Annotated in this window: 46 protein-coding genes; 14 read left to right on the top strand and 32 right to left on the bottom strand. The window is 74.8% G+C overall.

Features of this window, described 5'->3' with window-relative positions; all coding sequences use genetic code 11:
- The 5 genes from KK617_RS10620 to KK617_RS10600 form a co-directional block, all read left to right on the top strand.
- Positions 1-756, top strand: a 756-nt coding sequence (locus KK617_RS10620; RefSeq protein ID WP_346812985.1) for a glycosyltransferase, incomplete at its 5' end; no start/stop codon positions are given.
- Between the two features lie 103 nt (positions 757-859).
- Entirely contained in the window at positions 860-2,476 is a 1,617-nt protein-coding gene (locus tag KK617_RS10615) for an acyl-CoA carboxylase subunit beta (RefSeq protein ID WP_277499968.1), read from the top strand.
- Positions 2,473-2,676 carry an acyl-CoA carboxylase subunit epsilon gene (locus KK617_RS10610; RefSeq protein ID WP_277499966.1) on the top strand — a complete coding sequence of 68 codons (204 nt, stop codon included), beginning with the start codon at positions 2,473-2,475 and terminating at the stop codon, positions 2,674-2,676. The genes KK617_RS10615 and KK617_RS10610 overlap by 4 nt, the downstream gene beginning before the upstream one ends.
- Positions 2,677-2,774: 98 nt before the next feature.
- Complete coding sequence (locus KK617_RS10605) at positions 2,775-4,259, top strand: glycosyltransferase family 2 protein (protein ID WP_277499965.1); 1,485 nt, start codon at positions 2,775-2,777, stop codon at positions 4,257-4,259.
- A 53-nt stretch (positions 4,260-4,312) separates the two neighbouring features.
- Complete coding sequence (locus tag KK617_RS10600) at positions 4,313-5,056, top strand: hypothetical protein (protein ID WP_277499964.1); 744 nt, start codon at positions 4,313-4,315, stop codon at positions 5,054-5,056.
- Positions 5,057-5,179: 123 nt separating this feature from the next.
- On the opposite strand, the gene KK617_RS10595 is transcribed toward KK617_RS10600, so the two are convergent.
- Together KK617_RS10595 and KK617_RS10590 are read right to left on the bottom strand one after the other, a co-directional pair.
- Positions 5,180-6,454: a response regulator gene (locus tag KK617_RS10595; protein ID WP_277499962.1), complete on the bottom strand. Its 1,275-nt coding sequence runs from the start codon at positions 6,452-6,454 to the stop codon at positions 5,180-5,182.
- A 117-nt stretch (positions 6,455-6,571) separates the two neighbouring features.
- The gene (locus KK617_RS10590) at positions 6,572-7,777 is read right to left on the bottom strand and encodes a glycoside hydrolase family 6 protein (protein ID WP_277499961.1); all 1,206 of its coding nucleotides are present in this window, start codon (positions 7,775-7,777) and stop codon (positions 6,572-6,574) included.
- A 44-nt stretch (positions 7,778-7,821) separates the two neighbouring features.
- On the opposite strand from KK617_RS10590, the gene KK617_RS10585 reads away from it, so the two are divergent.
- The 4 genes from KK617_RS10585 (at position 7,822) to KK617_RS10570 (ending at position 13,332) form a co-directional block, all read left to right on the top strand.
- Positions 7,822-9,519: a DUF885 domain-containing protein gene (locus KK617_RS10585; protein ID WP_277499960.1), complete on the top strand. Its 1,698-nt coding sequence runs from the start codon at positions 7,822-7,824 to the stop codon at positions 9,517-9,519.
- 3 nt (positions 9,520-9,522) lie between these two features.
- Positions 9,523-10,641: a P1 family peptidase gene (locus tag KK617_RS10580; protein WP_277499959.1), complete on the top strand. Its 1,119-nt coding sequence runs from the start codon at positions 9,523-9,525 to the stop codon at positions 10,639-10,641.
- Positions 10,642-10,679: 38 nt separating this feature from the next.
- Entirely contained in the window at positions 10,680-11,333 is a 654-nt protein-coding gene (locus KK617_RS10575) for a TIGR03085 family metal-binding protein (RefSeq protein ID WP_277499958.1), read from the top strand.
- Between the two features lie 499 nt (positions 11,334-11,832).
- Positions 11,833-13,332, top strand: a complete 1,500-nt coding sequence (locus tag KK617_RS10570) for an HNH endonuclease signature motif containing protein (RefSeq protein WP_277499957.1) — start codon at positions 11,833-11,835, stop codon at positions 13,330-13,332.
- 320 nt (positions 13,333-13,652) lie between these two features.
- Here the strand turns inward: KK617_RS10570 and hisF are convergent, their stop codons facing one another.
- From hisF to hisD, 6 genes are all read right to left on the bottom strand, one after another.
- On the bottom strand, positions 13,653-14,417 hold the full coding sequence (gene hisF / locus KK617_RS10565; RefSeq protein WP_277499956.1) for an imidazole glycerol phosphate synthase subunit HisF: 765 nt from the start codon (positions 14,415-14,417) through the stop codon (positions 13,653-13,655).
- Positions 14,414-15,181, bottom strand: coding sequence for a bifunctional 1-(5-phosphoribosyl)-5-((5-phosphoribosylamino)methylideneamino)imidazole-4-carboxamide isomerase/phosphoribosylanthranilate isomerase PriA (gene priA / locus KK617_RS10560; protein ID WP_277499955.1), 768 nt, complete (start codon positions 15,179-15,181; stop codon positions 14,414-14,416). Before priA ends, hisF begins: the two co-directional genes overlap by 4 nt.
- Before the next feature lie 102 nt (positions 15,182-15,283).
- The gene (hisH, locus tag KK617_RS10555) at positions 15,284-15,928 is read right to left on the bottom strand and encodes an imidazole glycerol phosphate synthase subunit HisH (protein ID WP_277499954.1); all 645 of its coding nucleotides are present in this window, start codon (positions 15,926-15,928) and stop codon (positions 15,284-15,286) included.
- A complete protein-coding gene (gene hisB, locus KK617_RS10550) occupies positions 15,925-16,557 on the bottom strand; it encodes an imidazoleglycerol-phosphate dehydratase HisB (RefSeq protein ID WP_277499953.1) in 633 nt (210 codons plus the stop codon). The genes hisH and hisB overlap by 4 nt, the downstream gene beginning before the upstream one ends.
- Positions 16,554-17,720 carry a histidinol-phosphate transaminase gene (locus tag KK617_RS10545; RefSeq protein WP_277499952.1) on the bottom strand — a complete coding sequence of 389 codons (1,167 nt, stop codon included), beginning with the start codon at positions 17,718-17,720 and terminating at the stop codon, positions 16,554-16,556. The genes hisB and KK617_RS10545 overlap by 4 nt, the downstream gene beginning before the upstream one ends.
- Positions 17,717-19,039, bottom strand: coding sequence for a histidinol dehydrogenase (gene hisD / locus KK617_RS10540; protein WP_277499951.1), 1,323 nt, complete (start codon positions 19,037-19,039; stop codon positions 17,717-17,719). The genes KK617_RS10545 and hisD overlap by 4 nt, the downstream gene beginning before the upstream one ends.
- Before the next feature lie 72 nt (positions 19,040-19,111).
- Between hisD and KK617_RS10535 the strand changes: the two genes are divergently transcribed.
- Positions 19,112-19,819, top strand: a complete 708-nt coding sequence (locus tag KK617_RS10535) for an LON peptidase substrate-binding domain-containing protein (protein ID WP_277499950.1) — start codon at positions 19,112-19,114, stop codon at positions 19,817-19,819.
- A gap of 71 nt (positions 19,820-19,890) precedes the next feature.
- The gene (locus KK617_RS10530; protein WP_301799850.1) at positions 19,891-20,355 is read left to right on the top strand and encodes an aminoacyl-tRNA deacylase; all 465 of its coding nucleotides are present in this window, start codon (positions 19,891-19,893) and stop codon (positions 20,353-20,355) included.
- Here KK617_RS10530 and KK617_RS10525 read toward each other — a convergent pair.
- From KK617_RS10525 to mraZ, 24 genes are all read right to left on the bottom strand, one after another.
- Positions 20,339-21,994: a DUF3352 domain-containing protein gene (locus tag KK617_RS10525; RefSeq protein WP_277499948.1), complete on the bottom strand. Its 1,656-nt coding sequence runs from the start codon at positions 21,992-21,994 to the stop codon at positions 20,339-20,341. The genes KK617_RS10530 and KK617_RS10525 overlap by 17 nt on opposite strands.
- Before the next feature lie 55 nt (positions 21,995-22,049).
- On the bottom strand, positions 22,050-22,529 hold the full coding sequence (locus tag KK617_RS10520; RefSeq protein ID WP_277499947.1) for a hypothetical protein: 480 nt from the start codon (positions 22,527-22,529) through the stop codon (positions 22,050-22,052).
- Between the two features lie 46 nt (positions 22,530-22,575).
- Positions 22,576-26,157, bottom strand: coding sequence for a DNA polymerase III subunit alpha (gene dnaE, locus KK617_RS10515; protein WP_277499946.1), 3,582 nt, complete (start codon positions 26,155-26,157; stop codon positions 22,576-22,578).
- A 190-nt stretch (positions 26,158-26,347) separates the two neighbouring features.
- Complete coding sequence (locus KK617_RS10510; protein WP_277499970.1) at positions 26,348-27,241, bottom strand: RluA family pseudouridine synthase; 894 nt, start codon at positions 27,239-27,241, stop codon at positions 26,348-26,350.
- A 35-nt stretch (positions 27,242-27,276) separates the two neighbouring features.
- Positions 27,277-27,891 (bottom strand): signal peptidase II, encoded by a 615-nt coding sequence (gene lspA / locus KK617_RS10505; protein WP_277499945.1) that lies wholly within the window; start codon positions 27,889-27,891, stop codon positions 27,277-27,279.
- Positions 27,864-28,304 (bottom strand): TraR/DksA family transcriptional regulator, encoded by a 441-nt coding sequence (locus KK617_RS10500; RefSeq protein ID WP_277499944.1) that lies wholly within the window; start codon positions 28,302-28,304, stop codon positions 27,864-27,866. Before KK617_RS10500 ends, lspA begins: the two co-directional genes overlap by 28 nt.
- A gap of 156 nt (positions 28,305-28,460) precedes the next feature.
- Positions 28,461-29,228 (bottom strand): DivIVA domain-containing protein, encoded by a 768-nt coding sequence (locus tag KK617_RS10495; RefSeq protein ID WP_277499943.1) that lies wholly within the window; start codon positions 29,226-29,228, stop codon positions 28,461-28,463.
- 95 nt (positions 29,229-29,323) lie between these two features.
- Positions 29,324-29,626 carry a YggT family protein gene (locus KK617_RS10490; RefSeq protein ID WP_277499942.1) on the bottom strand — a complete coding sequence of 101 codons (303 nt, stop codon included), beginning with the start codon at positions 29,624-29,626 and terminating at the stop codon, positions 29,324-29,326.
- A gap of 9 nt (positions 29,627-29,635) precedes the next feature.
- Positions 29,636-30,190 carry a cell division protein SepF gene (gene sepF / locus KK617_RS10485; protein ID WP_277499940.1) on the bottom strand — a complete coding sequence of 185 codons (555 nt, stop codon included), beginning with the start codon at positions 30,188-30,190 and terminating at the stop codon, positions 29,636-29,638.
- 57 nt (positions 30,191-30,247) lie between these two features.
- Complete coding sequence (locus tag KK617_RS10480) at positions 30,248-30,958, bottom strand: YggS family pyridoxal phosphate-dependent enzyme (RefSeq protein ID WP_277499939.1); 711 nt, start codon at positions 30,956-30,958, stop codon at positions 30,248-30,250.
- Positions 30,955-31,674, bottom strand: a complete 720-nt coding sequence (locus tag KK617_RS10475) for a polyphenol oxidase family protein (protein WP_277499938.1) — start codon at positions 31,672-31,674, stop codon at positions 30,955-30,957. The genes KK617_RS10480 and KK617_RS10475 overlap by 4 nt, the downstream gene beginning before the upstream one ends.
- Before the next feature lie 18 nt (positions 31,675-31,692).
- Positions 31,693-32,964 carry a cell division protein FtsZ gene (gene ftsZ, locus KK617_RS10470; RefSeq protein WP_277499937.1) on the bottom strand — a complete coding sequence of 424 codons (1,272 nt, stop codon included), beginning with the start codon at positions 32,962-32,964 and terminating at the stop codon, positions 31,693-31,695.
- A 180-nt stretch (positions 32,965-33,144) separates the two neighbouring features.
- The gene (locus tag KK617_RS10465) at positions 33,145-33,861 is read right to left on the bottom strand and encodes an FtsQ-type POTRA domain-containing protein (RefSeq protein ID WP_277499936.1); all 717 of its coding nucleotides are present in this window, start codon (positions 33,859-33,861) and stop codon (positions 33,145-33,147) included.
- Complete coding sequence (gene murC / locus KK617_RS10460) at positions 33,858-35,309, bottom strand: UDP-N-acetylmuramate--L-alanine ligase (RefSeq protein ID WP_277499935.1); 1,452 nt, start codon at positions 35,307-35,309, stop codon at positions 33,858-33,860. The genes KK617_RS10465 and murC overlap by 4 nt, the downstream gene beginning before the upstream one ends.
- Positions 35,306-36,409, bottom strand: a complete 1,104-nt coding sequence (gene murG / locus KK617_RS10455) for an undecaprenyldiphospho-muramoylpentapeptide beta-N-acetylglucosaminyltransferase (RefSeq protein ID WP_277499934.1) — start codon at positions 36,407-36,409, stop codon at positions 35,306-35,308. Before murG ends, murC begins: the two co-directional genes overlap by 4 nt.
- A gap of 67 nt (positions 36,410-36,476) precedes the next feature.
- Positions 36,477-37,721: a putative lipid II flippase FtsW gene (gene ftsW / locus KK617_RS10450; protein WP_277499933.1), complete on the bottom strand. Its 1,245-nt coding sequence runs from the start codon at positions 37,719-37,721 to the stop codon at positions 36,477-36,479.
- A 30-nt stretch (positions 37,722-37,751) separates the two neighbouring features.
- Positions 37,752-39,248: a UDP-N-acetylmuramoyl-L-alanine--D-glutamate ligase gene (gene murD, locus KK617_RS10445; RefSeq protein WP_277499932.1), complete on the bottom strand. Its 1,497-nt coding sequence runs from the start codon at positions 39,246-39,248 to the stop codon at positions 37,752-37,754.
- On the bottom strand, positions 39,245-40,321 hold the full coding sequence (mraY, locus tag KK617_RS10440; RefSeq protein WP_277499931.1) for a phospho-N-acetylmuramoyl-pentapeptide-transferase: 1,077 nt from the start codon (positions 40,319-40,321) through the stop codon (positions 39,245-39,247). The genes murD and mraY overlap by 4 nt, the downstream gene beginning before the upstream one ends.
- Entirely contained in the window at positions 40,318-41,757 is a 1,440-nt protein-coding gene (murF, locus tag KK617_RS10435; protein ID WP_277499930.1) for a UDP-N-acetylmuramoyl-tripeptide--D-alanyl-D-alanine ligase, read from the bottom strand. Before murF ends, mraY begins: the two co-directional genes overlap by 4 nt.
- The gene (locus KK617_RS10430) at positions 41,754-43,403 is read right to left on the bottom strand and encodes a UDP-N-acetylmuramoyl-L-alanyl-D-glutamate--2,6-diaminopimelate ligase (RefSeq protein ID WP_277499929.1); all 1,650 of its coding nucleotides are present in this window, start codon (positions 43,401-43,403) and stop codon (positions 41,754-41,756) included. The genes murF and KK617_RS10430 overlap by 4 nt, the downstream gene beginning before the upstream one ends.
- A gap of 47 nt (positions 43,404-43,450) precedes the next feature.
- Positions 43,451-45,220 carry a penicillin-binding protein 2 gene (locus tag KK617_RS10425; protein WP_277499928.1) on the bottom strand — a complete coding sequence of 590 codons (1,770 nt, stop codon included), beginning with the start codon at positions 45,218-45,220 and terminating at the stop codon, positions 43,451-43,453.
- 154 nt (positions 45,221-45,374) lie between these two features.
- Positions 45,375-45,959 carry a hypothetical protein gene (locus tag KK617_RS10420; protein WP_277499927.1) on the bottom strand — a complete coding sequence of 195 codons (585 nt, stop codon included), beginning with the start codon at positions 45,957-45,959 and terminating at the stop codon, positions 45,375-45,377.
- Positions 45,956-47,065, bottom strand: coding sequence for a 16S rRNA (cytosine(1402)-N(4))-methyltransferase RsmH (rsmH, locus tag KK617_RS10415; RefSeq protein ID WP_277499926.1), 1,110 nt, complete (start codon positions 47,063-47,065; stop codon positions 45,956-45,958). Before rsmH ends, KK617_RS10420 begins: the two co-directional genes overlap by 4 nt.
- A 303-nt stretch (positions 47,066-47,368) precedes the next feature.
- Entirely contained in the window at positions 47,369-47,824 is a 456-nt protein-coding gene (gene mraZ / locus KK617_RS10410) for a division/cell wall cluster transcriptional repressor MraZ (RefSeq protein ID WP_346812978.1), read from the bottom strand.
- Between the two features lie 417 nt (positions 47,825-48,241).
- Here mraZ and KK617_RS10405 point away from each other — a divergent pair, with 417 nt between their 5' ends.
- The 3 genes from KK617_RS10405 to KK617_RS10395 all read left to right on the top strand — a co-directional run.
- Positions 48,242-49,228 carry a MoxR family ATPase gene (locus KK617_RS10405; RefSeq protein WP_277499925.1) on the top strand — a complete coding sequence of 329 codons (987 nt, stop codon included), beginning with the start codon at positions 48,242-48,244 and terminating at the stop codon, positions 49,226-49,228.
- A 64-nt stretch (positions 49,229-49,292) separates the two neighbouring features.
- Complete coding sequence (locus KK617_RS10400) at positions 49,293-50,552, top strand: DUF58 domain-containing protein (protein ID WP_277499924.1); 1,260 nt, start codon at positions 49,293-49,295, stop codon at positions 50,550-50,552.
- Positions 50,549-52,497, top strand: a 1,949-nt coding sequence (locus tag KK617_RS10395; protein WP_277499923.1) for a transglutaminaseTgpA domain-containing protein, incomplete at its 3' end; no start/stop codon positions are given. The genes KK617_RS10400 and KK617_RS10395, both read left to right, overlap by 4 nt.

The raw sequence follows: 52,497 nt of genomic DNA, 5'->3' as shown, positions 1-52,497 counted from the left end.
CTCGGGCTCGACCCGGACCGCCCGGCGCTGCTGCTCGCCCCGGGCTCGGGGGCCTACGCCGACGTCGGCGAGCTGGTGCGCCGGGTGCGCGAGCACCTGCGCACGGCGGCGCCGCAGTGGCAGGTGGCGCTCACGCGGCAGGCGATCGCCCGCAGCGGCGCCGGCGGGTCCGGCGGCTCCGGCACCCAGGACGGCGACGTCGTGGCGCTGCGCGACACCTACCCCCTGGCGCGCTACCTCGCGGCCTTCGACGCCGCGGTCGGCGCCGCCGGCTACAACGCCGTGCACGAGCACCTCGCCGTCGGCCTGCCCACGCTGCTGGTGCCGAGCACCGCCCACGAGACCGACGACCAGGTGGCCCGCACCCGCGGGGTCGTCGCGCGGGGCGCGGCGCTGGCGAGCACGGACGAGTCCGACCTCACCGGTGCCCTCGACCGGCTCCTCGACCCCGCGGTACGGCGGGAGCTCACCGCGGTGTGCGCGGGCCTCGAGACCCCCGACGGCGCGACGACGATCGCCCGGGAGCTCGTCGCGCTCGGGCGCGGCCGCGCCCCCGCGCCCTGGCCCGCTCGTGTCGGCCCCCCGGCGTGGCGCCGGGCGCTGACCCGGCCGGTCGCACGGCGGCGGGGCACGCCGTACCTGACGGAGGCGGTGACCGACGTGGACCCGCAGGTGCCGGTCGAGCACCTGCGGGCGGGGGCGTCGCCGCGCTACCGCGCGCTGCGCGAGCGGGCGGCGCGCTGGCTCTACGCCTGAGGCGCGGCCGGTGTCCCGGATCACGGGATGGGACGGGGTACCCGTTGTCCGGTACGCAAGACCCCTGCGTCCGGCGTCGGCGCGGGACGCTACATTGCCGCCCATGAGCGCACAGGTGGGCGAGGGCACGGACGTGCCCGACGAGATCGACGTGACGACGACCGCCGGCAAGCTGGCCGACCTCGAGCGCCGGCTCGACGAGGCCGTGCACGCCGGCTCGGCCAAGGCGGTCGAGAAGCAGCACGCCCGCGGCCGCCAGACGGCCCGCGAGCGCATCGAGCAGCTCTTCGACGAGGGCAGCTTCGTCGAGCTCGACGAGCTGGCCCGCCACCGCTCGGTCGCCTTCGGCCTCGAGAAGCGGCGGCCCTACGGCGACGGCGTCGTGACCGGCTACGGCACGATCGACGGTCGCCAGGTCTGCGTCTTCTCGCAGGACTTCACGGTCTTCGGCGGCTCGCTCGGCGAGGTGTACGGCGAGAAGATCACCAAGGTCATGGACCTGGCGATGAAGACCGGCTGCCCCATCATCGGCATCAACGAGGGCGCCGGCGCCCGCATCCAGGAGGGCGTGGTCTCCCTGGGCCTGTACGGCGAGATCTTCCGCCGCAACGTGCACGCCTCGGGCGTCATCCCGCAGATCAGCCTCATCATGGGCAACTGCGCCGGCGGCCACGTCTACTCCCCCGCCGTCACCGACTTCACCGTGATGGTCGACCAGACCTCCGCCATGTTCATCACCGGCCCCGACGTCATCAAGACGGTGACCGGCGAGGACGTGACGATCGAGGAGCTGGGCGGCGCGCGCACCCACAACACGCGGTCGGGCAACGCCCACTACATGGGGGCCGACGAGGAGGACGCGCTCGAGTTCGTCAAGACGCTGCTGTCCTACCTGCCGCAGAACAACCTGGACGAGCCGCCGGTCTTCGACGACGTCGCCGACCTCGAGGTCACCGACCTCGACCGCTCGCTCGACGCCATCATCCCGGACAGCCCGAACCAGCCCTACGACATCCGCGAGGTCGTCGAGGCGGTGGTGGACGACCAGGAGTTCCTCGAGGTCCAGCCGCTCTTCGCGCCGAACCTGGTCGTCGGCTACGCCCGCGTCGAGGGCCGCAGCGTCGGCGTCGTCGCCAACCAGCCGATGCAGTTCGCCGGCACGCTCGACATCGACGCCTCCGAGAAGGCCGCGCGCTTCGTGCGCACCTGCGACGCCTTCAACATCCCCGTGCTGACGTTCGTGGACGTGCCCGGCTTCCTGCCCGGCACCGACCAGGAGTACAACGGCATCATCCGCCGCGGCGCGAAGCTCATCTACGCCTACGCCGAGGCCACGGTGCCGCTGGTCACGATCATCACCCGCAAGGCGTACGGCGGCGCCTACGACGTCATGGGCTCCAAGCACCTCGGCGCCGACATCAACCTGGCGTGGCCGACCGCCCAGATCGCCGTCATGGGCGCCCAGGGCGCGGTCAACATCCTGTACCGCAAGGAGATCGCCGAGGCCACGGAGGCCGGCACCGCCGACGCCACCCGCGCCGAGCTCGTCGACGAGTACGACAAGCACCTCGCGAACCCGTACGTCGCGGCCGAGCGCGGGTACGTCGACGCCGTCATCAGCCCCCACGAGACCCGCGGCGAGATCGTCAGGGCCCTGCGCCTGCTGCGCACCAAGCGCGAGACGCTGCCGCCCAAGAAGCACGGGAACATCCCGCTGTGAGCGCGCCGCTGCTGCGGGTCGTCAACCCCGACGCCACCCCCGAGGAGGTCGCCGCGATCGTCGCGGTGCTCTCCTCGCTGGGGGGCGCGCCGGCGCCGGCCCCCCGTCGTACGCCGGAGTGGTCGGCCCCGCGCCGCCTGCTCCGGTCCACGCCGGCGGCCGGCGCGGGCGCCTGGCGCTCCTCCGCCCTGCCGCGCTGACGGGTCCCACGGGCCGCACCGGTCCGTTTGACGGAAAACTGAGCAGAAGTTCGGCGCTCACCGGGACGGACCCGAGCAGGGGGCGGCAGGATACGGGCGTGACCCTCCCCGGCCCCGAGCTCTCCGGACGCCCCTCCGCGCGCGGCGACACCTCGCAGAACCAGTACGTGCGCGTGCCGGACCCCGGCATGGCGGCGTACGCCGACGAGTTCCTGCACGGCGTCGAGGAGCTGCCCACCTACCGCCCCACCATCGGCGCGGTCATCCCGGCCTACAACGAGGGCGAGACGATCGGCGGCGTGCTCGACGCGTTGCTGGCCCAGACCCGCCTGCCGGACGTCATCCACGTCATCGTCAACAACACCACCGACGACACCGTCGAGGTGGCGGGCTACTACGCCGGCGAGCACGTGCGCCAGACGCGCAACGGCGAGCAGATGACCGAGATCTTCGTCCACGACATCGGCAAGAACCCGGACAAGAAGGTCGGCGCGCTCAACTACGGCTACTCGCTCGTCGAGGGCTACGACTACCTCCTCGGCGTCGACGGCGACACCACCCCGGAGCCCGACGCGGTCGAGGAGCTGGTCAACGAGATTGCGAGCGACGACCGCATCGGCGGCATCTCGGCCATCTACAGCATCGACGACTCGGCGCTCGACGGCCTGATGTCGAAGTTCCTCATCGCCGGCCAGCGTGCCCAGTTCGCCGCCTTCAACATGCAGAACCTCCTGCGCGGGCGCAACATGGCGGTGCTGGGCGGCCAGTTCTCCATCTTCTCCACCCACGCCCTGCGCGAGGTGCTCGAGGACAGCCACCAGCGCACGCCGTGGGTCAACGACTCCGAGGTGGAGGACTCGCTGCTCTCGCTGCAGATCAAGAGCGCCGGCTACCTCACGAAGATCTCGGCCGCCGCCCGCGCCCACGTGGGCGGCATGACCACGCTGCGCTCGCTCGACGCGCAGCAGGTGAAGTGGAACTTCGGCGCCATCGACCTGATGTGGCCCGGCCAGCGCGGCGACACCCCGGGGCAGCCCCTGCACCCGAACCTGCGGCTGCGGTGGTTCGAGCACATCTCGATGGTCATCAACATCACGACCCGGCTGCTCTTCCTGCTGCTGCTCCTGGGCTCGCTGTCGATCGACGCGTTCGTCTTCTCCCCCTGGTGGGTCATCCCGCCGATGGCCGCCATCCTGCTCAACTTCCGCGTGGCCCGCTCGATGTACTACGCGAACCGCCGGGACTACCTGTTCGCATTGCTGCTGGCGCCCGCCGAGGTCTACATGTGGATCCGGATCGGGCACTTCCTGCGCGCCTGGACCAAGTTCGCCTCTCGCGCGCAGACCGACAACTGGGCCGCTCAGGCCAAGGCCGAGCGCGGCTCGGGCCAGGCCTACCTGGCCCCCCTCGCGGTGCTGGCCGTCATCGTCGCCGTCATGGCGGCCATCTGGCTGCAGCTGCCGATCGACGCCAAGTCCGACGTGCTGTCGTTCGGCTGGCCCATCCTCGGCATCATCACGATCCTGCAGACCGGCTGGATGTCGACCAAGCTGCTGCGCCGCTACAAGGGCTACAAGGCGTGAGCGCTGCGCGCACCGCCCGCCCGACCCGCCCCACCCGCCGACCGGAAGAGACCATGCCCGCCTCCCGTGCCCGCCGTACCCGCCGCGCCCTGCCCCTCGCGCTCGGCGGCCTGCTCCTCAGCCTGCTGCTGTCCTCCTGCTCCCTCGTCGAGGACCTGACCGGCAGCGACGACGAGGCGCAGCCCACCGCGACGGCCACGAGCGCCGCGACCGGCGAGTTCTACGACTCGCAGTTCACCCGGGACGGCACGTTCCAGTCGCACATCACGGTCGGCGACAACCTCGACTTCGTGTACACGCTCTACCCGACGAAGTCGACGCCACGGACGAACGAGTGGTACCCGCGCGGCTCGAAGTTCTTCTCCTTCACGTTCCAGGCCTACGACCTCGCCCGCGACCTGCGCGACCCGTACGAGACCAAGCGCAAGGTGTGGCTGGGCCGCATGCAGGTGACGTCCACGACGAAGCGCTCCGACGGCGGCGCGGCCGAGACGCCGTACACCCTCGACGCGCAGGCGCAGACCGTCACGCTCGACCCCGAGCCGGTGACGTACGGCGACTACGGGATGCTCGTCACCTCGCCGAAGGGCGCGTTCGAGCTGCGCAACCAGGAGATCGTGGCCACCGACCTGGCCACCATCGGCGTGGAGCTCACGTTCTCCGCGACGGTCAACATCGAGACCAGCGCGGGCTCGAACCGCTACGTGCAGGAGACCATCACGCAGGTCGTGCCCATCGCGATCTTCGCCTCCGACGAGGAGACCCAGGCCCAGGAGATCCCCGTCAACGCCAACTGAGCGCCCGACCCCGGCCGCGGCCGGGAGACGACGCTGCGAGACGACGCTGCGAGACGACGCCGCGAGACGACGGAGGCCCCCCGGCGATGCCGGGGGGCCTCTCGTGCTCGTGGGCACGCGTCGTCAGGTGCCGGGCGCCATGCGGTAGCCGACGCCGCGGACGGGCTCGATCCACCGGGGGACGGCGCCGTCGTCGCCGAGCTTGCGCCGCAGGTCCTCGATGTGGGCCTCGACGGTGCGCTTGTCGGCCTCGTTGACGAAGTACGCCGTCACGTAGTCCTGGCCGCGCATCGTCAGCACCAGGTCGGCCTTCGAGCGCACCCGCCGGCCCGTGGACATCAGCGAGGCCAGGAGGTCGAACTCGACCTTCGTCACGTCGACGCCGCGACCCTCGACGAGCACCGCGCGCGAGGTCGGGTTGAGGGACAGGCCGTTGTGCCGCACCCACCCGTCGCCCCCCACGACCTGCTGGTCGTTGCCCGCCGCCATCGACGAGGCGGGGGTCAGGCCCGAGGCCGGGAGCGGGTCGGCCGCGTACGACGCGACGGGCTGGGTCGCGACCGGCTGCGGGACGGCCTGCTGCACCGGCGGGGCGTAGACGGGCTGCTGAGCCGGCTGCTGGACGGGCTGCTCGTGGGCGGGCTGCACCGGCTGCTGGTAGACCGGCTGCGCCGGCTGGTGCTGGTGGGCGGGCTGCTGGTACGGCGCCTGCTGCTGCAGCCCCTGGTCGTGCGCGACCTGGTCGTACGTCGAGTGCGCCGCGGTCTGCGGCACCGCCGGCTGGGCGGGCACGGGCTGGGCGGGCGCGGGCTGCTCCGGCTGCGGCGCGGCGTGCCGAGGGGCCGGGGTGGCCGGGGTCGTCGGGGCCGGGCCGATGGTGGCGCGGTTGCCCTGGCTGAACTCGCGACGGATGTCGACCGCCCAGCCGGTGGGCTCGCGCTCGGGCTCGGTCGCGGCAGGCACGGCGGCCGGCTCGGCGAGGCCGTGCCCGTCCTCCTCGTCCGTGCCCTCGTTGCGGGCGCGCGGGCGCCGCAGCATCGACTCGGCGCGGGCGCGGAGCTCGCGGGGGCGGAACGGCTTCACCAGGTAGTCGTCGGCGCCGGCCTCGAGGCCCATCACGACGTCGATCTCGTCGCTGAGCGCAGTGATCATGATGAGGTAGGTGGAGCTGAACTCGCGGATGCGGCGGGCCACGGCGAAGCCGTCCATGCCGGGCATCGAGACGTCGAGGGTCGTCAGCACGGGGTCGTGCTCCCGGACCGCCGCCAGGCCGTCGACGCCGTTGCGGGTGACGTGCGTCACGTACCCGCTCTGCGTCAGGACGAGGTCGAGGAGGTCGCCGACGTCCGGGTCGTCCTCGACGATGACGGCGACCCGTCGCGATGCGCGCTGTTCCACCGGCTCAGGCTAGCAACGTCCCGCGGCCAGGACGCGCCGTACGGGCGAAAGCCGGGGGCAAGATCCCCGCAAATCACCCGGTCCGGCGGGCCCGCCGGACCGTGACCGTGGCGTCCGTCACCACCCGCTCGCGGCGGCCATCGAGAGCGCCCGCTCGACCCAGAACACTCCTGCGTCGGGCCCACCGTTGCAGGTGCCGTCGCTCTCCCCCGGCGGCTTGACCCACAGGTGGGCGTCCCGGGCCGAGCCGTCGTCGACCGCGGCGGGCTCGTCGCCCAGGAGCCGCGCGTCGGGGTTGCACCACTCCGAGGTCGACGGGGCGCCGTTGCGCCCGGAGTCCGTGACGTAGTGCGCGCCGCCGAGCCGGGAGCTCAACGCCTCGGCGTACGGCGTCTCGTCGGCGTCGGCCTGGTAGCCCGCCACGTTGGTGGCGAAGCCCCGCGCCTTCTCGACGCCGACCCGGCGCAGCAGGTCGGCCATCTCGTCGACGGGGCGCCAGTCGGAGTGGCCGGCGTCGACGTACGTCGGGACCCCCGCGTCCACGAGGCTGCCCAGCGCGCCGGCGAGCAGCTCGACCCGCTGGTCGGTGTTGCCGCACTCGAAGGTCGCGGCGAGCCCGTCGGGCTCGAGCACGGCGGCGGCGGCGCCGTCGCCGGTGCCGAGGGCGGAGGCGATCTCCCCGACCCAGGCCGCGTACTCCTCCGGCGGCAGCCCGCCCGCGGAGAGCTGGCCGGTGCAGTCGCGGTCGGTCACGCCGTACACGACGAAGACGGCGACCTCGTCGGCGTCCGCGGCGTCGGCGACGATCCGGCGCACGTGGTCGCCGACCTCGCCGCGCCCGTGGGCCTCGGGGGTCAGCCAGATGGCCGTCGGCACGTCGGCGAGACGCCGCAGCGTGGCGGCGTCGTCGGCGCGGCCCTGGGCCTCGACCGTGTCGGCGGCCACCGCGGCCTGCGCGTCGGGCCAGGTGTAGAGGCCGCGGTCAGCGAACGGGTTCGCGCCCTGGGGGTCGCTCCACGGCAGGCTGCGGGAGATCGGACCCTCGCTGAGGGTGAAGCCGACGACGGTCGCGGCCACCACGGCGAGGCCGGCGCCGGCGCCCCACCAGCGGCGGCGCCGACGGCGCTGCTCCCGGGCCGCCGCCTCCACCTCGTCGCGGGAGGGCCCACGGGCACCCCGCGGGGTCGGCACCGGCGGCACCTCCTGGCGCCGCACGTGGCCCGGCAGGTGGCGGTGGCCGCTCAGCCGGGGAGGCGTCCGCCCGGCCGGTGCCGCACCCGGCGTGTCGTCGGCCGGGTCGTCACCCGAGGAACCCCTGCCCATGAGGACGGATCGTAGTCGGCGCCCTGCACCTAGGGTGGGGCGCCATGAGCAGAACGGTCGACGAGCGCACCACCACCTACGTCGCGGAGCACGCGGCCCTCGATCCCGTGGCGGCCACGGAGTTGGGCGTGGCGGGCCACGACCACGAGCTGACCGACTACTCCCCCGAGGGGTACGACGCGCGCCTCGAGCTCGCGCGGGCCGCCGTGCGGGACGTCGTCGCGGCCGAGCCGGTGGACGAGCGCGAGGCGGTCGCGCGGGAGGCGTTCCTCGAGCGCACGCGGCTGGCGATCGAGTACGACGAAGCGGGCTACGCCCGCAGCGAGATCAACGTCATCACCTCCCCGATCCACGAGCTGCGCGGCGCGTTCGACCTGATGCCGACGGCGACGGCCGAGGACTGGGAGGCGATCGGCTCCCGGCTGGCCGCCGTGCCCGGCGCCCTGGCGGGCCTGCGCGTGACTCTCGCCGAGGAAGCCGCCCGGGGGCGGGTGAGCGCTGCGCGGCAGTACGCCGCGGTGGCCACCCAGCTGGAGCGCTGGACCGGCCAGACCGGCTCGGGCAGCGTCTTCGTCGACCTCGTGGCGCGCGGCGTGGCCGACGGCACGGTGCCGGGCGCGATGGCCGGCGATCTCGAGCGCAGCGCCGTCGCGGCCACGCGGGCGATGGCCGACCTCGGCCTGTTCCTCTCCGACGAGATGGAGCCGCGCGGGCGCCGCACCGAGGCGGTCGGCCGCGAGCACTACGCGCTGGCGTCGCGGATGCACCTCGGCTCCACGGTCGACCTCGAGGAGACCTACGCCTGGGGCTGGGCGGAGCTGGCCCGCATCGAGGACGACATGCGCGCGACCGCCGCCCGCATCACCCCGGAGGCGACCGGGCCCGACGCGATCGACGTGGCCGTCGCCCACCTCGACGCCGACCCCGCGCGCCGGATCGAGGGCCGCGAGGAGTTCCGCGCGTGGATGCAGCAGCTCGCCGACCGCGCCGTCGCCGAGCTCGCCGACGTGCACTTCGACATCCCCGAGCCGGTGCGACGCATCGAGTGCTGCCTCGCCCCCACCAACGACGGCGGCATCTACTACTCGGGTCCGAGCGAGGACTTCAGCCGCCCCGGCCGCATGTGGTGGTCGGTGCCCGAGGGCATCGACACGTTCCACCCGTGGCGCGAGACCACGACCGTGTTCCACGAGGGCGTGCCCGGCCACCACCTGCAGGTCGGGCAGACGGCGTACCGGGCCGAGCTGCTCAACCGCTGGCAGCGCACGATGTGCTGGGTGCCGGGCCACGGCGAGGGCTGGGCGCTGTACGCCGAGCGGCTGATGGACGAGCTGGGCTACCTCGAGGACCCGGCCGATCGCCTCGGCATGCTCGACGGCCAGGGCTTCCGCGCCGCCCGCGTGGTCGTGGACATCGGCATGCACCTCGAGCTCGAGGTGCCCGCCGACAACCCCTTCGGGTTCCACCCCGGCGAGCGGTGGACGCCGGAGCTCGGCTACGCCTTCATGCGTCAGCACTCGCGCGACGACGACGCGACGCTGCGCTTCGAGGTGGACCGCTACCTCGGCTGGCCGGGGCAGGCCCCGGCGTACAAGGTCGGCGAGCGCACCTGGCTGGAGGCGCGGGCCGCGGCGCGGCGCCGCCACGGCGACGCGTTCGACCTCAAGGCGTTCCACCGCGCGGCGCTCGACCTCGGCTCGCTCGGCCTCGACCCGCTCGTCGCGGCGCTCGACCGGATCTGAGCCGTGGCCGCCCCCCGCCCCGACCGGCCCGCCGCGCCCGTGCCGGGTCCGACGAACACGATCCTGGACGTGCCGGGCATCCGGGTGGGGCACGCGCAGCGCACCGACCCGGGGTGGCTGACCGGCACCACCGTGGTGCTCCCGCCCGCCCACGGGGCGGTCGCGGGCGTCGACGTGCGCGGCGGCGGGCCGGGGACCCGGGAGACCGACCTGCTGGACCCGCGCAACCTCGTGGAGCGCGTGCACGCCATCGTGCTCGGCGGCGGCTCGGCAATGGGCCTGGCCGCGGTCGACGGGGTCGTGGGGCGGTTGCTGGACACCGGCGTGGGGTTCCCGATGGGCACCGGGCCCGGTGACGTCGTGCCGATCGTGCCGGCGGCGATCCTGTTCGACCTGGGGCGGGGCGGGGTGTTCCGCAACCACCCCGACGCCGCACTCGGGGCCGCCGCGCACGACGCCGTCGCCACGTCCGGGCCCGACGACGTGCTGGGGTCCGTCGGGGCGGGCACGGGCGCGCGGGCCGGGGGCCTGCGGGGCGGCATCGGGAGCGCGTCGCTGGTGCTGCCCGGCGGTGTGCGGGTCGGCGCGCTGGTCGCGGTCAACGCGGTCGGCTCGTGCGTCGACCCCGCCACGGGCGAGCTGTACGGCGCGCCGCACTGCCTGCCCGAGGACCTCGTCCCCCACGCCCCGGGCGGGCTGGTGCGACCGGACGCCGCCGAGCTGGCCGCGGCGCACGACCTCGCCGCCGCGCTCGAGGCCGACCGGCCCGCCCCGCTGGCGACGACGATCGGCGTCGTGGCGACGGACCTGCCGCTCACGAAGGCGGCGGCCGCGAAGGTGGCGGGCGTGGCCCACGACGGCCTGGCGCGGGCGGTGCTGCCCGTGCACTCGATGTTCGACGGCGACACCCTGTTCGCGCTGTCCACCGCCCCGCCCGGGGCCGCGGCGCCCGACCCCGCGACGTACCCGTTGCAGTTCCACGCCCTCCTCGAGGCGGCTGCCGGCTGCGTCACGCGGGCCGTCGTGCGGGCGATGCTCGCCGCCGAGGGCGTGACGACGCCGTGGGGCACGCTGCGCTCGTACGCCGAGGCCTTCCCGTCGGCGCTCCCGTGCCGGTCGTAGCGCCCGGAGCGGCTGGCCGCGCCGCGTAGGGTCGGACCGTGCCCACGACGTCCCCCTCCCCGGCCCGCACCCTGGCCCGCGCGGAGCGCGCCGCGATCGCCGACCTCGCCCCCACGCTCGGGGCGGACGCCCCCACGTTGTGCGGCGACTGGACGGTGAAGGACCTCGTCGTGCACCTGCTGATGCGCGAGCGGAGCCCGCTGGCGCAGGCCGCGGGGTTCGTCCCGCCGCTGTCCGGCCTCGCCCGGCGGGCCGAGCGGCGGTGGGCGCGCGCCGACCTGCCGCTGCTCGCCGACCAGCTGCGCCGCCCGGTGCTGAGCTGGGCCGCCGTGCCACCGCTGGACCGCCTCGCCAACACCGTCGAGCTCTTCGTGCACCACGAGGACCTGCGCCGCGCCCAGCCCGGCTGGGCGCCCCGCGACCTCGGCGACGCCGCCGAGGACGAGCTCTGGCGGATGCTGCGGCCCATCGCCGTGGTCACCACCCGCAAGGTCGGCGCCCCGGTCGTCGCGGTCGACGCCCGGTCGGGACGACGCGCGACCGTACGGCGCGGCGACGGTCCCGCCGTCGTCACCGGACGCCCCTCCGAGCTCGTGCTCTTCCTGCTCGGGCGCGAGCAGGTCGACGGCGTCGAGGTCACCGGCCCCGACCTCGCCGTGCGCCGCCTGCGCATCGCGGACCTGGGGTTGTAGCTCGCACCGCGGTGGGCGCGCGCGCCGGGCCGCGGCCGAGCCCGGCTACGCGGCCGGCCGATCCGGTGGTCGAGGTGGCCGCCCCAGCGGCCCCCTTCGGTGGTTGAGGTGGCCGCCCCAGCGGCCCTCGAGACCACGAGTCGACGCGCGCGGCCGGACCGGTGGTTGAGGTGGCCGCCCCAGCGGCCCTCGAAACCACGAGTCGACGCGCGCGACCGGACCGGTGGTTGAGGTGGCCGCCCCAGCGGCCCTCGAAACCACGAGTCGACGCGGCCGACCGGACCGGTGGTTGAGGTGGCCGCCCCAGCGGCCCTCGAGACCACGAGTCGACGCGGCCGACCGGACCGATGGTTGAGGTGGCCGCCCCAGCGGCCCTCGAAACCACGACCGTGGTCCCGGGCGGCCCCGATCCGGGCACCTCAGGATCCCTCAGATCTTTCTTCCCCAGGCCCCGTGCCTGGACCGGAGAATGTCGGTGCCCACCCCTACCGTTGTCCGTATGAACCACCCGAGCACCGCCGTCGTCGAGGCCCCCGCGGCCCCCGACGCGACAGCGCTGCTCGCCTCCGCCCGCGCAGCTGCTTCGGCACAGATGGCCGCCGAGGTTGCCACGTTCGTCGCGGTCGCCGACTGGGCCGACGCCCACACCGACGGCACGGTCGGCGACCCCATCGGCCCGCTCGGGCTCTGGACCGAAGACCCCACCGCGGTCCCCGGCGGGGATCGGTTCCTCGAGCTCGGTGGCCCCGGCGCACCGCTGGTCTCGGAGTTCTGCTTGTACGAGATCTCCGCAGCGCTGGGCCGCTCCGTCACCTCCGGCCGACCCCTGGTCGGGGACGCCATCGAGCTGCGCCACCGCCTCCCCCGCCTCTACGCCCGCGTCGCCGCGGGCGCCGACCCGGCGACGCAGAAGCGCGCACTCCCGGTGTGGCGGGCCCGGAAGATCGCCGCCCTCACCCGCACTCTCACGGCCGGGGCCGCGGACTTCGTGGACCGCAACCTGGCCCCGGTCGCGCACCGCGCCACCATGCCGACCGTCGAACGCTTGGTCGCCGAGGCCATAGCGCGTTTCGACCCCGAGAACGCCGACCTCGACCGCGCAGACGCCGACGCCGGCCGCTACTTCACCATCGAGACCACCCCCATCGACACCGCCTCACCCTGGACCGGCGTCGTCCCCGTCCACGGCACCCTCGACATCGCCGACGCCCTCGACCTGAACAACGCCGTCCAGCGCGTCGCGGCCGACCTCGCCGCCGCCGGCTGCGACGCCGACCTCGACGTCCGCCGCTCCATGGCCCTCGGCGAGCTCGCCCGGCGCCAGACCACCCTCGACCTCTACGGCGCCACCGCAGTCGACGGCGGCGAGGCGCCGATCGGCTCGACCCGGACATCCGCGCGGCAGGTCGTGCTCTACGTCCACCTCAGCGACGCCGCGCTCGCCTCGCACCGCAGCGATGACGGGCCCGGCATCGACCCGGCCACCGGCCACACCGGCATCGACCTCGCCCGCCTCGAGAACACCCGCACCCTCATCACCGCCGACCAGGTCCGCGACTGGTGCCGCACGCCCGGCACGAAGATCACCGTCAAGCCCGTCATCGACCTCAGCGAGCACGTCGCGGTCGACGCCTACGAGATCCCCGACCGCATCGCCGAACGCGTCCGCCTCGACCGACCCACCTGCGCCTTCCCCTACTGCGGACGACCAGCACGCGGGCTCGACCTCGACCACACCCACCCCTACCGCTCGAACGCAGCGCCAGGCGCCGGCCAGACCTCGACCGCCAACCTCGCGCCGCTCTGCCGAGGCGAACACAGGGCCAAGACCCATCCGTCGCTGTCAGGGGCGAGCCCACCGGACTCCAGTCCAACCAGCGCAGATCCGCCCGACCGCCGATGGCGCTACCACCGCGACCCCCACGGCACCTACCTCTGGACCAGCCCCCACGGGCTCCGCTACGCCGTCGACCCCACCGGCACCACACCACTCGACTAGCACCGCCACCAGCGCCGACCCCGCCACCCAGCACCACCTGGCGGGGCCACCGGCGCGCCCGGACGTGGTTTCGAGGGCCGCTGGGGCGGCCACCTCAACCACCGCGCCACCCCACCACCGGCGCGCCCGGACGTGGTTTCGAGGGCCGCCGGAGCGGCGACCTCGACCACCGCCGTACCAGCGGGCGTCCGCTACCCCGGCGCGCCCGGCCCCGACGTGCCCGCAGGGGCCCGCTTGCCGGTCGCGGTAGGAGCGATAGCCCTCGACTACCGCTCCTACCGCGACAGGCAGGGACCGCGACCGAGCCTGGTGTGACCCGCCTAGCGGACGGGGTGCCCCGCGTCGCCGAGCGCGCCCTTGACGTCGCCGATGCGCAGCGTGCCGAAGTGGAAGACGGTGGCGGCGAGCACGGCGTCGGCGCCGGCGTCGACGGCGGGCGCGAAGTGCTCGACCGCGCCGGCGCCGCCGGAGGCGATGACGGGCACGGTGACGACTTCCCGCACGGCTCGGAGCAGCTCGAGGTCGAAGCCGTCCTGGGTGCCGTCGGCGTCCATGGCGTTGAGCAGGATCTCCCCCGCGCCGAGCTCGCTGGCCCGAGCCGCCCACGCGACGGCGTCGAGACCGGCGGAGCGCCGGCCGCCGTGCGTGGTGACCTCGAAGCCGGAGTCGGTGCCGCTCGCCGCACGGCGGGCGTCGACGGAGAGCACGAGCACCTGGTTGCCGAAACGGTCCGCGATCTCCGCGATCAGCTCGGGCCGGCGGATGGCCGCCGTGTTGACCGCGATCTTGTCGGCCCCGGCGCGCAGCAGCCGGTCGACGTCCTCGACGCTCGAGATGCCGCCGCCGACGGTGAGCGGGATGAAGACCTGCTCGGCGGTCGCCGACACGATCTCCAGCGTCGTGGCCCGCCCCTCGTGGGAGGCCGAGATGTCGAGGAACGTCAGCTCGTCGGCGCCCTCGGCGTCGTACGTGCGGGCCAGCTCGACCGGGTCACCGGCGTCGCGCAGCTCCTGGAAGTTGATGCCCTTGACGACCCGGCCGCCGTCGACGTCGAGGCACGGGATGACGCGGACGGCCAGGCTCACGCCTGCTCCCCCGCAGCACCCGCGGCGCCCGCGGCACCCCGCGTCAGCTCGAGCGCGTCCTCGATGGTGAACCGGCCCTCGTAGAGCGCGGTGCCGGCGATCGCACCCTCGACGCCCAGCGGCACGAGCTCGGTCAGCGCGCGGATGTCGTCGAGGGTGGTGACACCGCCCGAGGCCACGACCGGCTTGTCGGTCGCCGCGCAGACGTCGCGCAGCAGCTGCAGGTTGGGCCCGGCGAGCATGCCGTCCTTGTTGACGTCGGTGACGACGTAGCGCGCACAGCCCTCGCCGTCGAGCCGCGCGAGCGTCTCGTACAGGTCCCCGCCCTCCCGCGTCCAGCCGCGCGCGGCCAGCGTGCGGCCGCGCACGTCGAGGCCGACGGCGACGCGGTCGCCGTACGTCGCGATCGCCCGCGCGCACCACTCGGGCTGCTCCAGCGCGGCGGTGCCGATGTTGACCCGGCGGCAGCCGGTGGCCATGGCGGCCTCCAGCGACTCGTCGTCGCGAATCCCGCCGCTCATCTCCACCTTGATGTCCAGCCGACCGACGATCTCGGCCTGCAGCTCGCGGTTGGTGCCGACGCCGAACGCGGCGTCGAGATCGACGAGGTGGATCCACTCCGCGCCGGCCCGCTGCCAGCGCAGCGCGGCCTCGACGGGGTCGCCGAACCGCTTCTCGGAGCCGTCGACCCCCTGCACCAGCTGCACGGCCTGGCCGCCCTTGATGTCGACGGCGGGGAGGAGCTCGAGGTACGACGCGGGCACGACGGCCTGCCTTTCTCGCGGGATGCGCTGGTGCGGGGTGCGGTGCTGCAGTGGAACGGGGTGGTACGGCGGAGCGGCTGCGGCGGGCGGGCCCGCTGCGCCTCAGAGCGTGGCGACCCAGTTGCGCAGCAGCGCCGCGCCGGCGTCGCCCGACTTCTCGGGGTGGAACTGGGTGGCCCAGAGCGGACCGTTCTCGACGGCCGCGACGAAGCGGTCGCCGCCGTGGGTGGCCCAGGTGACGAGGGGCGCCCGGGTGCGGTCGTTGGTCTCGAGCTCCCAGCGGCGCGCGGCGTACGAGTGCACGAAGTAGAACCGCTCGTCCTCGAGCCCGGCGAACAGCCGCGACCCCTCGGGCACCTCGACCGTGTTCCAGCCCATGTGAGGCACCACCGGCGCCTCGAGCCGCTCGATCGTGCCCGGCCACTCGTCGCAGCCGACGGTCTCGACGCCGTGCTCGATGCCGCGGCCGAAGAGGATCTGCATGCCCACGCAGATGCCCATCACGGGGCGTCCGCCGGCGAGGCGGCGCCCGATGATCTCGTCGCCCTTGACGGCGCGCAGGCCCTCCATGCATGCCGCGAAGGCGCCGACGCCCGGCACGAGCAGGCCGTCGGCGTCCAGCGCCGCCTGCTTGTCGGAGGTCAGCTCGACCTCGGCGCCCGCGCGCTCGACGGCGCGCACGGCGGAGCGCAGGTTGCCCGAGCCGTAGTCGAGGACGACGACGTGCGGCCGGTCGCCACCGCTCACAGCGTGCCCTTCGTGGACGGCACGCCGGTCTCGCGCGGGTCGAGCGCGACCGCGTCGCGGAACGCCCGGGCGAACGCCTTGAACTGCGTCTCGACGATGTGGTGCGGCTCGCGCCCGGCGAGCACCCGCACGTGCAGCGCGAGGTGGCCGTGGAAGGCGATGGTCTCGAAGACGTGCTTGGTCAGCGACCCCAGGTAGGACACGCCGGAGCCGCCGAGCTGCACGTACTGCTGGCCCTCGGGCTCGCCGGTGTGCACGCAGTACGGGCGGCCCGAGATGTCGACGACGGCCTGCACGAGCGCCTCGTCGAGCGGCACCGTCGCGTCACCGAAGCGCCGCGTGCCCTTCTTGTCGCCCAGCGCCTGGCGGATCGCCTGGCCCAGCACGATCGCGGTGTCCTCCACCGTGTGGTGGGCGTCGATCCACGTGTCGCCCTCGGCACGCACGGTCAGGTCGACGAGCGCGTGGCGGGCGAACGCGGTGAGCATGTGGTCGTAGAAGCCGACCCCGGTCGAGATCTCGTGCCGGCCGGTGCCGTCCACGTCGAGGTCGACGAGGATGCGCGACTCGCTGGTCGTGCGCTCGAGCCGGGCGGTGCGCGGGGCGCGGTCGGCCTGGGGGGTGCTCACTGGTCCTCCTTGGTGACGATCACGAGGGCGTCGCGGAACGCGGCCATCTCCTCCGGGGTGCCGACCGAGACCCGCAGCCAGCCCTCCGGGCCGGTCTCGCGGATCAGCACCCCGCGGTCCAGCAGACCCTGCCAGACGGCGCGCCGGTCCGCGAACCGGCCGAAGAGCACGAAGTTGGCGTCCGAGTCGGCCACGTCGTGGCCCTGCTCGCGCAGCCACACCACGAGCACGTCGCGCTCGGCACGCAGCGCGTCGACCTGCCCGAGCAGCTCGGGCGCGTGGCGCAGCGCCGCGAGCGCCGTCGCCTGCGTCGTGGACGAGAGGTGGTAGGGCAGGCGCACCACCCGGATCGCGTCCGTGATGGCCGGGTCGGCGGCCAGGTAGCCCAGCCGGAGCCCGGCGCCCGCGAACGCCTTGCTCATCGTGCGCGTCACGACGAGGTTGCGGTGGGTCGGCAGCTGCTCGAGCGCGCTCGGCGTGCCGGCGCGGCGGAACTCGCCGTACGCCTCGTCCACCACGACGATCCCGCCGCGCCCCCCGTTGCCGTGCTCGGCGACCGCGGCGCACAGCGCGTCCACGGCCTCCGGCGGCAGCGCGGTGCCGGTCGGGTTGTTCGGGCTCGGCAGCAGCACGACGCTCGGGCCGTGCTCGGCGACCAGGTCGCGGGCCGCGTCGAGGTCGAGCGAGAAGTCCTCGGCCCGATGGCCGGCCACCCACGTCGTGCCCGTGTCCCGCGCGTACTCCGGGTACATCGAGTACGTCGGGGCGAAGCTCACCGCGGTGCGTCCCGGCCCGCCGAAGGCCTGCAGCAGCTGCAGCATGACCTCGTTCGACCCGTTGGCCGCCCACACCTGCTCGGCCGCGATCGGCGCCTGGCCGGCCGCGACGTCCCGGGAGAGGTAGGCCGCGAGCGCCTCGCGCAGCGCCGTGAACTCCCGGTCGGGGTAGCGGTTCAGGGTGCGGGCCGCCGCGGCGACGCCCGCCGCGATGTCCGCGACGCACGCCTCGGAGGGCCCGTAGGGGTTCTCGTTGACGTTGAGCTGGACGGGGACGTCGAGCTGGGGCGCGCCGTACGGCTCGATCCCCCGCAGCTCCTCGCGCAGCGGCAGCCAGCCCGCTCCCGTGCTCCCCGTGCTGCCCGTGCTCCCGGGGCCCGCGCTCACGAGAAGCGCACCCGGACGGCGGCGCCGTGACCGGGGAGGTCCTCGGCCTCGGCGAGGGTCACGACGTGGTCGGCCACGTCGGCCAGGCCCTCCCGCGTGTACTCCACGACGTGCACCGACTTCGTGAACGCCCGCACCGACAGGCCCGAGGAGTGGCAGGCGCAGCCGCCGGTGGGCAGCACGTGGTTCGACCCGGCGCAGTAGTCGCCCAGGCTGACCGGGGCGTGCGGACCGACGAAGATCGCGCCGGCGTTGCGCACCCGCGCCGCCACGGCGGCCGCGTCGGCGGTGTGGATCTCGAGGTGCTCGGCCGCGTAGGCGTCCACCACCTCGATGCCCTGGTCGACGTCGTCGACGAGCACGATCCCGGACTGCCGCCCGGCGAGGCTGGTGCGCACGCGCTCGACGTGGCGGGTGGCGGCGACCTGCTTCTCCAGCTCGGCGTCCACGTCGTCGGCGAGCGTCTCGCTCGGCGTGACGAGCACCGCGCCGGCGAGCGGGTCGTGCTCGGCCTGGCTCAGCAGGTCGGCGGCGACGTACGCCGGGTCGGCGGTGTCGTCGGCGAGGATCGCGATCTCGGTGGGCCCGGCCTCGGAGTCGATGCCGACCAGCCCCCGCACGAGCCGCTTGGCGGCCGCGACGTAGATGTTGCCGGGGCCCGCGACGAGGTCGACCCGCGCGCAGGGGCCGGCGCCGTGAGCGAACATGGCGATCGCCTGGGCCCCGCCCACCGCGTAGACCTCCTCGACGCCGAGCAGCGCGCAGGCCGCCAGGATCGTCGGGTGCACCGAGCCGCCGAACGCCTTCTGCGGCGGGCTCGCCAGCGCGATGGAGCCGACGCCGGCCACCTGGGCCGGCACGACGTTCATCAGGACGCTCGACACCAGCGGAGCGAGGCCGCCCGGCACGTAGAGCCCCACCCGGCCGACGGGCACCTTGCGGTGCGTGACCCGGGCGCCCGGCGCAAGGTCGGTCACCGCATCGCGCTCCAGCTCGGCCGCGGAGGTGGTGCGCAGGCGGCGGATCGACTCCTCCAGCCCGGCGCGGATCGCGGGGTCGAGCGCCTCGAGGGCCGCCTGCGCGGCTCCCACGGGGACGCGGACGTCGGTCAGCTCGACGCCGTCGAAGCGGGCGCCGAGCTCGAGGACGGCGTCGACACCGCGCTCGCGCACGGCCTCGACGATGGCGTGGACCGCCGGCACGGCCGCCTCGACGTCGAAGTCGGCACGCGGCACGACCGCCCGGTAGTCGAGGGATCCGGGGGTCGCTCCGCGCAGGTCGGTGCGGCGCAGCCGCGGGGCCGGAGCGGTGGTGGTCATGGGCCCGATTCTAGGCCGGGGCCCGGGGCGGCCCGGCATCGCGGCCGCCACGCGGGCGCTAGGGTCGAGGACGTGGCCGACGCGCAGGACGACCAGCCCGGGGACGCCGGCACGACGCGCCTGCCCATGTTCCCGCTGGGCTCGGTGGTGTTCCCCGGCCTCACCGTCCCGCTGCGCGTCTTCGAGGACCGCTACCGCGCGCTGGTGCACCACCTGCTGCGCGAGCCCGACCCCGCGCGCCGCCTCTTCGGCTCCGTCGCGATCCGCGAGGGCTATGAGGTCGGCGACCGCGGCAGCCAGTCGCTGCACCGCGTCGGCTGCCGCCTGCAGCTGACCCAGGTGCAGACCCACGAGGACGGCACGTTCGACGTCGTCGCCGTGTGCCGCGACCGCCTGCGGCTCGACCGTCTCGACACCAGCGGCACCTTCCCCGTCGGCGAGGTGCAGGTGCTCCCCGAGCCCGAGCGCCCGCCGACCGTGGACCCCGCGGTCGTCGAGCGCACCGGCGCGCTCTTCGCCGCCCACCAGGCGGTCGTCTCCGAGCTCGGCGGCAACGTCGTCGCCGGGGTGCTGCCGAACGACGTGGTCTTCCGCTCGTGGGCGATGTCGGCGGTGGCGCCACTGCCCCTGTCGGACCGCCAGCGGCTGCTCGAGACCGACGACCCGGAGGAGCGCTACCTGCTCCTCGCCGACCTGTTCGAGGCCGAGCTGCGCGCCATCAACGTCATCCCGTCGCTCCCGGCGATGCAGCTCAACCGCACCGGCTTCTCCCCCAACTGAGCGCGGCGGCGAGGACGGTGGCGAGGAAGCGCGACGCCCGCGGCGAGCGGCAGGCCGCGGCGACCCCGGCGATCGCCGCCCTGGTCGCGGCCGGCGCCTGGCACGTGGTGCACCCCTACGAGCACGACCCCGCGAGCACGTCGTACGGCGAGGAGGCCGCGGCCGCGCTGGGCCTGTCCCCCGACCGGGTGCTGAAGACCCTCGTGCTCGACGTCGACGGCGAGCTGTGCGTCGGCGTGGTGCCGGTCGCCGGGATGCTCGACCTCAAGGCGGCGGCCGCCGCGCTCGGCGGCCGCCGCGCCCGGATGGCCGACGTGGCCGATGCGCAGCGGGCCACCGGCTACGTCGTCGGCGGCATCTCGCCGCTCGGCCAGCGCCGCGCCCTGCGCACCGTCGTCGACGACACGGCCCTCACCCACGCGAGCGTCTTCTGCTCCGCGGGTCGCCGCGGCGTCGACGTCGAGCTCCGCCCCGCCGACCTGGTGGCCCTGGCCGGCGGCGGCGCGGTCGTGGCGCCCGTCAGTCGTCCGTCGTGATCCGCAGGACGGTGCGCGCCACGTCGTCGTCGACCCGCACCGAGAGCCCGACGGCCGACAGCGGCGCCACGTTGTCGGCGAGCTCGTCGTCGCCCAGGTCGCGCGCGAGGTCCTCGAGCCAGCCGTCGCCGGCCCGCAGGTCCAGGAACAGCAGGGCGTGCACGTCGTCGGTCTCGGGCACGACGTCCTCGAACACGTCGGTGCCGCCCAGGCCGCCCTCCTCCGCGACGTCGGCGACCACGTCGTCGTCGAAGCCGAGCGCCACGCTCCCCCCGTCGCCGCCCTCCACCGCGACGTCGACCTCGTCGGGTGCACCGGACGCCTCGAGGAGGTCGTCCAGCACGTCCCGCACCTCGTCGGCATCGGTGCCCAGCACCTTCGCCGCGAGCGGCAGGTCCTGCGGTCCCTCGGAGCCCTCCAGCGTGTCGAGGTCGGCCCGTTCCCCGTCGACCGCGAGCGCGACGCCCTCGCCGAGCAGCGTCCGCAGGTCGTCCGGCAGCCGCAGCCCGGTCTCGTCCTCCACCGCGGCGACGCCCGCCTCGACGTCCTCGGAGGCCAGGCCACCGTCGACCAGGTTCGCGAGCAGCGCCTCGTACCAGTAGGGCACCAGGCCCACCGCGAGCGCCGCCCCCGTGGTGTCCGGCAGCGAGGCCGCGAGGTCGCCCGCGGTCCCGGCGGTCAGCGCCGGGCGCTCCCCGTCCTCCGCGCCGAGCCGCGCCTGCGTGGCGCCCACGACCTCGAGGCCCCCGTCGGCGAAGCGCGCGGCGAGGGCGGCGCCCTCGAAGTCCTCGGCGGCGGTGCGGACGGCCTCGCGGTCGGCCTCGCCGATCGCCAGCCCCAGCTCGTCGCCGATCGCGTCGTCGAGGTCGCCGTCGAGGGCCTCGACGAGCTGGTCGGCCGCACCGGACCCCACGAAGACGTTGAGGATGCCCGCGCCGCCCGCCGCGTCGGTCCACCGCCCGTACGCCGCGTCGTCCGCGAGGGAGGCCTCGCCCGCCCCGTCGAGCACCCGCTCGGCGGCGTCGGAGGTGTCGCTCACCACGAGCCACGAGCCCTCGGCGGCCCAGCCGACCTCGTCCTCGCCGCCGCAGTCCGCGATCCGCTCCATGCCGTCGGACGCCGCCGCGGCGTCGGAGACCTCGGCCACGAACACGACGTCGCCGCCGAGCTCCGGCACGTTGGGCGAGGTGTCGTCGGGCACGACCGCCGCCGCGAAGCGCCCGCCGAGCCACGGGTCGATGTCGTCGTCGAAGTCGAGGTCCGCGCAAGGAGTCGCGTCGACGATCTGGTCGAAGAGCGTGCGGCGGACGTCGTCGCGGTCGAGCCCGACCTCGTCGGAGAACTCACCGAAGCCGGGGAAGCGCTCGAGCACCTCGAGCGCTTCGAGCTTCTGCCGACCGCTCGGGTCGAGGTCGACGCTCAGGTAGGCCAGCGTGTCGGCCGGCAGCGCCTGCGACGGCTGGTCGCCGGTCGCGTAGTAGGCCTGGTAGGCCGCCGCTCCCCCGCCGATCGCGACCACCCCCAGCACGCCCGCCGCGCCGAGCACCACCGCGGTGCGCGCCCGGCGCCGGCGCGGTCCCCGGTGCGGCGGCTCGTACGGCGGCGGGTACGCCTGCTGGTCCCCCGATGGCTGCGTCACGTCCGCGTCCCCTCGTCTCGTGGTGCGGCGGCACCCTCGCCGCCCGGCCAGGAGACTAGTCGCCCCGGCGGGGCCAGAGCAGCAGCACGAGTGCGACGGCGCTGAGCGCGGCCGCGGGCATCGCGGCGTACGCGCCGATCCCCTCCACCTGCAGGTCGATGGCCACACGGGACCCGTCGGCGCTGCGGGCCGCCACCTCGACCGGGTCCTCCGGGCCGAGCAGGTGGCCGATCCACCCCGTCAGCACCCCCGCCGCGGCCGCAGCGAGGCCCGTCGCCCCGAGCGCGACCCACGGTCGGGCGAGGTGGCGCACGGCCACCACGGCGCCGGTCAGGAAGCCGGCGGCGGAGGCGACGACCAGGTACGACGCCGTGCCCGTGATCGAGCCCTCGATGCTGCGGGGGTCCCAGAAGAAGTCGCCGTTCGCGGCGAACCCGGTGGACGGGCGCCACCACCAGCTCCACAGGAGCGCGGCGACCACCGCCACCTCCGCGAACAGCCGCACCACCCGCAGGACGTCACGGACGGTCGTCATCGGGTCAGCCGCGGCACCGGGCGAGGGGGGCGTCGGCAGCACCCGCTCAGCCACGCGACTCCGCCCCGCCGAGGCACCCGGGCCCGAGCAGCTGCTTGAGGTCGGCGAACAGGGCCGGGCTGGGCGTGACGCGCAGCCGGTCGTCGATGCGCAGCAGCGTGGTCGACTGCCGCGTCAGCAGCCGCAGGTGCACCTCGGACATCCCGGGGTGGGTGGCCAGCACGTCGCGCAGCTGCGTCACCACCGTGGGGGTGCACCGGGTCGACGGCAGGGTCAGCACCACCGGCCCGCCGGGTCCCTCCGCGAGGTCGGGGAGCGTGACCTCCTGCCCGCGGATCTCCGGCTGCTCCTTGTCCTTCGACAGCGCGCCCGAGACCCGGATGATCGAGTCCGGCACGAGGTGCTGGGCAACCAGCTGGTAGCTGCTGGGGAAGAACAGCACCTCGATGCCGCCCTCGAGGTCCTCGAGCGTGATCGTCGCCCAGGCGTCGCCCTTCTTCGTGATCTTGCGCTGCACCGAGGTGACCAGGCCGCTCACGGTGACGCGGGAGCCGTGCGGGCGCTCCTCGTCGAGCAGCAGCTGACCGACGGTCGCGTCGGTGCCCTGGGAGAGCACGTGCTCGAGGCCGAGCAGCGGGTGGTCGGAGACGTAGAGGCCGAGCATCTCGCGCTCGTGGCCCAGCAGCGTCATCTTGTCCCACTCGTCGATGTCGGGCAGCGCGACGCTGACGCCGAACGAGCCGCCGCCGTCGTCCACGTCGTCGAGGCCGCCGAACAGCGAGTCCTGCCCGATGGCCTCGTTCTTCTTGATGTCGACGTACTGGTCGACCGCCATCTCGTGCACCGCGACCAGCGCGCGCCGCTTGTGCTTCATGTCGTCGAAGGCGCCCGCCTTGACCAGCGACTCGATGACCCGCTTGTTGCAGGCGCCGATCGGGACCTTCGCCATGAAGTCGTTGAAGTCCGTGAACCGGCCCTTCTCCTCGCGCGCGCCCACGACCTGCTCGACCACGTTCGCGCCCACGTTGCGGATCGCGGTGAGGCCGAAGCGGATGTCGGTGCCGACCGGGGTGAAGTTGTGCGCGGACTCGTTGACGTCGGGCGGGAGCACCTGGATGCGCATGCGGCGGCACTCGTTGAGGTAGATGGCCGACTTGTCCTTGTCGTCCTTCACCGAGGTCAGCAAGGCCGCCATGTACTCGGCCGGGTAGTTCGCCTTGAGGTACGCCGTCCAGTACGACACCACGCCGTACGCCGCGGAGTGGGCCTTGTTGAACGCGTAGTCGGAGAAGGGCAGCAGGATCTCCCACAGGGCCGTGATGGACTGCTGGGAGTACCCGCGCTCGAGCATGCCGGCCTGGAACCCGGCGTACTGCTTGTCGAGCTCCTCCTTCTTCTTCTTGCCCATGGCGCGGCGCAGGTTGTCAGCCTGTCCGAGGCTGAAGCCCGCCAGGACCTGGGCGATCTCCATGACCTGCTCCTGGTAGACGATCAGGCCGTAGGTCTCGCCGAGCACCGTCTCGAGGGGCTTCTCGAGCTCGGGGTGGATCGGGTCGATGGGCTCGCGGCCGTTCTTGCGCCGCGCGTACTTGTTGTGGGAGTCCGCGCCCATCGGGCCCGGACGGTAGAGCGCGCCGACGGCGGAGATGTCGGCGAACTTGTCCGGCTTCATGCTGCGCAGCAGCGCCCGCATGGGCCCGCCGTCGAGCTGGAACACGCCCAGGGTGTCGCCGCGCGAGAGCAGGTCGTACGTCGCGGGGTCGTCGAACGGCAGGTCCTCGAGCACGACCGTCTCGCCGCGGTTCATCTCGATGTTCTTCAGCGCGTCGTCGAGCACCGTGAGGTTGCGCAGGCCGAGGAAGTCCATCTTGACCAGCCCGAGCGACTCGCACATCGGGTAGTCGAACTGCGTGATGATCGCGCCGTCCTGCTCGCGCTTCATGATCGGCACGATGTCGACGAGCGGCTCGCTCGACATGATGACGCCGGCGGCGTGCACGCCCCACTGGCGGATCTGGCCCTCGAGGCCGACCGCCGTCTCGTAGATGGTGCGCACGTCGTGGTCGCTGGCGTGCAGGGCGCGGAACTCGCCGCCGTCGTTGTAGCGCTTGTGGCCCTCGTTGAAGAGCTCCTTGAGCGGCACACCCTTGCCCATGATGTCGGGCGGCAGCGCCTTGGTGATGCGGTCGGAGACGGCGAAGCCGTAGTCGAGCACGCGCGCGGCGTCCTTGATCGCCTGCTTGGCCTTGATGCGGCCGAAGGTGGCGATGTAGGCGACGCGGTCGCTGCCGTACTTCTCCGAGACGTACTGGATGACCTCGGTGCGCCGACGCTCGTCGAAGTCGATGTCGAAGTCGGGCATCGAGGGGCGCTCGGGGTTGAGGAACCGCTCGAAGATGAGGCCGTGCTCCAGCGGGCACAGGTCGGTGATCCGCAGCGCGTACGCCGCGATCGAGCCCGCGCCGGAACCACGGCCGGGGCCGACCCGGATGCCGTTCGCCTTGGCCCACTGGATGAAGTCGGCCACCACCAGGAAGTAGCCGCAGTAGCCCTTGGCCGCCACGACCGACAGCTCCATCTCGACGCGGTCGCGCACCTCGGCGGTCAGCGCCTCACCGGGGTAGCGGCTCTCGATGCCGCGCCAGACCTCCTTGCGGAACCAGGAGTCCTCGCTCTCCCCCGCCGGCACGTCGGCGCGCGCCATGTAGCCGCCGGTGGACTCGGTGAAGTCCACCGAGCAGCGCTCGGCGATCGCGAGGGTGTTGTCGCACGCCTCGGGCATGCCGAAGCGGTCGGCCCACAGCTCACGCATCTCCGCCGCGGACTTGATGTAGTAGCCCCCGCCGTCGAACTTCAGGCGGTTCGGGTCGGCCAGGCGCTTGCCGGAGGCGACGCACACCAGGGCGTCGTGGGCCTCGGCGTCGCCCGGGTTGTTGTAGTGCGAGTCGTTGGTGGCGACCGGCGGGATGCCCAGCTCCTTGCCCAGGCGCAGCAGGTCGTCGCGCACGCGCTTCTCGATGCTGATGTCGTGGTCCATCAGCTCGAGGAAGAAGTTCTCCTTGCCGAAGATCTCCTGGAACTCGGCCGCCGAGCGGCGCGCCTCGTCGTACTGCCCCAGCCGGAGGCGGGTCTGCACCTCGCCCGACGGGCAGCCGGTCGTGGCGATGAGGCCCTTGCCGTAGGTCTGCAGCAGCTCGCGGTCGGCGCGCGGCTTGTAGTAGTACCCCTCCAGGCTCGAGCGCGAGGAGAGCCGGAACAGGTTGTGCATGCCCTCGGTGCTCGAGGCCCACATCGTCATGTGGGTGTAGGCGCCGCCGCCCGCGACGTCGTCGCCGCCCTCCTCGGCCGTGCCGCCCTTGCCCCAGCGCACCCGGCGCCGCTCGCTGCGGTGGGTCTGGGGCGTCAGGTACGCCTCGATGCCGATGATCGGGTTGACCCCGTGCTTGCGGGCCTTCGACCAGAAGTCGTAGGCGCCGTGCAGGTTCCCGTGGTCGGTCATCGCGATGGCCGGCATGCCCAGCTCCACCACCCGCGAGAACAGCCCGTCGAGCAGCGACGCCCCGTCGAGCATCGAGTACTCCGTGTGGACGTGGAGGTGGACGAACGAGTCGGAAGATCCGGCGGCCATGGAGTTCAGCGCGCTCCTCGAGGACGGTGCAGCAGGACAGACGGGTGGTGCGGGCGGTGCGCGGGGAAGGAGGTCAGCCTACGCGACGCCGGCGCCCCTCATCGTGCCGTCGGGCACCGACACCCGTCGCGTCGCGGACGCCGCGGCGGGTCGGGTGGCGGGCCGGGTGGAGGGTCGGGTCGAGGCCGGGTCAGTCGCTGTCGCGCACGACCTCGAGCGCGTGCGCGAGGTCGTCGGGGTAGCCCGAGTCGTACGTCACGTACTCCCCCGAGCCCGGGTGCACGAAGCCGAGCCGCACGGCGTGCAGCCACTGGCGCTCCAGCCCGACGCGGCGCGCCAGCGTCGGGTCTGCGCCGTACGTCAGGTCACCGACGCACGGGTGCTTGAGGGCCGACATGTGGACGCGGATCTGGTGGGTGCGGCCGGTCTCGAGGTGGACCTGCAGGAGGCTCGCGAAGCGGTGGGCCTCGAGCGTCTCGTAGTGGGTCACGCTCGCGCGCCCGTCGGCCATGACGGCGAACTTCCAGTCCGAGCGCGGGTGGCGGCCGATGGGGGCGTCGACCGTGCCCGTGTGCGGGTCGGGGTGCCCCTGCACGAGCGCGTGGTAGGTCTTGTCGACCTCGCGGTTGCGGAAGGCGTTCTTCAACCGCGAGTACGCCGTCTCCGACTTGCAGACCACCATGACGCCCGAGGTGCCGACGTCGAGACGCTGCACGATGCCCTGGCGCTCGGAGGCCCCGCTCGTGGCGATGCGGAAGCCCGCGCCCACGAGGTGACCGACCACGGTCGGGCCCCGCCACCCCGGCGAGGGGTGGACGGCGACACCGACCGGCTTGTCGATCACCACGATGTCGTCGTCGTCGTGGATGATCCCGATGCCCTCGACGATCTCCGGCACGATCTCGAGCGGGTCGACCACCGACGGGATGGTCACCTCCAGCAACGCACCCGCCACGACGCGGTCGGACTTGGCGACCGGGCCGCCGTCCAGCGCGACGTTGCCCTCGGCGATCAGCTCGGCCGCCCGCGACCGGCTCACGCCGAACATGCGGGCCATGGCGGCGTCGACGCGCTCGCCGGCCATCCCCTCGGGGACGAGCACCACGCGGAGGTCGGCGTTCACCGCGGGTCCTCCCCGGCCGGCTGGTCGGCCTCGGGGGTGCTGTCCGCCCGGTCGTCATCGACGCGCCCGCCGTCGACCCTCACGCCGCGGAAGGCCTGCACCACGATGAGGGCCGCGGCCACGTTGATGCACATGTCGGCCACGTTGAAGACGGGCCAGCTCGGCAGCGCGATCATGTCGACGACGTGCCCGTGGAACGGCCCGGGGTCGCGCAGCAGGCGGTCGGTGAGGTTGCCGGTCACCCCCGCCAGGAGGAGACCGAGGGCGACGGCCCACAGGGCGCTGCCGAGGCGGCGGCTCGCGACGAGCACCGCGATCGTCGCGACGATGGCCACGACGGTGAGCACCGGGGTCGCCCCGGTGCCGAGGCTGAAGGCGGCGCCGGGGTTGAACACCAGGCGCAGCACGAGCAGGTCGTCGACCAGCGCGACGGGGCCGTCGGCGAGGTGGCGGAGCGCGAGCTCCTTCGTCGTCAGGTCGACGGCGTACGCCGCGAGGGCCACCAGCAGGAACGCCGTCCAGGTGCGACGCCGACGAGACGCCGGGGAGGACGGGGGACGGTCCGGGTCGCCCGAGCCGTGGCTCAGCGACGCTCCTCGCGCTGCTTGCATGACACGCACAGTGTGGCACGCGGGAAAGCCATCACCCGCATCTTGCCGATCGGTCCGCCGCACGAGGCGCACACCCCGAGGCGGCCCTCCCCGATGCGTGCGAGGGCCCGCTCGACCTGCTCCAGCGCGGTGCGCTCCGTGCTCACGAGGCTGAGCTCGTGGTCGCGCTCGAAGGTCGAGGCGCCGAGGTCGGCCGCGTCGGGGCCGGCGCCGTCGCCCGCGTCGGCGAACAGCCCGGCGAGCTCGGCCTCCTGCGCCTCGATGCGGGCGCGCAGGGTCGCCGCGTGCTCCTGCAGCTCGGCGACCACCTCGTCGACCTCCGCCCGCGTCCAGGGCTCGTCGCCCTCGGCGACCGGGAGGGCGGCGGGGTCGATCTCCCGCAGGCCGGTGTCGGTCGTCGTCTCCTCGTTCACCACGTGCTCCTCCGAGTCGGTGTCCGAGGCGACGTGCCGTCGGCGTGCGAGGACCCTAGCCGCCTGCCCCGCACCGCTCAACCGTCCCGGGACGCCGAACGGCCGGCCACCCCGGGAGGGGTGGCCGGCCGCGCGTGCCGTCGAGGTGGTGAGCGCTCAGGCCTCGTCGTCGCCGAGGATCGAGCGCAGCCGCTTCGGGGCGGCCGAGCTGTCGCTCACGGGCGCGGCGTCGCCGCCGCCCCCGAGGGCCTCGAGCTGCTGCGAGAAGTAGGTCTTCAGGCGCGAGCGGTACTCCCGCTCGAAGGAGCGCAGGCGCTCCACCTCGCCGTTGAGCTTGTCGCGCTCGCGCTCCAGGTCGCCGAACATCTGCTGGCGACGCTCGGCGGTCTCGGTGTCGAGCATCTGCGAGCGGGTGCGGGCGTCGGCCTCCATGCGGTCGGCCTTCGTCTTGGCCTCGCCCTCGAGGCGCTCGGCCTTGGTGCGGGCCTCACCGATGATGCGGTCGGCCTCGTCCTTGGCCTCGTCGACCAGCTCGTCGGCGTTGCGCGTCGCGATCTCGAGGAGGCGGGCCGCGGCGTTGGAGGCCTGCGGGACCGTCTCGACGCGGATCGTCTCGACGCCGGCGGAGGGGGCGGCAGCCGCCACCACGGGCGCGGGCGCCGGGGCGGGGGCCGGCGTGGGGGCCGGGACCGGCGCGGGGGCCGGCGTCGGCTCGGGCGCCTTCTCGAACACCGGCGCGGGAGCGGGAGCACCCGACTGCGCGGCGCTGAGCTTGGCGCGCAGGTCCTCGTTCTCCTTGGTGAGACGGGCCAGCTCGGCCTCGACCTCGTCGAGGAACTGGTCGACCTCACCCATGTCGTAGCCCTCGCGGAGCCGGACAGGAGTGAAGCGCTTGTTGCTCACGTCCTCAGGCGTCAGTGGCATGACCACACCCATTCATCTCGTCGGCTTGCAATACACGTCTCGGCGCAACACTAGCGCCTCAACTCCCCCACGGGTCACTCGACCGCCGGGGAGGGTCAGGCGCTCAGCAGCGTCGCACGGTTCACCTGGAGCAGCAGCATGCTGGCGACCAGGACGATCAGGAAGCTGAGGTCGAGCGCCACCCCGCCCAGGCGCAGCGGCGGGATGACCTTGCGCAGCGCCTTGATCGGGGGGTCCGTCACGGAGTAGACGACCTCGAGGACCACGAGCACGACGCCCTTGGGCTCCCACGACCGGGCGAAGACCTGCACCCAGTCGACCACGAAGCGGATCCACAGCATGCTGATGAAGACGAACAGGACGAGCTCGACGACCTGCCCGATGACGTTCGCGGTCAACGCCCCGCGTCAGCTCTGGTTGAAGAAGCCGCCGCTGACGATGCGCGCCTTGTCCTCGGCGGCGACCGTCACGTTCGGGGGCGAGAGCAGGAAGACCTTGTTCGTCACGCGCTCGATGGTGCCACGCGTGGCGAAGACCAGGCCGGCGGCGAAGTCCACGAGCCGCTTCGCGTCGCTGTCGTCCATCTCCGAGAGGTTCATGATCACCGGGATGCCGTCGCGGAAGTTCTCCCCCACGGTGCGGGCCTCGTTGTAGGTGCGCGGGTGCAGCGTGATGATCCGCGACAGCTCGGCGACCTGGCTGACGGGCGCGGCCGCCACCTGGGCGCGACGGCGCTCGGCGAGGTCGGCGACGGGGGCCGGGGCGGCCTCCACCGGACGCCGACGCACGGGGCGCTCCTCGCGCTCGTCGGAGTGGTCACGGTGGTCCCGCTGGTCCCGGTGGTCGCGCTCGTCCCGGACGTCCCGCTCGCCGGTGTGGCCCTCGGCCTCGTCGTACTCGTCGTACCCCGGGTCCTCGAGCAGACCGAGGTACTCGCCGATCTTGCGCATCGCGCCGCTCATGCTGACTTCCTCAGGAGTTGTGGCACACCACGGGGGCGCGCTCGGTTGGATCGGACACTACTGGACACGGGGCCTCGCTCCGAGGACCGCGCTACCGACACGCACGTGTGTCGCCCCCGCCGCGACGGCCTCCTCGAGGTCGCCGCTCATGCCGGCCGAGAGCACCGTCGCGCCGGGGTGCTCGGCCCGGACGCGGGCCGCCTGGTCGGCGAGCCGGGCGAACGCCGCCGCCGGGTCCTCGCCCAGCGGCGCCACCGCCATGAGACCCGCCAGGCGCAGCCCGTCGGTGCCGGCGACGGCGTCGCACAGCTCCGCCACCTGCTCCGGCGGGCAGCCCGCGCGGTGCTCGGCGCCGGGCGGGTCGAGGCTCACCTGCACGAGGCAGTCGAGGGGACCGGCGACGTCCCGCTCGGCCCGCCCGCGCGCGAGCGGGGCGAGCAGCTTGGGACGGTCGAGGGACTCGACGACGTCGGCGTACGCCGCCACCGCCGCCGCCTTGTTGCTCTGCAGGCCGCCGATGAAGTGCCAGCGCAGCCCCAGGTCCGCGGTCTCGGCCGCCTTCGCCGCCGCCTCCTGGTGGCGGTTCTCGCCGACGGCGCCCACCCCGAGCCCGGCGAGCAGCCGCACGTCGGAGGCGGGGAAGAACTTGGTGACGACGACGAGCTCCACCTCGTCGTCGCGGCCGGCCGCGCGGGTGGCCGCGACGACCCGCGCGCGCACCGCCGCCAGAGCGGCGGCGAGCTCGGCCTCCCGGCCCTCCGCACTCACGCGACCACCTGCACGAGGCCGGCGAGGCGGCCCGCCGCCGCACCGTCGCGCCGGTGGGACCACAGCTCGGCGTCCTCCATCGTGCACGCGCCGAGCTCGGTGACCTCGTCGACGCCCGCGGCGGTGAGCTGCGCCCGTACCGCTGCCCCGAGGTCGAGCGCCGGCGTGCCCCACGACGTCGTCGCCGCCGCGGCCGGGACCGCCCGGGCGACCTCGTCGCGCAGCGCGGCGGGGACCTCGTAGCACCGCCCGCACACGTGCGGACCCACCCAGGCCCGGACCTCGTCCGCCCCGGCGGCCCGCAGGGCGGCCACCGTCGCGGTCACGACCCCGGCGCGCACGCCCTCGCGCCCGGCGTGCGCCGCGGCGACGGCACCGCCGGCCGGATCGGCCAGCAGCACCGGGACGCAGTCGGCGACCCGCACGAGCAGGGCGACGCCCGGCTCCGTGGTCACGATGCCGTCGGCCTCGGGAGGCTCGCCGGCCGCGTCGAGCGCCCCGGCAGCGACCGCCACGGTCGCGCCGTGGACCTGCCGCATGCCCCGGACGGAGCGGGCGCCGAGCTCGGTGCGCACCGCCTCGAGGTCGGCCCGCACGTCGCTCACCGCCGCCGCGGGCGGGGTGCCCGGCAGCGCGAGGTTGAGCGGGCGCGCGTCGTGGCGGGCCGAGGTGAAGGCCACCTCGACCCGCCCGACGCGCTCACGGAAGACGAACACCGGCTGCGGACGCTCCGCTCACTTCAGGAAGTCGGGCACGTCCAGGTCGTCGTCGAAGTCGACCTGGGGCGCCGGCTGGGCCGGGCGGGGGGCACCGACCGGCACCGACGGACGCTCGTTCGGCTGGGGCGGGAGCGGACGCTGGTCGCGCTGGGGCTCCTGGGCGTACGCCGGCTGCCGCGGCTGGGCGGGCTGCTGGGCGGGCTGCTGGTGCGGCTGCTGGGCGGGCTGCTGGTGCGGCGCCCGCTGGACGGGGGCCGCCTGCTGCGCCGCGGCCTGCTGCGCCGGAGCGGCCTGGTCGCGGCCACGGCCGAGCGCCGCGCCCTCCTCGCGCTTCTTCGGCACGCCGCCGTCGAACCCGGCGGCGATGACGGTCACGCGGACCTCGTCGCCGAGCGCGTCGTCGATGGTCGCACCGAAGATGATGTTGGCCTCGGGGTGGACCGCGTCGGCCACGAGCGCCGCGGCCTCGTTGATCTCGAACAGACCGAGGTCGGAGCCGCCGGAGATCGAGAGCAGCACACCGTGGGCGCCGTCGATGGAGGCCTCGAGCAGCGGGGACGAGACGGCCATCTCGGCGGCGGCGACCGAGCGGTCGTCGCCCCGGGCGGAACCGATGCCCATGAGCGCGGAGCCGGCGTTGGCCATCACGGACTTCACGTCCGCGAAGTCGAGGTTGATGAGGCCCGGGGTGGTGATGAGGTCCGTGATGCCCGAGACGCCCTGGAGCAGCACCTGGTCGGCCTGCTTGAACGCGTCGAGCACCGACACGTTGCGGTCGCTGATCGACAGCAGCCGGTCGTTGGGGATCACGATGAGGGTGTCGACCTCCTCGCGGAGCGCCGCGATGCCCTCCTCCGCCGAGCCCGCGCGACGGCGGCCCTCGAACATGAAGGGACGGGTGACGACACCGATGGTCAGCGCACCGAGCGAGCGGGCGATGCGGGCCACGACGGGCGCGCCGCCCGTGCCCGTGCCGCCGCCCTCGCCGGCGGTCACGAACACCATGTCGGCGCCCTTGATGACCTCCTCGATCTCGTCCGAGTGGTCCTCCGCGGCCCGGGCCCCCACGTCGGGGTTCGCGCCGGCACCCAGGCCACGCGTCAGCTCGCGGCCGATGTCGAGCTTCACGTCCGCGTCGCTCATGAGGAGCGCCTGCGCGTCGGTGTTGATGGCGATGAACTCGACGCCCTTGAGCCCGACCTCGATCATCCGGTTGACGGCGTTGACGCCGCCGCCGCCGATGCCGACGACCTTGATCACGGCCAGGTAGTTCTGCGCTGCTGCCACGGCGGCCTCGCCTCTCACGTTCGGTTGGTGGACGGTTCCTGCTCGAGGTCTCAACTGTCACCCTCAGGTAGAGGGTTATAGTTATGTCAACCTCGTCGTGCTGACGACAGTAGGGTCGGCACTCGTCCGGATCCGGGAGGCACGCCGCGCGTGTCGCGCGTGTCGTGCGGCGCGCCCGCCTCAGCGGGTGGTCGGGCGGCTGGGCACGCTGACGTCGTACTCCTCGACGTCGAGCCCCTGGGCCAGCAGCACGTCGAGCACCTCGCCCTTGGCCGCGGACTCCTCCGCGCTCCCCCACACGACCACGGCGCCGTCGCGCAGCTCGAGCGTGATCTCGTCGACGGTCGCAGCCGTGATGGTCGCGACCTGCGCCGCCGTCTGCGCGGGCATGGCCCCGACGACGCGGGCCACCTCGCGCACGGCCTCGTCCCCCGCGGCGGCGTCGAGCTGGACCACGGGCACGTCGGGCGGCACCTCGTCGTACGTGCGGAACGCGACGCCGTCGGCGTCCACGCCGCGCAGGCTGGCGCCGCGCTCGACGACCGCGACGACCTCGCGCTCGGTCACCGCGATGTGCACCCCGTCCGGCCACGCGCGGGTGACCTCGACCTGGGACACGGCCGCCAGCGCGTCCACGCGCCGGCTGATGGCGTCGAGGTCGACGCGCGCCAACGGGCGTCCCTCGGGCACGTCCGCGGCGGCCCGCACCTCGTCCGCCGTCAGCACGCGGGTGCCGTCGACCTCGACCGCGGCCACGGCCAGCACCGAGGAGAAGAACACGAGCCACACGAGCGCCGCGGCGGCGGCCAGCACGCTGCCGACCACCGCCACCCACCGCCACACCGACCACCGGCGGCGCCAGCGGCGGCGCTCGAACAACAGGCGGGTGTCGCTCACGCCGAGCCCGGGGTCGCGCCCGCCCGCAGCAGGTCGAGCACCTGCGGACCGACGGTCGTGATGCTGCCGGCGCCGAGGGTGAGCACGACGTCGCCGGGCCGCGCCCGGCGCACCAGCTCGGCCGCGACGTCCCCGAGCGCGGGCACGAGGGCCACCGCCCCGGCGGGCAGCGGCACCGCGCCCGCCACGAGCCCACCGGTCACGTCCGGGTCCGCCTCCTCCCGCGCCAGGTAGACGTCGGTGACGACGACCTCGTCGGCGGCGCCCAGCGCCTCGCCCATGGCCGTGCCGAAGATGCGGGTGCGCGAGACCAGGTGCGGCTGGAAGGCGACCACGACCCGGCCCTCCCCCGCGACCGACCGGGCGGCCTGGAGGTCTCCGGCGATCTCAACCGGGTGGTGGGCGTAGCTGTCGTAGACGCGCACGCCGGCCACCTCGCCCTTGGCCTCCATCCGGCGGCGCGTGCCGGTGAAGGAGGCGAGCCCCTCCGCCAGCGCGTCGGCGTCGTGGCCGAGCAGCAGGCCCGTGGTCAGCGCCAGCGCGGCGTCGAGCACGTAGTGGCGTCCGGGGATGCGCAGCTCCACGGGACCCACCGGGCCCCGCACCGCGTGGCTCCCCCCGTCGGCCGGGACCAGCGTGAACGTCGAGCGCGTGCCGGCGAAGCGCACGTCCTCCACCCGGAGGTCGGCGTCGGCGGACTCCCCCACGCCGACGGCGCGGATGCCGCGCTCACGGGCCGTGGCCAGCAGCGCCGCCGCGCCCGGGTCGTCGACGCAGGCCACGAGCAGGCCGCCGGGCTCGATGCGGCCGAGGAACTCGTCGAAGGCGGCGCGGTAGGCCGCCTCGCTCCCCCACACGTCGAGGTGGTCGGCCTCGACGTTCGTCACGACCGCGACGTGGGGGGTGTAGACGAGGAACGCACCGTCGCTCTCGTCGGCCTCGGCGACGAAGAGGTCGCTGCTGCCGTCGTGGGCGTTCGTGCCGGTCTGCGCGAGCTCGCCCCCCACGGCGTACGACGGGTCCGCGCCCGCCGCGACGAGCGCGGTGGTGAGCAGCGAGGTGGTCGTCGTCTTCCCGTGCGTGCCGGCGACCGCGAGCACCCGGCGGTCGGCCATGACGGCGGCAAGGCCGGCCGAGCGCGGCAGCACCCGCAGGCCGCGCTCGTAGGCGGCCACGACCTCCGGGTTGTCCTCGCGCACGGCCGTGGAGACGACGAGCGTGTCGGCGTCGCCGACCTGCTCCGTGGCGTGGCCCACGTGCACCCGGGCCCCCACGGCGGCGAGCGCGTCGAGCACGGGTGACGGCGCGCCGTCGCTGCCGGAGACCCGCACGCCGCGCGCCAGCATGATGCGCGCGATGGCCGAGAGGCCGGCGCCGCCGATGCCGACGAAGTGGACGGCGCCCAGCTCCTCGACCGGCAGGATGTCGTCGGGGACGGGGACCCTCATCGTCGGCCTCCCCGGGCACGACGGGGCGCGGCCACGGCCTCGGCGACGAGGTCGGCCAGGCGGTCGTCGGCGTCGCGCGGGATCAGGCCCGCGGCCACGGCGCCCATGCGCGCCAGCCGCTCGGCGTCGTTGGCGAGGCCCGGCACGGTGGCGCCGATCCACTCCGGCGTCAGCGCGCCGTCGGCCACCAGCAGGGCTCCGCCCGCGTCCACGACCGGCCGCGCGTTGAGCTCCTGCTCCCCGTTGCCGATCGGCAGCGGGACGAAGACGGCCGGCAGGCCGACGGCCGCCGCCTCGGTGACGCTCGAGGCGCCCGAGCGGCACAGCACGAGGTCGGCGCTCGCGTAGGCCAGGTCCATCCGCTCGACGAAGTGCTCCACCACGTAGGGCACGCCGTCGACGCGGGCCGGGTCGGCCTCGCCCTTCGGCCCCACGACGTGCAGGACCTGCACGCCCGCGGCGCCCAGGGCGCCCGCCGAGGCGGCGACCGACTGGTTGAGCCGCCGCGCGCCCTGCGACCCGCCGGTCACCAGCAGCACCGGCAGGTCCGCGCGCAGGCCGAAGGTCGCGCGCGCCTCGGCCCGCAGCGCCGCCCGGTCGAGCGTGGACACCATGCGGCGGATGGGCAGCCCGACGTACGTCGCCCGCGGCAGCGGGGTGTCGGGGAAGCTGACGGCGACCCGGTCGGCGACACGGGCCCCGACCTTGTTGGCGATGCCGGGCAACGCGTTCTGCTCGTGCACGACGAGCGGCAGCCGACGGCGCCGGGCGGCGAGGTAGACGGGCATCGAGACGTAGCCGCCGTAGCCGACCACCACGTCGGGCGCGAAGCGGTCGATGACCGCGCCCGCCTCCCGCACCGCGGCCCGCAGGCGCCCCGGCACCCGGGCGAGGTCCGCGCCGGGACGCCGCGGCAGCGGCACCGGCGGGATGAGGGCGAGCTCGTGGCCGGCGGCCGGCACGACCCGCGTCTCCAGGCCCCGGGCGGTGCCCACGCACAGCACCTGCGTCGCCGGGTCGCGGCGCAGCAGCGCGTCCGCGGTGGCGAGCAGCGGGGAGGTGTGGCCGGCGGTCCCGCCGCCGGCGAGGAGCACACGCATTCTCAGGGCCCTCCTGGGCTCTCGGGGATCCACCGGGTCTCGGCGGACCGGTCGGCAGATCGGTCGTTCAGCGGGCGCGGCGCCGCGCCTCGAGGGCCGCGGCCGCCCCCGGCTCGCGGCGGGCGAACGTGATGAGCAGGCCCAGGGCGACGAGGGACGGCACCAGCGCGGACCCACCGTAGGAGACGAGCGGGAGCGGGATGCCGATGACCGGCAGCAGCGTGAGCACCATGCCGAGGTTGATCATCGCCTGGCCCAGCAGCCACACCACGATGCCGAAGCCCGCGTAGCGCACGAACGGGTCGGCGGTCGTGCTCGCGACCCGGATCGCGGCGAACGCGATGGTGAGGAAGAGGCCGAGCACCAGCAAGGTGCCCACGAGGCCCAGCTCCTCGCCCAGCACGGCGAAGATGAAGTCGGTGTGGGCCTCGGGCAGGTCGCCCCACTTCTGCTGGCTGGCCCCGATCCCCTGGCCCAGGAGTCCGCCGGACGAGAGGGCGAAGAGCCCGTGCGCGGGCTGCCAGCCGGCGTCGTGGAAGTCGGCGAAGGGGTCGAGGAAGTTCGTGATGCGCTTGACGCGCTCCGCGCTCGTGGTGGCCAGGACGACGACCCCCACGGCGACCACGGAGAGGGCGAGGGCGAAGAACCGCAGCGGCGCTCCCACGACCCACAGCATGGCCAGCAGGATCGCGAGCAGCACGAGCGCCGTGCCGAGGTCCCGCTGCAGCAGCACCAGCACGATGATCAGCCCGACGACCGGGACGACGGGCACGAGCATGTGGCGCACGCGGTCGAGCACCCGCTCCTTGTTGGCGTAGACGTCCGCGGCCCACAGCACGATCGTGAGCTTGGCCAGCTCGGACGGCTGGATCTGCACCGGCCCCAGCGCCAGCCAGTTCGTGTTGCCGTTCACCTCCACGCCCAGGCCCGTCTGGGTCAGCGCGAGCAGCACGAGCACGACGGGCAGCGCCAGCCAGGTCGCCCGCCGTACCAGCCGCATCGGCAGGCGCGCGACCACCAGCGCGACCACCAGGCCGATCGCCGCCCACATGAGCTGGCGGCGCACGACGCCGTAGGAGTCGCCGGTGAGGCGGTAGGAGTAGACGCTCGAGGCGCTCAGCACCATGACGAGGCCGATGGTGAGCAGCAGCGCCGAGGCGCCGAGCAGCAGGTAGTACGACGTCAGCGGGCGCTCGAGGGAGCGGCGCAGCGGCTCGGTCCAGGCGAGGCGGCCGCGGGCGGCGGGCTCCGCCGGGACGGCGGTCGCCCCCGTGCGGCCCCGGCGGACGGGAGGCTCCTGCGTGGTGGTCACCGCGGCTCTCCCTCCCGTCAGCAGCCGGCCTCAGCCGTCCTGTCGTCCTTGTCCTGCCTGTCCCGCCTGTCCTGCCGGCCCGCGCCGCCGCACGGCGGCCGCGAACGCGTCACCCCGCGCGCCGTAGTTGGCGAACATGTCCATGGAGGCGCAGCCCGGGGCCAGCAGCACGGTGTCGCCGGGCTCGGCGATCCGGGCGGCGGCCCCGACGACGGCCTCCATGGGGGCGTCGGTGGAAGTCTCCTGGTCGCCGAGCACGATGAGCGGGACCTCGGGCGCGTGTCGCGCGAGCGCGTCGGCGATCACGTCGCGGTCGCGGCCGTAGACGACCGCCCCCCGCAGCCGGGTCCGCACCGCCTGCACCAGGTCGTCGAACCGGGCGCCCTTGGCGAGCCCGCCGGCCACCCAAACGACCGGGTCGTAGGCCTGCAGCGAGGACTGCGCGGCGTGCGGGTTCGTGGCCTTCGAGTCGTCGACGTAGCGCACGCCCGCGACCTCGCCGACCTCCGCGATGCGGTGGCCGTCGGGCCGGAACGAGCGGAGGCCGTCGCGCACCGCCTGCTGGGAGACCCCGTGCGCGCGGGCCAGGGCGGCCGCGGCGAGCGCGTTGGCGACGAAGTGCGGCGCGGGCGAGGCCAGGTCGGCGATCGTGCAGAGCTCGGCGGCGCTGGTGTCGCGCTCCGTCACGAACGCGCGGTCGGCCAGGATGTCCTCGACCAGCCCGACCATGCCGACGGACGGGGTGCCGAGGGTGAACCCGACGGCCCGCGCCCCCTCGACGACGTCGGCGTCGCGCACCATCTGCTCGGTGGCGGGGTCGGCGACGTTGTAGACGCACGCCCGCTGGACCTGCTCGTAGATCCGGGCCTTGTCCGCGGCGTACGCCGACATGTCGGGGTACCAGTCGAGGTGGTCCTCCGCCAGGTTGAGCACGGCGGCCGACTCGGCGCTCATCGAGTGCGTGTAGTGCAGCTGGAAGCTGGAGAGCTCGACGGCGAGCACGTCGTACCCGTCGGGGTCCATCACCGCCTCGACGACCGGGCGGCCGACGTTGCCGACCGCGGCGCTGCGCAGGCCCGCCGCCCGCAGGATCGCGTCGAGCATCTGCACCGTGGTGGTCTTGCCGTTGGTGCCGGTGACCGCGACCCACGGCGCGGGGCGCTTGAGGTCGCGCAGGCGCCACGCCAGCTCGACCTCCCCCCACACGGGTACGCCGCGCGCGGCCGCCTGCGCCAGCAGCGGGGCGTCGGGGCGCCAGCCGGGCGAGGTGACGAGCACGTCCACGTCGTCGGGCAGGGTCGCCGTGGCGCCCTCGCCGAGGTGGACGGTGGCGCCGAGCACCTCGAGGAGCTCCGCCTTGTCGGGACGGTCGCCGGCCGTGGACTCGTCGAGCGCCACGACCTGCGCGCCCAGGTGGTTGAGGGAGTCGGCGGCGGCGAAGCCGGAGACGCCGAACCCGGCCACGACGGCCCGCACGCCGTCCCAGGAGTCGGCCCGACCCAGGGACGCGGGGTCGCGCCGGGTCACAGGTTGGCCACCCACTCCGCGTAGAAGATGCCCATGCCCGCGGCCACGAAGATGCCGGTGATGATCCAGAACCGGATCACGACGGTGACCTGCTCCCAGCCGAGCATCTCGAAGTGGTGGTGCAGCGGCGCCATGCGGAACAGGCGCTTGCCCTTGGTCGCCTTGAAGAAGCCGACCTGGAGCATCACCGACAGGGTCTCGAGCAGGAACAGGCCGCCCAGGATGACGAGCAGCAGCTCGGTGCGGGTCAGGATCGCCAGACCGGCGAGCGCGCCGCCGAGGGCCAGCGAGCCGGTGTCGCCCATGAAGATGCGGGCCGGCGACGCGTTCCACCACAGGAACCCGAAGCAGGCCCCGGTGATGGCGGCCGCGACGATCGCCAGGTCGAGCGGGTCGCGCACCTCGTAGCAGTAACCGCTCTCGGCGCCCGCGCCGCACAGCTGGTTGAACTGCCAGATGTTCACGAGCGTGTAGGCGCCGAACACCATGGTGGCCGAGCCGGCCGCGAGCCCGTCGAGGCCGTCGGTGAGGTTCATGCCGTTGCTGGTGCCCGCGATGATCAGCCAGATGAAGAGCACCGCGACGATCCACGGCAGGGCCAGCCACGCGATGTCGCGCAGGAACGAGATGTTGGTCGAGGCGGGGGTACGTCCGTTCGCCCCGGACTCCAGCCACGGCGACAGCGCGAGGGCGCCGAACGTGAGCGCGATGACGGTCTGGCCGATCATCTTCGCCTTGCTCCGCAGGCCCAGGCTGCGCTGCTTGTAGATCTTGATGAAGTCGTCGAGGAAGCCCACCATGCCGAGGCCCACGAAGAGGAAGAGCAGCAGCCACGCCGACGCGGACGGCGGGGTCCACGTGACCAGCTTCGCCACCAGGTAGCCGAGCACGGCCGCCAGGATGATGACGATGCCGCCCATCGTGGGGGTGCCGCGCTTCGTGTGGTGCGACGTCGGTCCGTCGTCGCGGATCTCCTGGCCGTAGCCCTTCGCCGACAGCACGGTGATCGCCACCCGTGTGCCGAGCAGCGACAGGATGAGGGCCAGCCCACCCCCGAGCAGGATCGCTCTCACGTCGTCGGTCCTTCCTCTCCCGTCACCGGCCCGGCCAGCAGGCCGTCGGCCACCACCTCGAGCGCCGCACCGCGCGACGCCTTGACGAGCACCACGTCGCGGGCCGAGACATTCTCGCCCAGCCACCGCAGCGCCTCGTCGCGCGTCGACGTGACGAACGACTCAGGACCGCCGGGGTCCCGGCCGGTGGTGCCGGCGCCCGGTACCGCACCGGCGACGATCCAGCCGGCCGGGCCGTCGTCGTCCCCGACCGCGAGCACGACGTCGACGCCGCTGGCGGCGGCCAGCGCGCCCAGCGCCCGGTGCTCCGCCTCGGACCCGTCGCCCAGCTCGCGCATCTCCCCCAGCACCGCGACGCTGCGTCCGCCCGGGCGCTCGGCGGCGATGGCCACCAGCGTGCGGACCGCGGCGGCCATCGAGGCCGGGTTGGCGTTGTAGGCGTCGTTGACGACGACGAGGCCGTCCGCGCGCTCGGTCACCTCCATGCGCCAGCGCGAGCGGCTGCCCGCGCCGTCCAGCGCGGCCACGGCGTCCGCGAACGGCACGCCCGCGGCCACGGCGAACGCGACGGCGGCCGCCGCGTTGGCGACCTGGTGCGCACCGGAGGCGGCGAGCGAGAGGGGGGCCCACGTGCCGGCGTACCCCAGCTCGACGCGGGGACGGCCGAGCGGGTCGAGCCGCAGGTCGCGCCACGCCACGTCGCCGGCCTCGCCGAACGTCAGCACCGGGGCCTGCGTCCGGCTCACCATGGCCGCGGTGCGGTGGTCGTCGGCGTTGAGCACCGCGCGACCGTCGGGCGGGAGCGCCTCGACGATCTCGCCCTTCGCGACGGCGATGTTGTCGACCGAGCCGAACTCGCCGACGTGGGCCTGACCGACGTTGAGCACGCCCGCCACCCGCGGCGGCGCGAGGGTGCAGAGGTAGGCGATGTGGCCGATCCCCCGGGCGCCCATCTCGACGACGAGGAAGCGCGTGCCGGGCTCGGCGCGCAGCACGGTGAGCGGGACGCCGAGCTCGTTGTTGAGGTTCCCGGCCGTGGCGACGGTGGGGCCGACCGAGGCCAGCACCTGCGCGAGGTAGTCCTTCACGCCGGTCTTGCCCTGGCTGCCGGTGACGGCGAGGACCTGCGCGTCGGGCAGGCGCTCCAGCACGGCCCGCGCCAGGCGGCCGAGCGCGACGGCGCCGTCCGCCACGACGACGGCGGGCACCCCGACGGCCCGCTCCGCGAGGACCGCGGCCGCACCGCCCGCGACGGCGGCGGCGGCGTAGTCGTGACCGTCGACCCGCTCGCCGGGCAGCGCCACGAACAAGCCACCCGCCGGTACGGCGCGGCTGTCGAGCGAGGCGGCCCCGGTGACGACGACGTCGGCCGCCTCCGGCGGGTCCACGCGGCCACCCGTGGCGGCGGCGACCTCGGCGAGGGTGAGGGGGATCATCGCTGCGGCTCCTGCGGGGCGTCGTCGGCCGGTCCCCCGGCCAGCAGCGCCGCCACCTCCTGGGCGGCGACGACCCGGTCGTCGAAGGGGTGCACGGTGCCGTCCACCTCCTGGCCGGTCTCGTGGCCCTTGCCGGCGACGACGACGATGTCGCCCGGCGCCGCGAGGCGTACGGCGGCGCGGATGGCCGCGCGCCGGTCGCCGACCTCGAGCACCTCGGCGCTCGCCCCGGCCCCGGACGCCGCCGCGAGCGCCCCGGCCAGGACCGCGGCGCGGATCGCCGCGGGGTCCTCGGTGCGGGGGTTGTCGTCGGTCACGACGAGCACGTCGGCCAGCTCCGCCCCGAGCCGGCCCATCACGGGGCGCTTGCCCGTGTCGCGGTCACCGCCCGCCCCCAGCACGAGGACGAGCCGGCCGGTGGTCAGCGGGCGCAGCGTGCCGAGCGCGGCCTCGATCGCGTCGGGCTTGTGGGCGTAGTCGACGACGAGGGTGAACGGCTGGCCGGCGTCGACCCGCTCGAGGCGGCCCGGGACCCCGCCGGAGGCGGCGAGGCCGGCGGCCACCCGCTCCGGGTCCTGCCCGGCCTCGACGAGCGCGGCCAGCGCGGCGAGCGCGTTGGCGACGTTGAAGCCGCCCGGCAGGGCCACGGCGGTCTCGACGCGCACGCCCCCGGGTCCCCGCACGGTGAACCGCGAGCCCTCGGCGAGGGCGACGACGTCCTCGACCCACCAGTCGACCCCGTCGCTCCCCGGGCCCGGGGCCCGCACCGAGAACGTGCGCACCTCCAGGCCCGCCGCGCGGGCGAGGTCGACGAGGCGCCGGCCGTGCTCGTCGTCGACGTTGACGAGCGCGCGCCGGGCGCGCTCCGGGGTGAAGAGAGACGCCTTGGCCGCGAAGTACTCCTCCACGTCCGCGTGGAAGTCGAGGTGGTCGCGCCCGAGGTTGGTGAACACGGCGACGTCGAAGACGACGCCGTCCACCCGGCCGAGCACGAGGGCGTGGCTGGAGACCTCCATCGCGCACACCTCGACGTCCGCCTCGACCATCCGGGCGAACAGGCCGTGCAGGTCGGGCGCCTCCGGGGTCGTGAGCGCCGTCGCGACGTCGGTGCCCCGCACCCGCGTGCCGACGGTGCCGACGACGGCGGCCGGCACCCCGGCGGCGGTCAGCGCCGCCTCCGCGAGCCGGGTGGTCGTCGTCTTGCCCTGCGTGCCGGTCACGGCCACGGTCGCCATGCGGGCGGCGGGCTCGCCGTACACGTGCGCGGCGACGCGGCCCAGCACGGAGCGCGGCGCGTCCACGACGAGCACCGGCACCTCGGGGGTCGCGGAGTCCAGGGGTACGGCGGAGCGCACCCGCGCCGCCCCGTCGGCGTCGGTGAGCACGGCCACGGCTCCCGCGGCGACGGCGTCGGCGGCGAAGTCGGCGCCGTGCGCGCGGGCGCCCGGCAGCGCGACGTACAGGTCACCGGGGAGCACCCGGCGCGAGCTGAGGGTGACGCCGGTGAGGGTCCGGTCGGCGGTGGGCGCGGGGGCTCCCACCAGAGCCGCGACGTCGGCGAGCGCGACCGGCGCGATCGTGCGCGGCCGGGCCGCCGCGACGGCGTCGTCGGCCGACGGCGGTGTCGTGGGAGGCGTCGAGGTCATCGGAGCAGCCTAGTGTCCGCGGTCCGGACACCCGCCGACCGGCCGCGTCACCACTCCACCGGCAGCGTCGACGCCGGGGCGCCGGTCGGCTCGACGGCGAACTTGCGCAGCACGTGGGACATGATCCGGTTGAACGCGGGCGCCGCGACGGTGCCGCCGCCGCCCGAGGCGGGGTCGTGCACCACGACGTAGACGGTGAAGCGCGGGTCGTCGGCCGGGGCGAACCCGGCGAACGAGACGCTCGTGCCGTCGTACCCGCCCTCGACGGCGCGCTGCGCCGTGCCGGTCTTGCCGGCGACGCGGTAGCCCGGGATCTGCGCGGACCCCGCGACCCCGGCCTCGGGGTCGACGACGCGCTCCATCATCTCGGCCGTGGCCGCCGCGGTCTCCTCGCTGACGACCCGGTGGGTCTCGCGCGCGCCGGTGCCGACGGTGCGGCCGTCGTCGGTCGTCGCGGTGCCCTGCACGAGGCTCGGGGAGATGTAGACGCCGCCGTTGGCGATGGCGTTGACGGCGCTCGTCATCTGCACTGCGTTCACGCTCATCGCCTGGCCGAACACGATGCGGTCGTGCTCCAGCCCGCTCCAGTCCTCACCCGCGGGCAGGATGCCGGAGGTCTCGCCGCGCACCCCGACGTCGGTGCGGGAGCCGAGGCCGAAGGAGCGGAAGTACTCGTCGAGGGCCGTCGACGACATCTCGTCGGCCGCGATCACGGTGCCGATGTTGGAGGACTTGGCCAGCACCCCCGCCAGCGTCAGCCGCAGCGTCTCGTGCTCCCAGTAGTCGCCGATGCGCCGCCCGTCCTCCTCGAGGTACGGCGGCACCGTCAGCCGGGTCTCCGGACTGACGAGGCCGGCGTCGATCAGCGCCGCCATCGTCAGCGCCTTCTGCACCGAGCCGGGCTCGTAGACGTCGCTCAGCGCACGGGAGCCCAGGTCGGACTCGGCGGCGAGCAGCGGGTTGTTGGCGTCGAAGGTCGGGTAGTCGGCCAGGGCGATGATCTCGCCGGTGAGGGTGTCCTGCACGACGGCGACGCCGGACTCGGCCCGCGCCCCCTCGACCGTGTCGCGGAGCACCTGCTGGGTGTACCACTGCACGTCGCGGTCGATGGTGAGCGTGAGGTCCTGCCCGTCGACGGGGTCGGTCGTCGAGTTCTCGCCGAGCGGGATGCGGTTGCCGCCGCCGACGCGGTAGCGCGCCGAGCCGTCGGTGCCCGCGAGCTGCTCGTCGAAGGTGAGCTCCATGCCGGCCAGCGGGCCGTCGGTGCCCATGAAGCCGAGCACGTTCGCCGCCACCTCCCCCGCCGGGTAGTCCCGGACGGGGTCGACCTCGGTGTAGACGCCCTGGAAGCCCGCCTCGGCGACCTGCTCGACCACCTGCAGCGCCGTCGTCGCGGGCACCCGGCGCGCGACGTACTCGTAGCGGCTGTCGTCCTCGCGCAGCTTCTCCAGCGTCGCGAAGTAGTCGGCGCCGAGGCCGTCGGCGAGCAGGCGGGCGATCTCGGCGGCGTCGTCGGCCGTCTGCGAGGGGTCGGCGATGACCATGAGCCCGTCGATCGAGGCCGCGAGCGGGTCCCCGTTGCGGTCGAGGATGTCGCCGCGGGCCGCGGGGAGCACGACCTCGCGGGTGCCCCGCTCGGCGGCCATGGCGGCGTACTGGCCCGGGTCCACGGCCTGCAGCTGCACGAGCCGGGCGGCGAACACCGACAGCACGGCGGCGATGACGAGCATGCCCACCCGCATGCGCAGCGGGGACGAGCCGCGGCGCGCGCGGCGCAGGGTCGGGGCCGGACGACGTCCTCGTGCTGGGCTGCTCACACGTGCTCCGTGGTCTCGTCGGGTCGGGGGACGTCCGCGGGAGGACGGGGACGGCACTCGACTGTTGTACCGGCTCGCGGGGGCCGGATCGGGAAGCCACGGCCGTGTCGCCGCAGCGGTCGGACCCGCACCCGGACCCGGACCCGGACCACCGTCAGGGGGTCGTGGTCGCGGCGGGGTCGTCGGTGGTCGGGAGCTGCTGGTCCGCCGCGGCGCCCGGGGCCACGGCCGTGCCCGGGGTCGCGGGGGTGGCGGGCGCCGGCACGTCGCGGATCTCGGGCTCGGGCGACAGCACGGCCGGCTTCACCGGCTCCGGGGGCGCCACGTCGAGCGCGTCGTCGCGGGAGGCGACCTCGCCCTCGACGACGATCTCGCCGCTGCCGAGGTCCACGACCGCCGGGGGGCCCGCCGGCACCATGCCCATCGCGGTGGCCTCCTCGCCGAGGCGCTGGGGGTCCCGCAGGTCCTGCAGCTCCTGGGTCAGCGTCTGCTGGCGGGCCTCGAGCACCGTGGCGCGCTCCTCGAGCGCGGCGCCCGTGAAGGCCGCCTGCTGCATCGAGGTGTTGAAGAGGAGCAGACCCACGATGCCGCCGAGCAGCACCGCCGTCACGAGGATGACGAAGGGCACCCGCGGGGCGCGCCGCCGTACGCGCGGCACCACCTGCAGGCGGGCACGCTCGACCGCCGCCTCCGCGAACCGCGGGACCGCCAGCCTCCGCTGCGCTGCCGAGCTGCTCATCGCCGTCCTCCTCCGTGCTGGTCGCCGTGCTGGTCGCCGTGCCGTCCCCTGCTGGTCCCGCTCGTCCTGCTGGTCCTGCTGGTCCTGCTCCCGGGCCCGTCCACCCGCCCCCGCGTGCCGGCGGGGCGCACGCGCTCCACGGCCCGCAGCCGCACCGAGGCGGCGCGGGGGTTGGCGTCGACCTCCGCCTGGTGGGCCTTCTCGGCGCCACGGGTGACCAGGCGCAGCTCGGGCTCCGCCTCCTCGGGCACCACCGGCATGTCCGGCGGCGCCTCGGAGCGGCTGCCGGCGGCGAACGCCCGCTTCACCAGCCGGTCCTCGAGCGAGTGGTAGGACTCGACGACCACGCGGCCACCGACGCCGATGGCGTCCAGGGCGGCGGGCACCGCACGGCGCAGCACCGCCAGCTCGTCGTTGACCTCCATGCGCAGCGCCTGGAAGGTCCGCTTCGCCGGGTGGCCGCCGGTGCGGCGCGCGGGGGCGGGGATCGCGTCGTACAGCAGCTCCACGAGCGGCGCCGACGTGGTGAAGGGGGTCGTGGCCCGGCGCTGCGCGACGGCCTCGGCGATGCGGCGGGCGAACTTCTCCTCGCCGTAGTCGCGGAGCACGCGGGTCAGCTCGGGCACCTCGTAGGTGTTGAGGACGTCGGCGGCGGTGCGCCCGACCGTCGGGTCCATGCGCATGTCGAGCGGCGCGTCGGTGCGGTACGCGAACCCACGGTCGACCTCGTCGAGCTGCAGCGAGGAGACGCCGAGGTCGAAGAGGACCGCGGCCGCGCCGCCCACCGGCGCGAGCCCGGCCTCGGCGAGCACGTCGGGGATCTCGTCGTACACGGCGTGCACGGGGGTGAACCTCTCCCCGTACGACGCCAGCCGACGCCCGGCGCGGGCCAGCGCCTCGGGGTCGCGGTCCACACCCAGCACGCGGGCGCCCGGGAGGCGCTCGAGCACGGCCTCGCTGTGCCCGCCCATGCCGAGCGTGCAGTCCACGAGGACCGCGCCCTCCGTCGCCAGCGCCGGGGCGAGGAGCTCCACGACGCGGTCGACCAGCACGGGCACGTGCGCGTGGGGAGCCGCTGCGGCGTCCTCGCGTCCCGCGTCCGTCACGACCCTGCTCCTCGACCCTCGCCCGACCCTGCCCCGACCCTGCTCCGACCCTGCTCCGACCGTGCTGCGGCTCCCGCCGCCGTCCCGCCACGGCTCGCGCCGCTCCGTGCGTGCTGCCGGGCCACCGGGCCCGGAAACCGAACGACGTACGGCCAGGTCCCTGCCCGCCTCCGCCAGCCCTCTGGAACCGGGGAAGTTGCCCCAGAGTGCGTGGAGGCGGGCCCGAGACCTCGCCGTACGTCGCTGTTCTGTTCTGTGGGTGCTGCTGTGCTGCTGGTGCTGCTCTCCTGCCGCGGCTGCCGGCTACGTGCCCGGCACCAGGTCCGCGTCCAGGGCCGAGAACCTCGGCACCTGCTCCGAGGTGTAGGTCGCCCACGCCTCGGGGTTCCAGATCTCCAGCCGGGACATCGCACCCACGACCACCACGTCACGCTCCAGCGACGCGTACTCGCGCAGCATCGGCGGGATCGTCACGCGGCCCTGCTTGTCGGGGACGTCGTCGAACGCGCCCGCGAAGAGCATGCGGACGTAGTCGCGGGTGGCCTTGTCCATGAGCGATGCGCGCTGGAGCCGTTCCGTCTCCTGGTCGAAGCCCGCCTTGGACCAGACCGAGAGCGAGTTCTCCTGGCCTCTGGCCACCACGAGCCCCTCCGCCATCGCGTCCCTGAACTTGGCCGGCAGGAAGATGCGCCCCTTGTCGTCGAGCTTGGGCGTGAAGGTGCCGAAGAACACCGGCCACCTCCGCTCGACGGGCCACACCCACCTGCCCCCTTGCGCTCCACTTTACTCCACTTTCCTCCCCCGTCAACCACTTTGCTCCACCACGCTCCCCTGAGCACCCCGGCAGCGCCGCGGGACGCTCCCCGGGGCGCTGCGCCGCGTCGTACGGCGGCTCCCCGGCCCCACGAGGCGGTCTGCCGGAGGCCGTCCGGGGGCCGTCGGGCGGGCCCGGGGAGGCGGGTGGAGGGCCCGGGAGGCGCCCGGTGGAGGGCCGTGGAGCGGCGGGGTGGAGGGAGGTGGAGCGCCGAGGTGGAGGGAGGTGGAGCGCCGAGATGGAGGGAGGTGGAGGCCCGCGGTGCCGCGAACCGGCCGCGACCGTTGGGCGCACGCCCTACCGTTGGGCCCACGCGGGCCCGACCGGCCGCGGGCGAGCGGCGAGAACGGGGACCCCCAGGGATGACGAGCACTCCGGACCACCAGCGGGGCGACGCGGCGGACCTCCAGACGCTCGCGCGGGTCACGGCCCGCGTGCGGCACAACGTCGAGAAGGTCGTCGAGGGCAAGAGCGAGGTCATCACCTCCGCCCTCGTGGTGCTGCTCGCCGAGGGCCACCTCCTGCTCGAGGACGTGCCCGGCGTCGGCAAGACGATGCTGAGCAAGGCGCTGGCGCGCAGCATCGACTGCACCGTGCGGCGCATCCAGTTCACGCCCGACCTGCTGCCCTCGGACGTCACCGGCGTCTCCGTGTTCAACCAGGACACCCGCGAGTTCGAGTTCCGCCCGGGCGGCGTGTTCGCGAACCTCGTGGTGGGCGACGAGATCAACCGGGCGTCGCCGAAGACGCAGTCCGCGCTGCTCGAGTGCATGGAGGAGCGGCAGGTCACGGTCGACGGCACGTCGTACCAGCTCGAGAGCCCGTTCATGGTGATCGCGACGCAGAACCCGGTCGAGATGGAGGGCACCTACTCCCTGCCCGAGGCGCAGCGCGACCGCTTCATGGCCCGGGTGTCGATGGGCTACCCGGTCGAGGCCGCCGAGCTCGCGATGCTGCAGCACCACGCGGGCCGCGACCCCTTGGCCGACCTCGAGCCGGTCACGGACGCCGCCGAGATCCGCAAGCTCGTCTCGATGGTGGCGCGGGTGTACGTCGCGGAGTCGGTGCAGCGCTACGCCGTGGCCATCACGACGGCCACCCGCCGCTCCCCCGACCTCGAGCTCGGCGCCTCCCCGCGCGCGACCCTGCACCTCGTGCGCGCCGCGAAGGCGCTGGCGGCCGTCAACGGCCGCGACTTCGTGCTCCCGGACGACGTGGCGAGCCTGACCGGTCCGGTGCTCGCGCACCGCGTGCTGGCCCGTCCCGACGCCGCCGGCGCCCGTCGCTCCTCCGCGGACGTGCTCGCGCGCCTCGTGGCCGGGGTGCCGGTGCCCGGCCGCGCGGGCTGACGTGGGCCGGTCGCGGGCGGTGCCGCACGAGCCCCGGGCGCGTCGCGTGCTAGGGGGTCTCACCGTGCGGGGCCGCGCGTTCGTCGCCGCCGGGGTCACGGCCGTCGCGTGCGCCGTCGTGCTGGGGCAGGAGACGCTGGCGGGGGCCGGTGTGCTCGCCCTGACCCTCCCCCTGGCCAGCCTCGCCGTCGTGCACCTCGGCCGCCTCGATGTCCACCTCTCCCGCTCGGTCGAGCCGTCCCACCTGTCCGTCGGCGCCACGGCGGTGGTGCGGCTGACGCTCACCACCACCGGGCGGGTGCCCGGTCGCACCCTGCTGCTCGACGACCGGGTGCCCCACGCCCTGGGCGCCCGCCCCCGCCTGGTGCTGCGCGGCGTCGGGCGGCACTGGCGGGGCGAGGTGACCTACGCGGTGCGCTCGGACCTGCGGGGGCGCTACGAGACGGGACCGCTCCTGGTCCGCGCCGAGGACGCCTTCGGCATGGTGCAGGTGGTGCGCCGCTTCCGTCGTACGACGGACCTCGTCGTGCGCCCCCGCACCGTGCCGCTGCCCGACGTGGCGCTCGGCGGCGGGTCGGGCGCCAGCGGTGACGACCGGCCGCGGGCGGCTGCGACGGGGAGCACGGAGGACGTGATGGTGCGCGAGTACCGCCGCGGCGACGACCTGCGCCGCGTCCACTGGCGCAGCACCGCCCGGACCGGCGAGCTCATGGTGCGCCGCGAGGAGCAGCCGTGGCAGGCCCACGCCACCGTCCTGCTCGACGACCGCGCCCACGCCCACGCCGGCGACGGCGCGGCCTCCTCGCTGGAGCACGCGATCGTGGCGGCGGCGTCCGTCTGCACCCACCTGGCCCGTCGGGGGTACGCCGTCGCGCTGGCCGACGCCGAGGGACGGGTGCTGGCCCGCTCGACGGCCGGCTCCGGCGCCGGTGGCCTGCTCGACGCGCTCGCGGGCCTCGGCGCTCTCGAGGCCGCCGGCAGCCCCGAGACCCCCGGCGCCCCCGGTCTGGTCGCGCCCGCGTCCGTGACGGCCGCCGACCCCGGGGTCACCGTCGCCGTGCTGGGCCGCCCGTGCCCCGGGGACGAGGTCGTGCTGGAGCGCGTCGCGCGCGCCAGCTCCTCCGCGCTCGCCCTGCGCCTCGACGTCGACCGCTGGGCGGCCGGCGCCCCGGCACCGGTCCCCGGCGCTCCCCCGCTCCCCGGACTGCCCCGGCACGGGTGGCGCACCGCCCTGGCGGGACCCGCCGATCCGCTGGCCGAGGTCTGGGTCCGGCTGGGCGCGCGGTGGGCCCCCGACCTCGCGAGCGCCGGAGGTCCCCGGTGAGCCCCGGCCTGGCGCGTGCCGGGCGCTCGCTCGTGCTCGGCGCCCTCGGGGCCGCCACCACGGTGCTCGCCCTGCAGACGTGGCGCGGCCTGACCGACCGCCCCGCCGACCTGGTCGGCCCCGTCCTGGTGCTGGCCCTCGCGCTGCTGACGACGGGCACGGCGCTGCGCGCCCTCGGCACGCCCCGCGTGCTCGTCGCGCTCGCCCAGGCCGGGGTGGCCGCGGTGGTGGTCGTGGCCCAGGTGGCGGGGGGCCCGCCGGTCCCCGCCTCGTTCACCGTGCTGGCCGACGAGCTCGCCCGGGCGGTCGAGAACGCCCGGATCTACCCGGCCCCCGTCCCCGTCGTCGACGGCGGGCTCACCGCGCTGCTGCTCGTCGGGGCGGCCCTGGCCCTCTGGCTCGCGGACACGGTGGCGGCGACCTTCCGCGGGGCGCCGGTCCTCGGCCTGCCGCTCCTGGCGGTGATCAGCCTGCCCGTGACCGTCACCGGGTCCGCCGGGCCGTGGTGGCTGTTCGCGGCCACCGCCGGCTCCTACCTCGCCCTCGTGGCGGCGCAGGCCGCGCAGGACGTCGGCGACTGGGGTCGTCCCGCCAGCACGTCCGCCGGACCGGGCGCGGCCACCCCCCGTCCCGGTGGGCCCGGTGTGCCCGGCGTCCCCGTCGGGGCGCTCGCCGCGGGCGCGGTCGCGACGACGCTGGCGCTCGTCGTGCCCCCGCTCGTGCCGACCCTCGACCTCGGCCTGGTCCCCGACGGCCGCTTCGGCGGCCCCGCCGGCGACGAGATCACCGTGGCCAACCCGGTCACCGACCTGCGGGCGGGCCTGCAGCGCGGGGACGACGTGCCCCTGCTGACGGTGCGCACCGACGGGCCGCGGCCCAGCTACCTCCGCATCAGCGCGCTCACCCGCTTCAACGGCGAGCAGTGGAGCGCCGGCGACCGCGACCTGCCCGACGACCAGACCGCCCAGGACCCCGTGCCCGACCTCCAGGGCGTCTCGACCGCGATCCCGCGCGAGGAGCACGAGCTGCGCGTGTCGGCCACCGACGACTTCGTCTCGACCTGGCTGCCCGTCCCGGCCGCCATCAGCGCCGTGGACGCCGACGCCGGCTGGAAGTACGACGACGCCACGATGGACTTCATCGCCGCCGAGGACGAGCTCACGACCCGGGGCGACACCTGGGGGGCCACCGCCGTCGAGCTGCAGGTGGCGGCGGGCGACCTGGCCGGCGCCGCGGCGCCCGGGGGCGACGTCGACGAGCTGTTCCTCGACGTGCCCGCCGACGTCTCCCCCCGGGTGGGCGACCTCGCGGCGGAGGTGACCGCGGGGGCGGGCACGCCGTACGAGCGGGCGGTCGCCCTGCAGGAGTTCCTGCGCAGCGACGAGTTCACCTACGACCTCGACGCCCGCTCCGGCACCGGCGGCGACGCCCTCGACGAGTTCCTCTTCGACACCCGGGTCGGCTACTGCGAGCAGTTCTCCGCGGCGATGGCGCTCATGGCCCGCCAGGTCGGGGTGCCGGCGCGCGTCGCGGTCGGGTTCCTCCACCCGGACCGGGTGGACGACGGGGTGTGGGAGTACAGCGCCCACGACCTGCACGCGTGGCCCGAGCTCTACTTCCGCGGCGCCGGGTGGGTGCGCTTCGAGCCCACCCCGGCCGCCCGCACGGGGGCCGCGCCGGCGTACTCCGAGCCCGACACCCCCGGGTCCACCCCCGACGTGCCCCGACCGACCCGCGAGCCGAGCGCGTCGGCGCCGGGGGCACCGGCCACCAGCACCGGTCCGGGGGCGTCCCCCGACCTGCCCGAGGCCGAGACCGCCCCCGACGCCGCGGACGGCGACGAGGCGACCGAGCCGGGCGGCCTGCCGTGGCGGGTGGTCGCCGGGGGCGCCGGCGCGCTGCTCCTCGTCGCGCTCGCGCTGCTCCCCCGCGCCCTGCGCCGCCG

It is taken from the genome of Nocardioides sp. ChNu-99 (genome assembly GCF_029493445.1).
GTDB lineage: Bacteria > Actinomycetota > Actinomycetes > Propionibacteriales > Nocardioidaceae > Nocardioides.
This window is presented reverse-complemented; position numbering and strand designations above follow the sequence as displayed.

Excerpts from the sequence above, each read along its gene's own strand:
- KK617_RS10615 (WP_277499968.1), top strand. The coding sequence starts at position 860 with ATGAGCGCACAGGTGGGCGAGGGCACGGACGTGCCCGACGAGATCGAC.
- KK617_RS10600 (WP_277499964.1), top strand. The coding sequence starts at position 4,313 with ATGCCCGCCTCCCGTGCCCGCCGTACCCGCCGCGCCCTGCCCCTCGCG.
- KK617_RS10590 (WP_277499961.1), bottom strand. The coding sequence starts at position 7,777 with ATGGGCAGGGGTTCCTCGGGTGACGACCCGGCCGACGACACGCCGGGT.
- KK617_RS10585 (WP_277499960.1), top strand. The coding sequence starts at position 7,822 with ATGAGCAGAACGGTCGACGAGCGCACCACCACCTACGTCGCGGAGCAC.
- KK617_RS10570 (WP_277499957.1), top strand. The coding sequence starts at position 11,833 with ATGAACCACCCGAGCACCGCCGTCGTCGAGGCCCCCGCGGCCCCCGAC.
- hisD (WP_277499951.1), bottom strand. The coding sequence starts at position 19,039 with ATGACCACCACCGCTCCGGCCCCGCGGCTGCGCCGCACCGACCTGCGC.
- KK617_RS10520 (WP_277499947.1), bottom strand. The coding sequence starts at position 22,529 with ATGACGACCGTCCGTGACGTCCTGCGGGTGGTGCGGCTGTTCGCGGAG.
- dnaE (WP_277499946.1), bottom strand. The coding sequence starts at position 26,157 with ATGGCCGCCGGATCTTCCGACTCGTTCGTCCACCTCCACGTCCACACG.
- KK617_RS10510 (WP_277499970.1), bottom strand. The coding sequence starts at position 27,241 with ATGGCCGGCGAGCGCGTCGACGCCGCCATGGCCCGCATGTTCGGCGTG.
- lspA (WP_277499945.1), bottom strand. The coding sequence starts at position 27,891 with ATGCAAGCAGCGCGAGGAGCGTCGCTGAGCCACGGCTCGGGCGACCCG.
- KK617_RS10495 (WP_277499943.1), bottom strand. The coding sequence starts at position 29,228 with ATGCCACTGACGCCTGAGGACGTGAGCAACAAGCGCTTCACTCCTGTC.
- sepF (WP_277499940.1), bottom strand. The coding sequence starts at position 30,190 with ATGAGCGGCGCGATGCGCAAGATCGGCGAGTACCTCGGTCTGCTCGAG.
- murC (WP_277499935.1), bottom strand. The coding sequence starts at position 35,309 with ATGAGGGTCCCCGTCCCCGACGACATCCTGCCGGTCGAGGAGCTGGGC.
- murG (WP_277499934.1), bottom strand. The coding sequence starts at position 36,409 with ATGCGTGTGCTCCTCGCCGGCGGCGGGACCGCCGGCCACACCTCCCCG.
- murF (WP_277499930.1), bottom strand. The coding sequence starts at position 41,757 with ATGATCCCCCTCACCCTCGCCGAGGTCGCCGCCGCCACGGGTGGCCGC.
- KK617_RS10430 (WP_277499929.1), bottom strand. The coding sequence starts at position 43,403 with ATGACCTCGACGCCTCCCACGACACCGCCGTCGGCCGACGACGCCGTC.
- KK617_RS10420 (WP_277499927.1), bottom strand. The coding sequence starts at position 45,959 with ATGAGCAGCTCGGCAGCGCAGCGGAGGCTGGCGGTCCCGCGGTTCGCG.
- KK617_RS10405 (WP_277499925.1), top strand. The coding sequence starts at position 48,242 with ATGACGAGCACTCCGGACCACCAGCGGGGCGACGCGGCGGACCTCCAG.